Source organism: Ornithinimicrobium jinqii (assembly GCF_045032595.1).
Lineage (GTDB): Bacteria > Actinomycetota > Actinomycetes > Actinomycetales > Dermatophilaceae > Ornithinicoccus.
In genome coordinates this window covers 114,461-170,360 of the sequence record NZ_JBJFZS010000011.1, presented here as the reverse complement: position 1 = coordinate 170,360, position 55,900 = coordinate 114,461, and the positions used below count along the sequence as shown (strand labels likewise).

Here is a 55,900-nt window from a genome sequence, read left to right as displayed (position 1 = left end):
CGCGCTGGTGCGCCACCGCGGCTGCCTCGGTCCGCCCGGACACCCCGAGCTTGGCCAGGATGTTGGAGACGTGCACGCTCACCGTCTTGGTCGAGATGAACAGCTGGCGCCCGATCTCCCCGTTGCTGCGGCCGGTGGCGACGAGCGCCAGCACCTCGCGCTCCCGCGGGGTCAGCTCGGCGTCGGCGGGCGCCCGGTCGGCGGCCGCCCCGGGTCGGGGTCGCCGACTCTCGCCCGCACCCGCGGACCCACCTGCAGCGTCGATCTCCGCGAGCAGGGGCAGGGCACCGAGCTCCTCGGCCTCCACCCGAGCGTCGTCGAGGAGCGTGCGGGCCTCGACCGCGTGCTGCGGCCCGGCGGCCGCGAGGACCGCCGCGAGCCGCGTCACCGACCGTGCACGCTCGAAGCGATGGTCGATCCTGTCGAAGGCCTCGACGGCCCGCCGCCAGGCGGAGACCAGCTCGTCGTGCCCCGGTGCGTCCACCCCGGCCGACCACCGCAGCCGCAGCCGCTCAGCCTCGAGCCGGGCGGCCCACGCCATACCCTCGGGTCCGGGGGTGCGGCCGAGCTCCTCCTGACCCCGGATGGCCGCGCCCGCGTCGGCGACCAAGCGCTCCCCGACCTCGCACAGCTCGCGCCGCCCGGGCCCGCTCACGACGGCCGCGCGCCCCGCGAGGTGGCCGAGCAGGAGCGCGACGTAGCGGACCTGGGCCGGGAAGGTCGTGAGACGCCACAGGGACCGTACGGCGGCCACCCCCCGGTCGTAGGCCGCCACCGCCGCGTCCACGTCACCGCCGTCGCCGAGGATGTCGATGGCCGCCCCGGTCGTGAAGATCATCGCCCACCCGTCCCCCGTGACCGATGCGGGCATGGCCTCCAGCGCGGTCCGCCCCGCCGGGTCGCCGCGTCCCGCCAGGGTGTGCAGGGCGAGGGCCCGCAGGATGGTCGCCAGGTCCGGAGGAGGGGTTCCGGTCGAGGTGTCGAGCAGCCGGTCCACCTCGTCCCAGTCCCCGACCATGTAGGCGCAGACCGCGCCGAGCACCCGGGAGTCGAACCCGTAGGGCGCCCACCGGCGCCCCCTGGCGACCGCCAGCTGGTAGGCCTCGGCGTAGGGGACGCGCGCCTGGCCGGGACGGCCCTGCTCGAGGAGGATCCCGCCGAGCTGGTGCAGGCCGCGGATCAGGCCGGTCGTGTCCCCGGCCCGGCGGAGCCTGCCGACGACCTCGGTCAGCGCCACGAGGGCGGCGTCGGAGTCGCCCTGGAACGACTTGAGCCGGCCGAGCGTCGTCGCCGCCTCGGCCTGCAGCCGCTCGAGGCCGAGCTCGACCGCCAGGTCGTAGGCCTCCTGCGCCGCGGCGGTGGCCTCCGCGAAGAGCCCCACCTCGGCGTCGGCCAGGGCCAGCACGGCCAGCGCACGGGCCCGTGCCGGGGTGGGGTCCTTCCCGATGAGCCCGAGCGCCTCCTCGAGCGGCTCCAGGCTGCGGACCGGCGCGTCGTCCACCATGAGCGAGACCCGGGAGAGGGCGACCAGGAGCTCGGCCCTGGCACCCGCAGCGGCCGGCGCGTCGTCGGCCAACGCACCCTCCACCGTCTCGAGCTCCTGCTGGAGCAGCGCCAGGGCCTTGGGGGCCCGGCCTGCGGTGAGCAGGGCCTCGGCCGCCTGCAGGACCAGGGTGGGGCGGTCCAGCGACGCCTCCTCGGCGACGGTGGGCGCGGCGAGGAGCTCCAGGGCCGTGAGGAAGTGGCCGGCCGCCTCGTCCGGACCGCCGACCGACATCGCCTCCTCGCCGGCCTCGACGGAGGCCCGGACCGCGGTGGCGGGGTCGTGCCCGGCCCTGGCGTGTCGGGCCAGCTCGGCCGCCGTCCCCGTGACCCGGCCCTCGAGCAGCGCCCGGGTGCAGGCGGCGTGGATGCGGGCCCGCTCCCCCGGCAGCAGGTCGTCGTGGACCGCCTCGGCGAGGAGGGCGTGCCGGAACGCGTAGTCGGCCTCCGGCACGGGGACGAGGACGTTGGCCTCGACCGCCGCCCGCAGCGCCTCGTCCAGGCGGGCTCCCGGCAGGTCGACGACCTCGGCCAGCAGGGCGTGCGAGGCGCGACGGCCGATGCAGGCCGCGGCGCGCACCACGGCGCGCGCATCCTCGGGCAGGCGGTCCAGGCGCACGAGCAGCAGGTCCGCGAGGTCGGTCGGGATGGCGCCCGCGTCCCAGGCCTGGGCCACGACCAGCTCCTCGGCGAAGAAGGCGTTGCCCTCCGCGCGCCGCACGATCTCCTCGACGTCCATCCGGTCGACGAGGTCGGGCCGCACGGCCCGGACCAGGGCGCGGACGTCGGCGTCCTGGAGCGGTCCCAGGTGCAGCCGGCTGACCGAGGCCATCCGCCCCCACTCCGCGAGGGTCGGACGCAACGGGTGCCGCCGGTGCAGGTCGTCCGCGCGATAGCTGACCACCAGCGAGACCGGCGTCTCGAAGCCCCGCGAGAAGAAGAAGGAGAGCAGGTCGAGCGTCGAGCGGTCGGCCCAGTGCACGTCCTCGACGACGAGCAGGACCGGCGCGTCGGCCGCCAGCGTCTGCAGGACCGCGTGCAGCGCCTCGAAGAGGTCCGCGCGCACCACGCTCTCATCACGGTCGCCGTCGCGGGTGCCCAGCGGCGAGCCACCCACCATGCCGCGCGCGGGGCGCGCCAGCTCCATACCGGCGAAGCGCCCCGGGCCTCCGCCCCCCGCGGCGCGGGCGTGGGCAGCGAGCACGCGCCCTCCAGGCAGCAGCCGGGCGACGGCGGGGTGGTCCTGCACGATGGGCGACACGAGGTCGCGGGCGGTCGCGTCCAGCCGGCCGAGGACCTCGGTAAACGGCAGCAGCGGGAGGGCGCTGTCCCCCAGGTCGACGCAGTGCCCCACCAGCACCCTCCACCCCTGCTGCCGGGCCTGGTCCCCCAGCTCGGCCAGCAACCGCGTCTTGCCCATCCCGGCGTCCCCACCGAGCACGACCGAGGCCGGCCCGGGACCCTGCCCGAGGCCGACCCTGGCCCTCAGCTCCTCCACCTCGCGCTCGCGCCCCAGCAGGGGCGTCACCGCGGTCTCCTGCGCTGCCACGTCCCCCATCATGACGCCCGGCACCGACAGCCGCAGGTCCTCCGGTGCGCTCGGAGCGGATGACGCCACGCTTATCGGACGGGCAGGGCGGCGCGCGGCTCGGGGCAGACCACCGGCGGACGCACCCGGGCCGGGGCCGCGGCCCGGGCGCGACGACCCAGCGGCAGCAGCGGCCTGCCCCAGGAGCGGGTCACCTGCTCGCGGCGGTAGGCGACCTCGGACGACATGAGAACGGGCTGGGTGGTGAGCATCGTGGTTCCTCTCGGGTGGGGACCCGCGCTTCGGGTCCGACACCTCGAGAGTGGTCCTCTGAGGTAGGCCGGGACATCGGGAGACGTCCCTATCTCTGGGCCGCAGCTACCTCAGATGCGGTGACGGCGGACCACCGCGGCGACCGTCAGGGCGACGGCGACGACGGTCGCCAGCCCGACGCCGGCGATCGTGGTGGCGTGACGAGGGTCGGGGTCGACGCCGTCCATCGCCCGGCGCACGGCCACCCGGTAGGGGGTGACACCGCCCTCCGGCGCGCCGACGAACCCCTCGAGGTCGTTCTCCCGGCAGACCACCTCGTGCACGAGGGAGCCGACGAGCGGCTTGGCGACGCCTGCGTCGACCGGGGTCACGATGCCGACCCAGTGGCTGGCCAGCCACGGCGTCATCACCGGGAGCGTGTAGATGAGCCGGCGCCGCTGGCCGGTCTCCTGGGCGAACGCCTGCATCATCTCGCGGTAGGTCAGCACGTCCGGGCCACCGATGTCGAACTCCCGGTTGACCTCGGCGGGCAGCGTCGCGGCGCCGACCAGCCAGTGCATGACGTCGTCGACGCCGACGGGCTGGATCCGGTTCTCCAGCCACCGCGGGGCGATCATCACCGGCAGCCGCGTGGTGAGGTAGCGCAGCATCTCGAAGCTCACCGAGCCCCGGCCGATCACCGTCGCCGCCTGCAGCACCGCGGTCGGCACGCCGGACGCCATGAGGATGTCCCCCACCTCGACCCGCGAGGCCAGGTGGGTCGAGAGCTTCTCGTCGGGGTGCAGGCCGGAGAGGTAGACGATACGCCCGACCCCTTCCTCCTTCGCCGCGCGGCCGAAGCTCTCCGCCATCTGCCGGTCGCGCCGCACGAAGTCGCCCTCGCCGTCCATCGAGTGGATGAGGTAGTAGGCGACGTCGACCCCGCGCAGTGCGGCCCTCAGGTCGTCGTGGTCGGTCGCGTCCCCCTGGTGGACGTCCACGTCGCCCGCCCAGGGCACGTCGACCCGACCGGAGCGGGTGAGCACGCGCACGGCATACCCCTGCTGGAGGAGGCGGGGGACGAGCAGCCCGCCGACGTAGCCGGTGGCGCCCGTGACGAGGACGGTGCGAGGATCGTTCATGGGGTCACTCCAGGAGGTTGAGCAGCGGTGGGAGGAGCAGGAGCATCCCGGTCGACCACGTGATGTGCGTGATGATCGGGCCGAGCACGCCGCCGGTGACCCGGCGCTGCAGGCCGCAGACCAGCCCCAGGCTGGCCGCGGCGAGGACGAGGAGGGGGACGCCGACGACCACGGTGGTGAGCGCGTAGACGACCGTGGTCGCGGCCACGGTCCAGCGCTGCGGGATGGCGGCGTAGAGCGCGCCGCGGAAGAAGATCTCCTCCGCGACGCCGTTGACCATGGTGAGCACCAGGACGAGGGGGAGCGAGCCGTAGCGCGCGTGGTCGAGCAGGTCGTCGACGGGGCCCCGCAGCACCGGGACCTGCGCCACGAGGAAGGCGCCGCCGAGGTAGATGGCCAGGAGCAGGGCGCCGAGGCTGAAGGACTGGATCACCGGCCGGGCGTATGACGTGCCGCTGCGGGTGTGGGCGCGCCCGAGGTAGAGCGGTCCGGAGAGGAACCCGCCCACCACCCAGATGACGGCGAGCAGGGCGGTCCCGAGGTAGAACAGCGGGTCGCCCGGCGGCAGCCGGAGGGACCACCACAGCAGCCCGGCGCCGACGAGGAGGGTCAGCGTCGAGACGACGCGGCGGCGGCGCAGCACGTGTGCCGCGTCGCGCTGGTTGCGGGGGACGGGCGTGACGAGGGATGCGCGCAGGAAGGAGCGCAGCTCGGCGACGGGGTTCACGCGGTCCACTCTCCCCTATCCCTGCGGTGACGGCTCATCGGACCAACATTTGACAGTCTTGTGACAATCTCTTGACAAACCTTGTGCACGACGCCATGATCATCTCATGCCCGCTGCTGCCGACTTCCTCCCGTGGTGCCGATGAGCCGAGCACCGCACCCCGGTCCCACGACCAGCGAGTCGGTCTGGGACTACCCCAGACCACCGGCGGTGGATGCCGCCGGTGGCGAGGACGTACGGATCGTGCTCGGCGGCGTCGAGGTGGCCCGCACCGACCAGGCCCTTCGCGTCCTGGAGACCTCGCACCCGCCGACCTACTACCTCCCGGCCGGCTCGTTCGCCTCGTGCGTGGTCCAGCCGGCGGCCGGCCGTCGCACCGTCTGCGAGTACAAGGGCGTGGCGACCTACTGGGACCTCGTGGTGGAGGGGACCAGGTTCGTGCGGGTCGGCTGGAGCTACGACGACCCGGCCATCGGCTTCCGGGCCCTGCGCGGTCACATCGCCCTGACCCCCGGGGCCATCGACCGGGCGACCGGCCCCGACGACGGGTGCTTCGTCGACGGCGAGCGGGTGCTGCCCCAGGAGGGCGGCTTCTACGGCGGCTGGATCACCTCCCGCGTGACCGGGCCGTTCAAGGGTGGGCCGGGCACCCTCGGCTGGTAGGGCTGGGCGCCTGCCCTGCGCCTCCTACGCGTCGGCGTGCTCGTCGTGCCGGAGCCTCAGCGCCGTGCGCGCCTCCCCGATCTCCACCCACGGCACCGTCTCGGTGTCCCGCTCCAGCGTCTCCTCCGGCCCCTTGCCGGCGAGCAGGACGGTGTCCTCCGCGCCCGCCTCGCGCACGGCATACCTGATGGCCTCGGTGCGGTCCCCGATCGAGACGAAGTTGTCGCGCCCCGCCTCGCGGGCACCGCGCTCCATCTCCGCGAGGATGTCGCGCAGGGGGGTGCTGCGATGGTCCTCCTCCGTGAAGACGGCGTGGTCCGCCTGCCGCGTCGCGACCTCGCCGAGGGGTGCCCGCTTGGAGGGGTCGCGCGGTCCGCCGGCCGAGCCGAGGACGACCCACAGACGACCCTCGGTCGTGACCCGCACCGTCGCCAGCGCCTTGTCCAGGCTCGGCGGGGTGTGCGCGAAGTCGACGATCACCCGCGGGTCGCCAGGCTCGCGCTCGAGCATCTCCATCCGCCCCGCCACCCCGGGGAACGTCGCGAGCGCGGCGACGAGGTCGGCCAGGGGCACGCCCGTCGCGGCCACGCCGGCCATGGCCGCGAGGGCGTTGGCCACGTTGAAGCGGCCGATCATCGGCAGGCGGGCCTCGGCCCGGCCCCCGGGCGCGTGGACGGTGACCGTGATCTCCTGGGGTCCCTCGAGCACGTCGGTCGCGCGCCAGTCGGCGTCCCCACCCTCGGCGGAGTATGTCGTGCACGTGCGCCCGCCCGCGGTGGCGAGGGGGACCAGCTGCTCGACCCAGGGCAGGTCGTCGGCGTTGAGGACGCTGTGGCGGGCGCGCTGGACGAGCTTGGCCTTGTCGGCGAAGTACTGCTCCATCGTCCCGTGGAAGTCGAGGTGCTCGCCGGTGAGGTTGGTCCAGACCGCGACGTCGTAGGAGACGCCGCGGACCCGGTCCATCGCCAGGGCGTGGCTGGAGGACTCGACGACGGCGGCGGTGGCCCCGTGCCGGACCATCTCGGCGAGGATGTGCTGGACCTGGGGGGCCTCGGGGGTGGTGAAGTGCGACGGCGGCTGGCGCAGCACCCGGTCGGGCAGCTCGTAGCCGATGGTCGACAGGAGCCCCGTCTGCGCGCCCGTCTCGCGCAGCAGGTGGAGCGCGATGCAGGAGGTCGTCGTCTTGCCGTCGGTGCCGGTGACGCCGAGGACGGTGAGCTGGTCGCTGGGCCGCCCCTCGACCGCGGTGGCGGCGTCCGCGAGCGCCTCCCGCGCGCTGGCGACCCGGAGGTAGGGGACGGGAGAGGCGGTGTGCTCCGGCAGGCCCTCGCCGATCACGACGACGGCGCCGGCCTCGACGGCCTCGTTGATGAAGGAGTGCCCGTCGAAGCGGGCCCCGCGGACCGCGACGAACGCCTGACCGGGACGGATCCAGTCGGCCTGGTGGCTGACCCCGGTGACGACCGTGTCGCCCTCGTGCCCGGTCCGGTCGGCGAACGGCACCCCGAGGGCGTCGGCGAGGTCGGCGAGTCTCATGGCGGACAGCCTAGCCAGCGGGTCAGGGTCGGACGAGCCACACCGGCTGGTACGTCGAGAGGTAGAGGGAGCCGTCGGCCGCGAGGTGGGGCGGGTAGCCGTTGAGGGCGTCGATCACCTGCGCCGGGTTGAGGCCCTGCTCGCGGATCCACCAGCCGGGGACCTCGCGGCCGGTCTCGGTGATGTTGTAGAGCATGAGCATCGGGCCCACGGGGTGCCTGCGCACGACCGCGAAGATGCCGGGGTCGGGGCTGGCGACGACCGCGGCCTGCACGCTCGCGTGCAGGTGCGGCAGCGACGCGCGCGTCAGCGCGAGGTGACGCATCCCGGCATACACCCGCCCCACCGCCGACTCCGGGTCCCGTCGGGCGGCCGCGACCAGCTCGTCGTCCAGGCGAGGACGGTGCGCCCACCGGTTGTCCGCGGCGTGCTCAGGCGTGGCGGCCCAGGACTCGTCGTTGAGCGCGGCCACCTCGTCGCCGGACCAGACGACCGGGATCCCGCCCCAGCCGAAGACGACGGTGTACCCGAGCAGCAGGCGTGCCACCGCCTCGTCGACCGCCGGCACGGCGCCCTCGTCGGTGCGGCGCAGGGCCGTGCCCAGGCCGGCGAGGCTCGCCGCGCTGCCCGAGATCCGCATGTCGCCGGTCGCCGGGTTGTGCTGGAAGACCAGACCTTCGGCGGTCGATCCCTCGAACTCGCCGGAGTACCAGCGGGACAGGAAGCCACGGTGGCCCCAGCCGTCGAGCATGACCGCGCGGGCGTCGTCGTCGTCGATCGCCCAGCCGATGTCGTCGTGGCAGCGCAGGTAGGTGATCCAGGCCGTGGTCGTCGGCACCGCCGGGAACCGCCCGAGCGCGTGCGTCGCCAGGCGGGAGTCGCGGCTGGCCAGCATCGACCAGACCTGCACCATGAGGCTGTTGTGGTAGGCGAGGTCGGAGACCTTGCCGTGGTGGCGGCCCTGCCCGAGGTAGTGGACGACCTCGTTGGGCCCGACGATCGCCTCGGCCTTGAAGATCAGTGCGGGCGCCGTCATCCGGGCGACCGCGCGCAGGGCCTGGGTGAGCTGGTGCACCTCCGGCTCGTTCTGGCAGGGGGTGCCCATCCGCTTCCACAGGAAGGCGATGGCGTCCAGCCGCAGCACCTCGACGCCCTGGTTGGCCAGGAACAGGATGACGTCGGCCAGCTCGCAGAAGACGTCGGGGTTGTCCCAGGCCAGGTCCCACTGGTAGGTGTTGAAGGTCGTCCAGACCCACCCGTCGAGCTCGTCGTCCCGGGTGAAGCTGCCCGGCGCGAAGTCCGGGAAGACCTCGGGAAGCGTCCGCTCGTAGGCGTCGGGGACGGTGCGGTCGGGGTAGACGTGGAAGTAGCGCCGGTAGCGCTCGTCGCCGGCCCGGGCCGCGGCCGCCCACGCGTGCTCGCGCGCGACGTGGTTGAGCACGAGGTCCAGGCACAGGCTGATGCCCTCGGCGCGCAGCCGGGAGGCGAGGGCCCGCAGGTCCTCCATCGTGCCGAGGTCCGCGCGCACCTGCCGGTAGTCGGCCACCGCGTAGCCACCGTCGTTGGGCGCGGGTCGCGGCTGGAGCAGCGGCATCAGGTGCAGGTAGCCCACCCCCAGCTGGCGCAGGTGCTCGACCCGCTCGCCGACGCCGGGCAGCCCGGTGCCCTCGGGCGCGAACCGCTCGGCGTAGGCGGCGTAGCCCACCATCTCCGGGCGCTGGAACCAGTCCGGCTCCAGCATCCTGCGCTCGTCCAGCAGGTGCAGGTCGTCGTCGCGGTCGCGGTAGGCGGCCGCGGCGAGCAGGAGCACCCGCTCGGCCACCGCGGTGGGCTCGGGGTAGGGCGCCAGGCCCTCGACGAGGTCGTCCCACCACCGGTCGACCCGCAGCTCGAACGTCGTCCGCCGGTGGGCAGGGAGGCCCGCCAGCAGGCGTGCGATCTCGTCGCGGGTCGACCCGGTGAGGCCGGCCGGCGTCACCCCTTGACCGCACCCGACGTCATGCCGCGCACCAGGAAGTTCTGGAGCACGAAGAACACGATCATCGGCAGCACCATCGAGATGAAGGCTCCGGCGGTGAGCAGCTCAGCACCCTGACCCTGCGTCCCGAGCAGCTGCTGGAGCTTGACGATCACCGTGGTGTTGTCGTTGCTCAGGAACAGCTTGGCGATGAGCAGGTCGTTCCACACCCACAGGAACTGCAGGGTGGCGAACGCGGCCATGGCGGGCATGGCCATCGGGGCGATGAGCTTCCAGAAGATCTGGAAGTTGGAGCAGCCGTCGATGCGCGCGGACTCGACGACGCTGAAGGGCAGCGTGGCCATGTAGTTGCGCAGCATGTAGATGGCCAACGGCATGCCGAAGCCCGTGTGCAGCAGCCACACCGCCAGGTACTGGCCCGAGATGCCCAGACCACGGGGCCCCAGGATGTCGAGCAGCGGCGCGAACGCCACCTGGATCGGGACCACCAGGACCGCCACGATCATGATGAAGAGGGCGTCCTTGCCCCGGAAGTCCATGAACGTGAACGCGTAGGCGGCGAAGGCGGCGAACATGATCGGGATGATCGTCGCCGGGATGGACACCGCGATCCCGTTGATGAAGGCGTTGCCCATGTCGGCCTGCTCGAACACCCGGCCGTAGTTGTCGGTCGTCCAGCCGCCCTTCCACAGCGCCTCCCACCACCCGGAGGTGGCGGCGGCGTCGCGGGTCCGCAGGCTGGTGACCAGCAGGCCGACGGTCGGCAGGCTCCACAGGATGGCCAGCAGCAGCATGACCACCATCGAGAAGGGACTGCGCTGACGCCCGTCCTTGAGTCGTCCAGCGTTCATCGCATGGCCTCCTGCTCACGGAACTGCCTGACCTGGTAGATCAGGATCGGGACGACGGCCAGCAGCAGCAGGACCACGAGCGCGCTGGCCAGGCCGGCCTCGCCGCGGGCGAACAGCTGGTTGAAGAACTGGTTGGCGATGACGTCGGTGTTGTCGCGCCCGTTGGTGAGGACGTAGACGATGTCGAAGACCTTGAGCACGAGGATCAGCACGGTGATGAACACCGTGATGATCGTGGGCTTGATCTGCGGGATGACCACCTGCCAGAAGATCTGCAGCTCGGTGGCACCGTCGATCCGGGCGGCCTCGATGGTGTCCTCCGGCACGCCCTTGATCGCCGAGGACAGCAGCACCATGGCGAAGCCGGTCTGCAGCCAGATCAGGATGACCATGAGCAGCAGGCTGTTGAGCCGGCCGTCGTCGATCGAGAGCCAGCTCTGCGGCGTGCCGCCGAACTGCTGGACGATCGCGTTGAGAGCGCCGGTCTGGGGGCGGCCGGGGGCCTGGTAGGCGTAGACCGAGGTGAGCCAGATCGCCGAGGCCGCGACGAAGCTGATCGCCATCGGCAGGAAGATGAAGCTCTTGGCCATCTTCTCGCTCGTGGCCGACAGCTTGTCGGCGAGCACCGCCACGAGGATGCCGAGGGCCACCGTGATGGCCGGCACGATCGCGATCCACAGCAGGTTGTTGAGGGCGGCCGACCAGAAGGCGCTGCTGGCGAAGAGGTCGCGGTAGTTCTGCAGGCCGACGTAGGCGGTGCTGTCCCGGTTGGCGAAGCTGTAGTGGATGGTCTGGATCACCGGGTAGAACAGCATCAGGGCGATGAGCGAGAAGCCCGGCAGCAGGAAGGCGTAGGGGATGAGCCCGTGCTCCAGCCTGCGGGGCAACGCCTCGACCGCGACGTTGATGAACCAGAAGAGGATGGCGGCACCGCCGACGCCGGCGACCAGCCCCAGGGCTCCCATGAGGAGCTTGGAGTCGAAGAACCACTGGGGATAGAAGGCGAAGGCCAGGAACAGGTTGAACAGGGCCCACATCGTGACTGCGATGCCGGCCACGCCGATGAGGAGCTTGACCGGTTGCAGCCCCTGGTCGCTGGGCACCTCCGCGACGGGGCTCGAGTGCTCGACGCGGGGGTCCTCCTGCGGGAGGTCGGGCCCAGCGGGTGGAGTGGCGTGTGAGTACGTCATGTCAGTTGGTCTCAGACGCGGCGTCGTTCTTCATGTCCTCCGGCCAACTGTTCCAGATCTCCTCCGTCACCTGCTCAGCCGTCTTGTCACCGCGCTGGAACTCGACCATGCCCTTCCAGAAGGAGTCGGACCCGACCTCCTTGGGCATGACGTCCGAGCCGTCGTAGCGGAAGACGTCGGCGGTGCTGGCCATCTCGGCGACCTGTCGGGTGATCTCGTCGGGGTAGAGGCTGGCGTCGAAGGTACGGTGCGGGCTGAGCCACCCACCGCCCTGCGCCCACGGGCCACCGAAGTCCGGGGAGGTCAGGAAGTCCATCAGCGCGATGGTGTCCGCGTCGTAGGAGAAGGCTGCCGCCAGGTCGCCACCCCCCAGGATGGGCTGTCCCTCGAAGCCGTCCTCAGCGGGCGGGAAGACGAAGATGCCGATCTCCTCGTCGAGGTTCTCCTGCACGTCGGCGGGGAAGAAGCTGGTGGCGAAGTTGCCCTGACGCATGAGGAAGCAGTCCGGCTCGGCCTGGAAGGCCGGGGTCATGGCCTCGGCGAACGGCGTCGACAGGATCCCGTCGACCCCGCCCAGCACGTTGCCCTCCTTGTTGGCCAGCTCGCCGTAGGCGTTGAAGGCCTCGACCACGCGCGGGTCGTCGAACGGCATCCGGCCGTAGATCCAGTCGTCGTAGACGTCCGGGCCGTGCAGGCGGAGCATGTACTCCTCGATCCAGTCGGTGCCGACCCAGCCGGTCGCCTGTGCCGACTCCCAGCCGATGCACCAGGGGGACACGTCGGTGTCGTCCTGGATCTGCTGCGCGATCTCGTCGAGCTCGGCGAGGTTGGCCGGCTCGGTGCTCCAGCCGCCCGCCTCGTAGGCCTCCTTCGGGTACCACACGATCGACTTGACCGCCATCCGCATCGGGGCGGCGTAGACGCGGCCCTGGTAGCGCGCTGAGTCGAGGAAGCCCGGGACGAGGCTGGCGTTCAGGCTGTCGTAGTTGAGGTACTGGTCCAGGGGGACGATCGAGCCCTCCGCAGCCAGCTGCAGGACGCCACCCGGCTGCGGGAAGAGCCCGACGTCGGGCGCGTCGCCGGAATTGACGCGCAGCAGGATCGTCGTCGTGAAGTCCTGGTCGGAGACGTACTGGACGTCGATCCCGGAGGACTCCTCGAACTCGGCGAGGGACTCGACGAAGAGCTCCTCCTCGCCACCACCGAAGGCGCCCAGGATCGTCACGACCCCGTCACCCTCCTCGGGCTCGGCGTCGGCGCCGAAGCCTCCTACGCCACCCGAGGGGTCGGGGTTCTGCAGACATCCGGTCAGGGTCACCGCCAGCGCCACCGTCATCGTGGTCACTGCGCCGCGTCGCACGCGTGAACTCGCCACCATTGGCTCCTTCCTCGTCGGTGCCGTGGACAGGGGCCGCCGGGGTGGGCCCGTGTTCGCTCAGACCAGCACGTCAGACTCGACCCTACTCAACAACCAGTCGCCGCGTCAGCCCCACGTGTCACACTTTGGTCACGCTTCGTCGCGCCCTGTCCGACGACGCCGTGCTCAGCGGGTGGGCCAGCGCGAACGGCACGTAGAGCCGCCCACCGGGGACCTCCACGAGGTAGCGGGTGCGCCCCCGGCGGACCACACGACCCGTCGTGCCGCCGTGCCGGCCGCCCCCGCCGACCCGCAGGAGGGCCCCCGGGCGCAGCAGGGCCGACCTGTCCGTCGGCGGCGCGCCCTGCAGCTGCGCCAGCGTCCCGGCGACGACGGGCCCGAGCTGCTCGTGCCCGACGGGGCGACCGTCGAGCCACCAGTCCAGGACCCGCTCCACATCGGTGACGCCGCGGCAGCGGGCGCACAGCAGGAGCCGCTCGGGCCGACGGTGCCGGTGCACCACGTGCCCGGCCGCGCACCGGCCCTGCCAGCGACCGGCCACCGCCGGTTGGTCTGCGGTGTAGCAGCGGGCACCGCTGGCGCCGATGCCCACCGCACGGGCACGCCATACCTCGTCGTGCCCGTGGCGCGGACCGACGAGCGCGTGCGCGATCTCGTGGAGCACCGTCTCGCGCACCTCGGGCTCGTCGTGGGCAGCAGTCAGGTGCCGGCTCAGGGTGATCCGCCGGGTGCCGAAGTGGGTCGCCCCGGCGCGCACCTTGGCGCGGTCGAAGGCGAACTCCCAGCCGGTCAGGCCGTGGAGGTCCATCAGCGAGCGCGCGGTCCGCGCGGCGAGGGTGAGGTCCACCCCCCGATGGTAGGTACCCGCACCGACGGTCCCGCCGCGTTATGGTCGGCGTGTGAACCTAGAGAAGGTCGTCTTCGGCTTCTTCGTCCTGCTGGCGGCGACGCTGAACTTCGGCTACGTCATCGGAGAGATCGACAACCCGCGACTCCACAACGTCTACGAGCTGTACGCCGCGGTGGCCGTCAACATCATCGCCACCATCCTGAAGTTCGGCGACCGCACGCAGATCGGTGCCGTCCACCTGGCCACCAGCCTCGTCGCCAGCATCCAGCTGATCATCGCGGCGCTCGTGTGGATCTGGGGCTCGCACGTCGACCCGGCCGGCCTCACCGGCGAGCACATGGCCAGCGTGGTCTCGATCGCCGCCGGCGCCCTCCTCGCCAACATCGTCTCGGTGATCCTGCTGGTCATCGAGACCGTGTCCTACCGGCGCCGCTGACCCGGCAGCGGCCGGTCCACCCCCATGGTCAACCTGCTCCAGCTGCTGCAGCGGGGCAAGCCTGCCCGCAACCGCCCGGACAGCCTGCGGCGGGTGCGCGTCGAGGTGCCCGCGGAGCCGCCCGCGACCGACGCGCTGTTCCTCGTCCTGCGACGGATGCGGATGCCGCTCGTCGTGGTGGTGTCGGTCTTCGCGCTGATGACCTTCGGGCTGTCGGTGATGCCGGGTTCGGAGGCCAACCCCGAGCGCCTGTCGGTCTTCGACTCCTTCTACGTCATCAGCTACACCGGCCTGACGATCGGTTTCGGCGAGGTGCCGCACCCGTTCTCCTACCCGCAGCGGATCTGGGTGACGCTGACGATCTACGCCAGCGTGATCGCGTGGTCCTACAGCCTGGCCTCGCTGCTGGCGCTCGCCCAGGAGCACACCTTCCGGCAGGCCATCGCCCTGCAGCGCTTCGGGCGCAAGGTGCGCGGGATCAACGTGCCGTACGTGCTCGTCGTCGGCTACGGCCAGGCCGGCGAGGCCGTGTGCCGGGCGCTGGACGACCAGGGCCGGCAGTTCGTCGTGCTCGACAGCGACCCGGAGCGCGTCCAGCGGCTGGCCCTGGACGGCTACTCCACCGACATCGCCGGGCTGGCGGCCAGCGGGCGGGACCCGCGGATCCTGGGCATGGCGGGGCTGGCGCACGACAACTGCGAGGCGGTGCTCGCGCTGACCGACAACGACGAGACCAACCTCTCCGTCGTCATGAGCGTCAACCTGCTGCGGCCCGAGCTCATGGTCATCGCCCGCTCGAGCGACCGCGAGCACGCGCAGCAGATGCACGACTTCGCCGCCGACGTGGTCATCAACCCGTTCGACCGCTACGGCGCCTACCTGGTGATGGCGCTGCGCCGGCCGGCCGGCTTCCGGCTGGCGTCCTGGTTGATGAGCCCGCGCGGGACCGAGCTGCCGCACAAGCTGGAGCACCTCTCCGACGGCCACTGGGTGGTCTGCGCCGACGGCACGTTCGGGTTCGAGGTCACCCGCGACCTGGAGAGCGCCGGCCTCGACGTCCTGCTCGTCGACCCGCGCGACGGGCGCCCGGACGTCTCGGACGCGGTGGGCTTCATCGCGGGAGCCGAGTCCGACATCGTCAACATGGCCATGGCGGCGCACGCCCGGATCGAGAACGACGAGCTCTTCATCGCGGTCCGGCAGAACTCCGCCGTCAACGAGGCCCCGCTGCGCGCCTTCGACGCCGACTCGGTGTTCGTGCCGACCGAGCTGCTGGCGCGCGAGGCGGTGGCCCGGATCACCTCGCCCAACTACTGGAGCTTCATCGACCACGTGCTGCACGAGGACGACGACTGGGACGCCCGGGTCATGGACGAGATCGTCGCCATCGTCGGGGACGAGACGCCCGTCAGCACCCGCCTCGACGTCGACTACAGCAACGCGCCCGCCGCGCTGCGCTGGATGAGCGACCACGAGCTGACGATCGGCGACCTGCTGCGCGACCCTGACGACCGTGAGGTCCGGCTCGCCGCCTACCCCGCCGTGCTCGTGCGCAACGGCCGGCGCAACTTCACCCCACCGCTCGAGATGACGCTCCGGGAGAACGACAGCCTGCTCTTCCTCGGACGCGAGGAGGACCTTCAGGTCATGCGCGCGACGCTCTTCCACGACAGCGCCGTGGAGTATGTCGTCACCGGTCGCGAGGTCGCCACCGCCTGGGTCTTCAGGGTCGTCCAGCGCATCCGGTGGCGTCTCCGCGACCGCGCGCGCTGACCGACCGGACGGGTCGCGGCGGAGCGGGACCGGACGTGGCACGGCGCGCGGGCCGTAGGGTGGGTGGATGGGTCTCTTCGACCGGCTGAAGAACGCCGCCTCCCCCCGCTCCGGCGAGCCCGAGGGGAGGGTGCGGGCACTGCCCGACCCGGGTGATGCTCCGGTGCGCGACCTGCCCCTGACGCCGGAGTCGCGGCGCATCGGTGACGAGGAGCGCGCACGGATCGCCGAGGCACTCGCCGTCCTCGAGTCCGAGGGCGTCGACGTCGGCGACCTGGGCTCGATCGCCGCAGGCCTCGACCGCGCCCTCGTCGACTGGCAGCAGCGGCACGGCGACGACCACGACGGGATCGTGCAGCGCTACGCGATCGGCATCGGCGAGCACCTGGTCCGCACGACGGACCTGGCGTGGTCGGTCGTCACGGACGTCTTCGGCACGGACCTCGCGGTGTCGGCGGGCGACTTCGTCGTGGTGCCGTCGAACCTCGTCGCCGTCCGCTGGATGCGCCGCGAGACCGGCTGGGTGCCCCGGGTCGTGGGCCACATCGTCGAGCTCCGCAACCGCTGACTCGCACGAACGACACGCACGAACGACCGGACGCGCGGTGCGGCAGTCGTGCACCGCACCGCGCGTCCGGTCGTTCGAAGGGCGTCAGCCCAGGTGGAGCGTCTGGCCCTCGATGATGAGGTTGGCGTCCGCCAGGTCGTTGACGGACACGAGGGTGCTGACCGAGACGCCGTGCTCGCGGGCGAGCTCGGCGAGGGTGTCGCCGCGCTCGACGGTCACGGTGCCCGAGGCGGTGCCGTCGGCGGGGACGAGCATCACGTCACCGGTGAAGATCAGGACGCCGCCGTCGACGAGGTCGTTGATCGCGACGAGGTCGCCGACAGTGGTGCCGTAGTCCTGCGCGATGGAGCCGGTGGTCTCGCCACGCTCGATGACGTGCTCGTCCAGGTCGGCGGCGACCGGGGCCTGCTGGGCCGGGGCCTGCTGGGCCGGGGCCTGCTCGACCGGGGCCTGCTCGACCGGGGCCTGCTCGACCGGGGCCTGCTCGACCGGGGCCTGCGACTGCTGGGGGGCGGCCTGCTGGGCCGGGGCCTGCTCGGCCGCGGGCTGCTCGGTCTGGGTCTCCTGCGGCGCGGCGTAGCTGGCGCCACCGGCGGTCAGGCCACCGACGACGGAGCAGGTCGGCCAGGCGCCGGGGCCCTGGACGGCGAGGGTCTTCTCGGCGACCGCGATCTGCTGGTCACGGCTGGCCAGGTCGGCGCGGGAGGCGTACTGCCCGCCGCCGAAGCCCTCCCAGGTGGACTGCGAGAACTGCAGACCGCCGTAGTAGCCGTTGCCGGTGTTGATGCTCCAGTTGCCGCCGGACTCGCACTGGGCGACGGCGTCCCAGGTGGAACCGCTGGCGGCCTGGGCGGCGCCGGCCCCGGTGGTGACGGCGGCCAGCGCGACGAGGCCGGTGGCGGCGCTCAGCGCGGTGATGCGGCGCGAGCTGATGGCACGGTGCTTCATGGATGAACCTCACGGGACGGGATCAGGGAAACGTCGCCGCAGCCGGAACCACGACGACGACTCACCGTGACGGGCTTTCCTGGGAGTTTCCCGACCCCATTCACATAAAACTCTCATAACCACCACGTGATCACTCCGTGATCTTCCCGTGATCTGCGATGATGCGAGCACATCGTGAGACCTGTCACATCCGGTGGCCCTGGCCCACCACCCGGCGCATCCGATGCCGCTCACGCCTGTCCGAGCAGGTACCTCCCGAAGTGCGGCACCGTGAACGCGATCCGACCCCGTTCGCCCGAGTAGATCAGCCCCTTCTTGAGCAGCGCGTCCCGCGCCGGCGAGAGCGACTGCGGCTTGCGTCCGAGGTGGGTGGCGATGTCGGCGGTGGCGACCGACCCCACCTCGTCGACGTCCCGGCCGGCCTCGGCCTGCTGGGCCGCGAGGTCGGCCATCGCGCGCAGGTACTCCCGCTCCCCCGGCGTCGCCCGCTCGTAGCGCGACCCGAAGAAGCCGACGGCGAGCTCGGCCTCCGCCTCGGGCGCGGCGACCCGCACGTCCTCCGCGGTGATCGGCGAGGCGGGCGCGAGGTCCCAGACCTCCTTGCCGTAGGCCTGGATGAAATAGGGGTAGCCGCCGGTCGCGGCATACATCGCCTCGAGCGCCTCCCCCGCCCACGCGGCGCCCTCGTCGGCCGCGGGGTTCTGCAGCGCCCGCGCGGCCTCCTCGCGGGAGAGCCGGTCGATGCGGTTGTAGCGGAACAGCCGCTCGGAGTAGGACTTGCTCGCCGAGAGCACGGCCGGCAGGTGCGGCAGCCCGGCGCCGACGACGATGACCGGCAGCGCCGACTGGCTCAGCTCGTGGCACGCGGCGCAGATCGCGGACACGTCCTCGGGCCCGAGGTCCTGCATCTCGTCGATGAAGATGCCCACGCCCTTGCCGACGTCCGCCGCGAGTCCGCCCACGTCGGTGAACAGCTCCACGAGGTCGATCTCGATGTCACCGGAGTCGGCCCGCCCGCTCATCGCGGGCACGTCGATGCCCGGGTTCCACCGGTCGCGCAGCTTGGCGCCGGGCTGGTCCTTCTGCGCGAAGGCCTTGATCACGCCGAGCACGTGGTCGACCTCCTCCCCGCGAGGGTGGCCCAGCTCGCGGACGGCGACGTGCAGCGCCGCAGCCATCGGGCGGCGCATGCCCTGCTCGGGTCGCGCCTCGTACTTCCCCGTCCCCCACCTCGCGCGCACCGCGGTGCTGCGCAGCGCGTTGAGCAGCACGGTCTTGCCGACGCCGCGCAGCCCGGTGAGGATCATCGAGCGCTCCGGCCGCCCCCGCCGGATCCGCTCGAGCACGACCTGGAAGCGTTCGAGCTGCTCGTCGCGGCCGGCGAGCTCGGGCGGGCGCTGGCCCGCCCCGGGGGCGTAGGGGTTCTTGATCGGATCCACGATCGGACTGTATGCCGTTCTCTAGGACTTTCGCGAGAGACACGCAGAGACGCCGATCGACACCCCACCGGCCGTCGAATCACCTTCTCTGCGCTGCTCTAGGCCGACGGCTAGAGTGGCCCAGATGCGTGCAGAGGCCCTGAGCGAGGTGCCGCTCGGCCAGCGGGTGACCGTCCGTCACCGCCTCCCCGACGGTGGCGCCAGCGATGCCGTGGGGCACCTGACGGAGCGCACCGCCGAGGCGGTCACGCTGCACACCCGCCGGGGGCCGGTCCAGATCCGCCTGCGCGACGTGCTCGTCGCCCGCGTCGTCGCCGCCGTGCCGTGGCGCGTCGCCTCCTTCCTGCGGCGCGCGGGGGTGGCGGTCCTCGACCTCGACGGGGTGCTCCGCACCTTCGACACCGAGGGTCACGTGGGTCGCGCCGCGGGCGAGCTGGGGATGGAGATGCGCGACCTCCTCGAGCTCGCGTTCGGGCTCCCGGAGGCGCGGGCGATGCTCACCGGCCGCTCCCGGCACGCCGAGTGGATGAGCGCGCTGCGGACCCGGCTGCTCACCGACACCCACCCCGAGGACGCCGTCGACCGCACCCTCGCGGCCTGGCTCGCCGACCGCGGCACGCCGCTTCCCCACAGCACGGACCTCGTCGACGAGCTGGTGGCGGCCGGCACCCCGGTCTTCGTCTTCACCAACGGCACCGACCGGGTCCCTGAGGAGCTGGAGCACATCGGCCTGGGGCACCTCGTCCCGCTGCTCCTCAACGCCTGCGACCTGGGCTTCGCCAAACCCGCACCCGCGGCGTATGCCGTCGCGCACGCCGAGATCGAACGTCGCCTCGGGCGCGCCGTGGGTCGCGCGGAGGTGCACTTCACCGACGACCGGCCGACGAACGTCGACGCGGCCAGGGTCTTCGGCTGGCAGGCCCGGGTCTTCACCCCGCCTGCCTGACGAGGAGCCGCCGGTCAGAGGACGGTGGGCTCCCGACCGTTCTCCGAGGTCATCGCCTTCCCCTGACGCTGCCACGACTGCATGCCGCCCTCGACGTTGACGACGTCGAAGCCCTGCTGCACGAGCCACTGGACCGTCCGGCCGGAGCGGCCGCCGCTGCGGCAGATGATCGGCAGCGACTCCTCGGTGCTGGGCAGCTCGTCGAGGCGGGCGGGCACGTCCCCCATCGCCAGGTGGATGGCGCCGGGGGCGTGGCCGGCGGCGAACTCGTCGGCCTCGCGGACGTCCACGACGAGGGCGTCGTCGGGCAGGTCGGTGACGGGGACGGTCGGGATCAGGCTCATGCGCCCATCCTCGCACCGGGCCCTCCAGCGCGCGCGGCTGCCGGGTCACCGCGCTCAGCGCAGCAGCCGGGACATCCTGCGGTCGGCCAGCTCCTTGCCGCCCGTCTGGCAGGTGGGGCAGTACTGCAGCGAGCTGTCCGCGAAGGACACCTCGTGGACGGTGTCGCCGCACACCGGGCACGGCTCGCCCGTCCGGCCGTGCACGTTCATGCCCGCCCGCTTGGCGTCCTTGAGCTCGGTGGCCGGCCGCCCCTCGGCCGCCAGCACCGCTGCGGTGAGGGTCGTGCGCAGCGCCTCGTAGAGCTTCTGCACCTCCTCCTCTGTCAGCGTCGCGGCGATCGCGAACGGCGAGAGCCGCGCGGCGTGCAGGACCTCGTCGGAGTAGGCGTTGCCGACGCCGGCGAGCACCGACTGGTCTCTCAGCAGGCCCTTGACCTGGGTCCGACGCCCCTGGAGCAGCGCCGCGAACTGCTCCGGGCCGAAGTCCTCGGCCATCGGGTCCGGGCCGAGGCTGGCGACGCCCTTCACCTCGGTGGGGTCACGCACGACATACGCCGCCAGGCCCTTCTTGGTCCCGGCCTCGGTGAGGTCGAAGCCGGAGTCGTCGTCGAGCCGCACCCGCAGCGCGATCGGGGACTTGCCCGGTCGCACGCGCGTCTCCGGCACCACGTCGTACCAGCGCAGCCAGCCCGCACGGGCGAGGTGGAAGACCAGGTGGGTGCCGTCCACGTCGAGGTCGACGAACTTGCCGTGCCGGGAGACGGCGTCGACGGGGCTGCCGACGAGCGCGTCCGGCGGCGGGTCGAAGGTCTTCAGGACCGCGATCGAGCCGAGCTCGACGTCGGTGACGACGCGGCCCACGGCCCGCTCGGCGAGGAAGTCGACGAGAGCCTGGACCTCGGGCAGCTCAGGCACGTCGGGCCTCGCCGTCCGGACTCCCGTCGCGCTCGCGCCGCCCCTCGCGCGCCGCCACGAGCAGCTGGTGCAGTCCGTAGCCGTTGCTGGCCTTGAGCATCGGGACGTTGGGCCGCTTGCCGAGCAGCTCGTCGGTCGCCACCGGCAGACCGCTGGAGAGCACCTGCTGGGCCGGGGTCAGCTCGCGCAGGCAGATCGCCTCGACGGCCGCGGGGTGCTCGCTGGCGAACTCGCCGTAGATCACCGGGTCGTGCTGGCCGTCGTCGCCGACGAGGATCCAGCGCAGGCGCGGGAAGTCGGCGCACAGCCGGCGCAGCTCCTCCTCCTTGTGCTCCTGCCCGGAGCGGAACCAGCCGGTGTTGGTCGGGCCCCAGTCGGTGAGGAGCAGCGGGCCGAGCGGGTAGTCGTGCCGCCGCAGGAAGCGGGTCAGCGCCGGCGCGGTGTTCCAGGCGCCGGTCGAGAGGTAGAAGACCGGCATCCGCGGCTCCTCGGCGACGAGCGCGCGGTAGAGGGAGCCCATGCCGGGCACCTTCTCGCGCACCAGCTCCGAGCGCACGAAGGTGTTCCACCCGGCGATGAAGATACGCGGCAGGTGGGTGACCATGATCGTGTCGTCGATGTCGCTGACCAGGCCGACCTGCACGTCGGGGTCGACGACCATCACCGAGACCGTGACGGTGTCGCCGTTGGCCGACGTGATGCTGGCCTCCTGCCAGCCCGGCCCGAGCCCGTGCCCGGGGACCTGCGCGTCGACGTAGCCGCCACGGTCGCTGACCGCCTCGACCTGCGCGTTCCCGATCGTGACGCTCACCCTCACGCCTCCGGCGGGGGCGGTGAGGAAGACCCGCCAGCCGCGCTGGGCGATGTCCAGGAGCGAGTCGTGCGCGTGGGTCAGCGCGGTCCGACGTTCCTCGGGCTCGTGGCGCGAGAGCACGACGCGCGCGAAGACGCGTGCGTGCTCGGCGTTGGCATAGCCGGTGTAGCCGAAGACCCGCTCGTGCCAGCCCTTCCTGCGCAGGCGTGACTCGATGCGGCGTCGGACCGAGTCCTCGAACCGGGCCGCGATGTGGGGACGCGCCATGCGCACACCCTAGTGGGCACCACCCACGAGCGGGTATGGCGTGCCAGAAGGTATGACGTCTCAGGCGAACCGGCCGGGTGCGTCGCGACCGCCGGTCAGTTGGAGCCGATGAGCGCGGACGCCTCCGTCAGGCGGGCGGCGGTGGCGCGCGCCCGTTCCTCGGCGGCCGTCTGCTCCGGGTCCGCGTCCTCGGCGTCCTCGGCGCTCGCCGCGGGGTCCGGGACCTCGGGGTCGAGGGCCTCGAGGGCGTGGGCCTCGACCGCCGCCCAGGTGGGACCGTCGACCAGCCCCGAGGGCTCGAGGTCGGCGCCCTTCTGGACCTCCATGACGGCGGCCTCGGTGATCGGGCCGAACGAGCCGTCCGCCTCGACGCCGAGAAGCTCCTGCAGCAGGGTCACGGCACCACCGGCGTAGGGGTTCTCGAGGTCGGTCTCCGTCAGCGCGGCTGCCACGAGGGCGCCGTCCGGGTCGGCGGTCCGGTCCAGGCTGCCCCGGTGCAGGGCGACCTCGCGCACGACGATGGTGGGGTGGGCGACACGCTCGAGCGGGACCCAGGTCAGGGGGGTGACGACGGCCGGGTCGTCGCCCCGGCGGGCCGCCTGGGCCGCGAGCAGCGGGACCGTCTCCTCGAACTCCGCGAGCGCAGCGGCGGTGAGCGGGCCGAACGAGCCGTCGGTCTCGACCCCGAGCGCCTCCTGCAGCACCTTCACCGCCTCGCCCTGGTCACCCTCGGTCAGGACGTCGCGACGGTGGGGGGTGAACTCGGTCCGCTGCCAGTCGGCGGGGGCGATCGACAGGGCACCCGCGGGAAGGGGCGAGAGCTCCCAGCCCTGGGCCACGGCATACGTGAAGTCGTCGGCGACCCCGGTCGCGGGCAGTCCGTTCTCCTGCTGCCACTCCATGAGCGCACGTCGGGTGACGTCGTCGAGGACGCCGTTGACCGGCAGGCCCAGCTCCTGCTGCAGCATCGAGACCCCGTTGCCGGACTCGCCGGGGCGGACCCGGCCGAGACCGGTCGCCGGCGCCTCCGCGACGACGGGCTCGCACGGTGCGAGCCGGACCGTCTGGTGGACGGCGGCGTACTGCCAGGGGGTGACGTCGCAGGGGCCCAGGTCCGGCTGGGTGACCGCGACGCCCGTCCACCAGGAGGTGCGCATCTGGGCACCGTCCCAGGTGAAGGAGAAGTGGATGTGGTCGGTGTGCGGGTTGGCGGTGTAGAAGCTCCAGGTGCGGCTGTCGGCGCTCCAGATGAGGCCGTTCCAGATGAGGTACTCCAGACCGAAGCGGTGGGCCATCTCGCCGTCGTTGTCGGTCAGCCAGGTGATCGTGGAGTCGGCGATCTGCCGGTCGACGGGGTCCCAGGCGTCCAGCGCCCAGTCGAGCGCCCGACCGTCGTGGTGGAACGAGGCGTAGTCGATGCACGGACGGGCACCGGAGTAGGCCGGGCGGCCGTAGTGCTGACTGAGCAGCAGCGCGAAGGCGGTGACACCGGGGCGGTCGACCGGGTCGCAGGAGACCTGCTGCGCGAACGGACCCTTGGCGTCGACCTCGGCGGGCAGGCCCTCGTTGACCGGCGGGTCGGGGACGACGGAAGGGTCGATGGCGACGGGGATGAAGGTGGCCGCACCGCCGAACCCACCGTCGGGGCTGAAGCCGGAGCGGGTGGCGGGTGCGGGTAGGACGGCCGGGAGGGGAACCGGGGAGGTGTCCGGCGCGTCTCCCCCCGAATCGGGTGCGGTGGCGTCCGCGGCGAACGCGGGGGCGCCACCGGCCATCAGCACGCCGCACAGCAGGAGTGCGGCCCGGGCACGAGCTCCCGGACCGAGCATGCCGCTACCCCTGTGGCGCGCTCCCCCTCTACGTGGCATTTCCTGTTGCTCCTCGTCATTCCACGGCTCACAACCAGCCCCAGACCGTGATTGGTTCGCCGATCCGAGACTATGCCCCCCGGGTGGTCCGTGACCACCCTTGTGAGTGGATCGTGATGACGGAGAGACCAACAACACAGTGCGGGTGATCACACACATCCCACCAGTCACTCCAGTTACTTCTGACCCACGTCGCCGGAGGCGCTCACCGAGCGTCCTCCCGGACGTCGAGCAGCCGGCGGTAGAGGGCCGCGTGCGCAGCCGCGAGACGTCCCCGTTGCTCCCGGCGCTGGTCGGCCGTCACGACCGGCGGCGCCGTGCGTGCCGTCGCCAGCAGCCCGACCAGCGTCTCCACCGTCGGCGCCTCTCCCACCGGGCCCCACGTCAGCACCCCGCCCTGCTCGGCCACGAAACCCACGTCCGGCGCCAGCGCCCAGGTCCCGACGTCGCGGCACGCCTCCACCCAGCCCGAGTGCGTGCCCCACGCATAGGCCAGCACCGAGACGTCCAGCCCCCGCAGGTAGTCATACAGCTGGTCGTCGTCCATCCGTTCCGTGAGCACGACACGCGTCCGACCGTCGGCCGCCAGCCGCTCGAGCTCACGGTGCACGTCCGCGTCGTACCGGGCGAAGACGGGGTCCATCACCTCCGGGTGCGCGTGCACGACCAGCTCGGCCCCGGCGACGCGGTCGACGGCCGCGCGCAGCGGTCCGAGGACCGGCAGCGGGTCGAGGTTCGGCCGGAGGCTCTTCAGGTGCAGCCCCACGACGAGTCCGTCGTGGGGCGGTCGGGGCGCACCCACGAGCTCGAGGGGGACGACGTGGGGGTGGGCGACCACCGCCGGACGCCGCCCCCACCGGCGCTCGACGAGGTCGGCGGCACCCCGCGTGAGGGTGAGGAGCGCATCGGCGGCCGGCACGAGCAGGTCGAGCTGCTCGTCGTAGTGGGTCTGGTCGCTCAGCTGCGGGTGCGCGAGGTCGTGCACGGTGAGGACGAGCGGCATACCCGTCTCCTCGAGCGCACCCAGCCACGCCCGCAGCTGTCCGAGCGTGTGCCCCTCGGTGCCGAAGTGGAGATGGACGACGTCGACCTCGTCCGCGTGCTCCCGGACCCACGCCGCTTCGAGCGCGGGGTGGGGCCACCAGACCCCCGGCGGAGCGCCCGGCACGGGCGGGTCGGGCAGGTGCACCACCTCGGGGTATGGCGTCTCCTCGGCCGGTCGGAGGTGCTCGGCGTAGGCGTGGCCCGCGGGGATGTGCTGCACGCGGACCGGCGGCCGGGTCATGGCGTCGCCACCCAGACGCCGTCGGGGCCCCGGGCCGCCAGCCCACGCCGCGCGTAGTCCTCCAGCCAGCCCTCCATCGGCCACCACCCCCACCGCCGGGCGAAGACGCCCGCGTTGCGGACGACGGCCGCCACATGGCCCCGGTCGACCGAGGCCGGTGGGTGGTGCTGGTGGTAGGCGGTGGCGCCGCCCACCCAGGTCAGGCTGCCGCCCAGCGACCCCACGGTCATCGCGAAGTCGGTGTCCTCCCCGCCGTAGCCGACGAACTCCGGGCAGAACCCGCCCGTCGTCGCGAAGTCCTCGGCGGTCAGCGCGAACGACAGCGACCAGAACTGCCGTAGGTCAGGCTCCGCACGCGTCTCGCCCGGCGCCAGGCGAACGCGGTCCGGGCGGTGCTCACCCAGCTCGGCGAGCCGGTCGAGGTCGTAGCCCTCCGGTGACGGCGGGAGGTAGGCGACGTCGCCGCACCACAGCGCCGGGCGCGGGGGCGGGGGCGGGGCTGCGGCGAGCGCGTGGTGGGCGTAGGTGCGCAGCGTGTCCGGACCGGGGATGCAGTCGACGTCCAGGAAGACGAGCAGCTCGGACCCCAGCTCGGCAGCCCGGGCGGCCGCCGCGTTGCGGGCCGCGGCCAGCGGCAGGCCCCGCTCGTCCACCGGCACGTCGACGACCTCGGTGGGCCAGGGACCGCCGACACCGTCGACACGTCCCTGGCGCAGCGCCGGGTCGTCCATGGCGGCGACGACGTGGACGTCCGGTGGACGGGACGACGCACGGAGCCCGGCGACCTGCCGGCGCAGGTGGTCGTGCCGCCCGTGGGTCAGGGTGACGACGGCGACGCTCATCGTCGCTCCCGGCCGGTGGGCCCGACCCGTTCGGCCAGCCGCTCGAGCAGGTCGGCGGCCCGGGCGGCGCCGTCGCCGCCCCACACGGCCCAGCCGTCCCCTCCGAGGGTGAGCGCCCGGGACAGCAGACCGACCCACTCGTGGGCGGCCGGCCAGCCGAGTCCCGTCGCGGCGAGCCCCATCCGTCCGAGGGCACGGGCGGTGGCCGCCTGCTCGTCGTACGGTCGGGGCTGTGCCAGCACCACGGCCGGCCGGCGGGCGAGCGCGACGTCCGCGACCGACCCCTGGCCGGCGTGGCAGACGACGACGTCGGCGGCCAGCAGGTCGGCCCAGAGGTCGGGGGAGGTCGGGTGGCCACCGCCCCGCACCTCCCAGGTCCAGCCGGGGGTCGCGCGTCGTGCCTCCTCGAGGGCCGCGGCCGGCAGGTCGTCGCCGCCGCCGCCCCAGAGCACGAGGACCCGGCGCGCCTCAGGGGTCGTCGACGCCGGCGCGTCATCGAGGTTCGCAGAGGGCTCGACCGGGGGCGGGTCGAGCGCGCTGATGCCGCCGACGTGCCAGACCTTGTCCCACCAGTGCGACGGCCAGCCGCCGTCCGGGTGGGCGCCGGCCGGCCACGGCGCCAGCAGCGCCTCCGCCAGGTCGTAGGCGATGATGTGCGACCGGTCGGTGCGCTCGCCGGGCATGGCCGCCACCACCACGGGTATGCCGCACAGCCGCGCCTGGAGCGTGACCTCGACCGAGACGTCGACCACCATCAGGTCCGGCGACGTGTCGCCGATCCAGTCGACCAGCTGGCGGTGGCGCGCCTGCAGGCCGGGGTGGTGGCGGGGCACCCAGTGCAGCGTGTCCCCGGCCGTGACGTCGGCGAGAGCACTGTCTGGCACCGGCGGCACGTCGTCACTCGCCAGGTCCACCCACTCACCCGGCCACCCCTCGGGCCGGCCGCCGGAGCCGAGCCCGACCACCGGACGGGTCAACCTCCTCGCGACCGCGGTCGCCCGTCTGGTGTGCCCGGAGCCGTGATGATGGACGTAGTAGCCGATCACACCGGCACCTGGACCGCGGATCCGGGGCGAGGACGACGCACCGGTCGGTGCCTCGGCGGGCCTGCCGGGTCCGCGCCGGGGTCGGTGAGGAGCCGCGCGTAGAGCTGCAGGTAGCCCTCGACCATCCGCTCCACCGAGTGATGCTCCACCGCGACGGCACGGGCACGCTCGCGCGGCCGGCTCAGCACGTCGGGCAGCGCGGCCGCCGACCGCTCCACGACGTCCGGGCCCGGGGCCACGAGCACCCCGACCTCCGGCCGGACGACCTCCGACAGCCCGCCACGGTCGAACGCCAGCACGGGCGTGCCGCAGGCCAGCGCCTCGGCGGCGACCAGGCCGTAGGGCTCGTCCCACGCGGGCGTCACCAGGGCCGCGGCACTCGTGCCGACGAGGTGCGCGAGCTCGGGGTCGCTGAGGTGGCCGGCGTACTCCACCCCCGAGCCCAGCAACGGCCACAGCACGTCGCGGGCGTAGTCGCCGTCCGAGACCGGACCGGCCAGCACGAGCGGCATGCCCGCCCGCCGCGCGATCTGCACGGCCAGGTGCGGGGCCTTCTCGGGCACGATCCGGCCCGCCCAGACGAGACGCTCACCACCGGGACCGGCACGCCATACCCCGGTGTCGACGCCGTTGGGCACGACCCGGGCGCGGACGAGGGGCTTCCAGGCCTGCGCGGTCCAGCGGCTCACCGCCGCGAAGTGCGGACGGCGCCCGCCGGTCGCGGCATGGGAGGCGGTCACCGCAGACTCGAGCCAGGGCGTCGGCGGCGTGTGGAGGGTGGTGAGGAAGGGCATCGGCAGGACCGGTGACATCGCGACCGGCAGGTAGTGCAGGGCGTGGTTGTGGACCACGTCGACGTCGTCGCGGCCGGTCAGGCCCATCATGAGGTGGAGGTAGGCATGGTGGCGGTCGAGCCAGCCCGGGTCCGGCATCGAGACGTCGCTGCGCGCCGCCGGGCTGAGCTCGAGCCGGTCGGGCACGAGGTAGTCAGCGCCCACGAGCTGGTCGCTGCCCTCCGCGGCGAAGACGGTGACGCGGTGTCCGCGCGCGACCAGCCCGCGCGCCAGGTGCCAGGTCATCGCCTCCAGGCCGCCGGGGAAGGGCTGCCGGATGGGGAAACGCGTGTGGCCGATCACCAGGACGTGCACGGACCACGCTCCTCTCCGCTGCGCGCGGGTGCCTGCGGCACGCCCACCGCGCAGTGATGGGCCTCTCTCCGGACGATAGGCCGGGTCCCTGGGAGCCACAACCCCCGCAGGGGTGAAGCGGGTGCAGCCAGGCCGGCGACGGTCGGGTTTACGCTGTCAGGCATGCCTCCTGTGACGGTCGCCCTGAGGAACGACTACGAGGTCGTCGTGCGTGGGCTGGAGCGGATGCTCGAGCCGTTCGCCGACCGGGTGCGCGTCGTGGAGATGGACCTCGGGGTCGGGCCCGCGACCGCCGTGGACGTCACGCTGCACGACACCTTCTCCCAGCCCCAGGTCGACGCCGACGACATCGACCTCGTGCTGGGCCACCCGCTGGCGGGCCGGGTCGTGGTCTACAGCTGGAACGTGCAGCCTGCCCTCGTCCGGCGGGCGATCGACAAGGGCTGCGCGGGGTACGTCGACAAGTCGGTGAGCGCGGAGGAGCTCGTGTCCATCCTCGAGCGGGTCGCGACCGGGGAGGTCATCACCCCCGGCAGCGGGAGCGCGCCGGGACCGGAACCCGGCCCCACCGACTACCCCGGTCGGCAGGAGGGGCTCTCGCCGCGCGAGGCGGAGGTGGTGGTCCTCATCACGCAGGGCCTGACGAACGACGACATCGCCCGCCGTGCCTACCTGTCGATCAACACGGTGAAGTCCTACATCCGCAGCGCCTACCAGAAGATGGGGGTGGTGCGGCGGTCCGAGGCCGTCCGCTGGGGCATGGAGCACGGGATGCTGCCCGACCACGGGCGCGCGGTGCGAGGCGAGGAGTGAGGTATGACGCAGGAGAACACCCAGGCGCAGGACGGCCCCGGTAGCGACCGCACGGGCCGCGATCTCGACGCCGAGCACACCCGGCCCCCCGGTGCGACCGACGCCGAGATCGAGGCGGCCGGCGCGATCAGCGAGGCGCTGGAGAAGGTCGAGCGCGCGCGGGGCCACCTCTACTCCTTCCACCAGCTCATCGGCGCAGCGGATCTCGGCTTCGGAGACGGCGCCGACCAGCTCGCGGCGAGCGGCCACGCGGAGCTGGCGGAGCGGCTCCGCGAGGAGCTCATCGGGCTGAACGTCCTCGCCGGGCGGTGGACGTTCCAGGTCGTGGAGGACTTCGACGACACCTACTGGACGACGGCGCGCGAGCTCGACCGCGCCGTGCGCGACGAGGTCGCCGGCGGCCGCAGGCACGTCTTCGAGGCCGAGATGAAGCAGCGGCGCCGCACCCACGGCCGCCCCGGCCACGAGGCGACCCCCGAGGACCTCTGAGGTCACGCGCGGCTGCGAGGCGTCACCCGCGGCCGTCCTCGGCGGCGTCACCCGCAGCGTCACACTGTCACCCCGGCGTCACGTCCTTGCGGAGGTCCGTCACTGAGGACGTCACTGAGGAGGACCCGGGCGGTCAGGGCAGCCCAGGGACTCCTCGGTCGCCCGACGGCTAGGCACACCTCAGGGGACCGGCCCTGTGGACAACGACCGTCGTCGACAGGCTCTGTCGTGCAGCGTGTCGAGCATGCCGACAGTCCTCACCCGCAGCCAGGCCAAGACCCAGGGCACCACCTATGCCACGCTCCGCCACAACGTGGCGACCGGTCGTTGGCAGCGCGTCTTCCCCGGAGTCTTCCTCACCCACTCCGGCACCATCACCTGGCGGGAGCGCGTGCGGGCGGCGGCGCTGGCCAGGGGCCGGGGCGCGGTGGTCAGCCTCGAGTGCGCGCTCAGGCTGTGGAACCTCACCGACCGCGAGCCACCCATCATCACGCTGGCCGAGCCGCAGTCGACACGCCGAACGGGCACGCTGCCGGGGGTGAGGGTCCGGCGACGACGCAGACTCGCACCCGGGCTGCGGTACGGCATACCGGTGACGTCGGCAGCGCAGACCGTCCTCGACGTCGTCGCGCTGCCCAGCACGTGCCTGGACGACACGCTGGCGCTGATCACCCGCGCCGTCGCCACGCGCAGGGTGACCCTCGACGAGCTGCGTGCGGAGCTGGGACATCACCCTCGTCATCCCAAGAGGCAGCTGCTCACCCAGGTGCTCACCGCGGCGCTGGACGGTCTCGAGAGCGCGGCCGAGGTGCGGTACGTGCGTGATGTCGAAGAGGCTCACGGGCTTCCCTCTATGGACAGGCAGGCACCTCTCGAGGATCCCGACGCCGGAGCGAGCGGCCGCACGCGACGGATGGACTTCCGGGACGCTGAACGCCGGATCAGGATGGAGGTCGACGGGGAGCTCTACCACCGCGAGCGGCAGAAGCAGGACCGCGCTCGTGACCGTCAGGCCGCCGGGCAGAACGAGACCGCTCTCCGGGCCGGCTGGGCGGAGATCGTCGCCACCCCGTGCGAGGTGGCGGCCGACGTGGCAGTCGTCCAGATCGCCCGCGGCTGGACCGGTCGCCCGCACGGCTGCGGTCCCGGCTGCGCTGTCACCGAGGACCCGCGGCTCCGGGTCGGCGTGACGGCGTGACGGCGTGACGGCGGGACGGCGGGACGGCCACCCGCAGCCCCACCGCGGAGGAGGTCCGGGTCACCGAGGAGGACCTGGGCGGTCAGGGCAGCCCAGGTCCTCCTCAGTCAGTGATCACGGGTCGGCCGTGGGCCCGACAGGCGCCCCGCCGACCCCGCGCCTCACATCCCGTCGACGAACTCCCGCGCAACGTCGGCCGGGTTCTGGCCCTCGGTGACGACCTGGACCATCATGTCGGTCAGGTTGTCGGTCGTGAGAGCGGCGGAGACCTCGTTGAGCGCGTCCTCGACGGCCGCGTTGACGGCGTCCGTGCGGATGAGCGGCACGATGTTCTGCGCGGCGAACAGCGACTCCGGGTCCTCGAGCACGACGAAGCCGTTCTCGCCGACGGCCGGGTCGGTCGTGAAGATGTTGGCCACGTCGACCTGACCGTTGACCAGCGCCTGGACCGTCAGGTTGGAGCCGGCGGCCAGCGAGCGGAACTGCGAGAACTCCAGGCCGTAGACCTCCGCGAGCCCGTCGACACCGTTGGGCCGCGACTCGAACTCCGGCGGTCCGCCGAGCACCAGGTCGGCGGCGTGCTCCTCGAGGTCGGGGATGGAGGTCAGGCCGAGCTCCTCGGCGGTCTCACCGGTGACGACCAGCGAGTCCTTGTCCTCCGCCGAGCTGATCTCGAGCAGCTGCAGGCCCTCGGGCAGGTTCTCCTGCGCGTCGGCGAGCACCTCCTCGGAGGAGGTGACGGTGATCTCGGGGTTGAGGTAGGTCGCGAGGCCACCGGTGTACTCCGGCAGGACGTCGATCGAGCCGTCCTCCAGCCCCGCGACGTAGGTCTCGCGGCTGCCGATGTTGAGCGTCGTCGAGACGTCGAGACCGGCGTCGGACAGCGCGGCGGCGTAGATCTCGGCCAGCAGGACGTTCTCCGGGAAGTTCGCGGAGCCGACGGTGATCTCGCCCCCGTCCGCGGCGGCGCCGGTCTCGTCGGCGCTCTCGGTCCCGGTGCCGGGGTCGTCGGTGCCGGAGTCGAGCGGGTCGCCCGAGCCGCAGGCGGCGAGGGTGACGAGGGCGGTCATGGACAGGGCGACGACGGTCGTCGGGCGCATGGTTTCCTCCGAGGGTGGGGGGGCGGTGGGGTCAACACCGCAACGGCGGCAGGTATGCCGTCCTTCAGCGGCTCGGGTGGACCGGTGTTCCGGTGCGGGCTTCGGGCGACGGGTGAGGGTTCGGTCCTGGGTGGTCTCAGTGTGCCGCGTGGACGCTCAGGCCGGGTGAGACGACCAGCCGCTGGACGAGCGCGATGGCCTGGTCGACGAGCAGGGCGACGGCCGCGACCACCAGCGCACCACCGGCCATCTGACCGTAGTCGCGCGAGGCGAGCCCGTCGATGAGGAAGCGGCCGAGCCCACCCAGACCCACGATCGCGGCGATCGTGGCGGTGCCGATGATCTGCAGCATGGCGGCGCGCACGCCGGACATGATGAGCGGGAGGGCGCCCGGCACCTCGACCTGGCGCAGCACCTGGCTGCCGGTCATCCCCATGCCCCGGGCGGCGTCGCGCGCGGCGCCGTCGGTCGCCTGCACCCCGGCATAGGTCCCGGAGAGGATCGGCGGGACCGCCAGCAGCACGAGGACGATGAGCGCGGGCAGCTCGAAGGCGAGCTCACCGCGCATCCTCGGGAGCAGGAGCAGCACGGCGATGAACAGGACGCCGAGCGACGGGATGGCACGGAAGCCGCCCGCGATGTTCACGGCCAGCCACCGACCTCGACCGGTGTGCCCGACCCACAGCCCGACCGGGACGGCGATGAGCGCCGCGACGAGCAGGGCGATGAAGGAGTAGCGCAGGTGGGCCAGCGACTGCGACACGATCCCGCCGGCCCCCGACCAGCTGGCGGGGTCGGTGAGCCACAGCCAGGTCTCGGTCAGCGCGTTCACGCCGGCACCCCCCGTCGCAGCCAGGGCGTCACGAGCCGGGCCAGCAGCGCGATGAGGGCGTCGAGCATCAGCGCCAGCACGACGCAGGCCGCCACCCCGACGACGATCGGCCCCATTGCGTTGCGGTTGAAGCCGTCGGTGAAGAGCTGGCCGAGCTGGCTGACACCGACCAGCGAGGCGATGGAGACGATCGACACGTTGCTCACGGCCGCGACCCGCAGGCCCGCGGCGACGACGGGCACGGCCAGCGGCAGGTCGACGGCGACGAGCCGCCGCAGCTCGCCGTACCCCATGGCGGTCGCGGCCTGCCGCACCGGCCCCGGCACCGATCCCAGCCCGTCGGCGACGGTGCGGGTGAGCAGGGCGACGGTGTAGACGGTCATGGCCACGAGCACGTTGGCGTCGTCGAGGATCCGCGTGCCGAGCACCAGCGGCAGCAGGATGAACAGCGCCAGCGACGGGATCGTGTAGAGCAGGCTGGTGCCCGCCACCACGGTCGGCCCGAGCCACCGCCACCGCACCGCGAGCCATCCCAGCGGCAGGCTGACCAGCAGACCGATCAGCAGGGGCACGCCGGCGAGGTAGAGGTGGCGCAGCCCGAGCTCCCACACGGTCGCCAGCTCGACGCCCCCGATCACGACTCCCCCGACCGTGCGCGGAGGGTGGCGGCCAGCACCTCGTCGGCCGTCACCGTCCCCACGACCCGACCGTCGTCCACGACCACCCCCCGCCCGCTCGGCGACGACAGGGCCGCGTCCAGCAGCGTGCGAGCGCTCGCGTCCACCTCGGCCAGTGTCCCCAACCGGTGCAGCCTCCCCTCCGGCACCGGACCGCCCCAGCCGTTCACGTCGACCCAGCCCAGCGGCGCCCCCCCGCCGTCCGCGACCAGCACCCAGCCGGCCCCGGCCACCACCGGCTGGCCCAGCTGCACTGTCGCCTCCTCGCGCAGCGGCAGGTCCGGCCGCGCGAAGCCCAGCGCTCGATAGCCCCGGTCCTTGCCCACGAACCCGGCCACGAAGTCGTCCTCCGGCTCGGCCAGCAGCTCGGCGGGGGGAGCGAACTGCGCCAGATGCCCGCCGTGGCGCATCACCGCCACCTGGTCCCCCAGCGTCAGCGCCTCGTCGATGTCGTGCGTGACGAGCACGACCGTGATGCCCAGCTCGCGCTGGAGCCGCCGCACCTCCTCCTGCAGGTCCCCGCGCACGATCGGGTCGACCGCGCTGAACGGCTCGTCCATGAGCACGAGCTCCGGCCCGCTGGCCAGCGCCCGCGCCACCCCGACGCGCTGCTGCTGGCCGCCCGAGAGCTGGGCCGGGTAGCGCCGGGCCTGGTCGGCGGTCAGCCCGACCTTCTCCAGGGCCTCCATCGCAGCGGTGCGCGCCCGCCCCCGGTCCCAGCCGAGGAGCCGCGGCACTGTCATGACGTTGGCGAGCACGGTGCGGTGCGGGAAGAGCCCGGCGTGCTGGATGACGTAGCCGATGCTCCGCCGCAGCTGCGCCGCCGGCCGCTCCGACACGTCGTCGCCGTCGAGCAGGATGCGTCCGCTCGTCGGCTCGACCATCCGGTTGATCATGCGCAGCGAGGTGGTCTTGCCGCAGCCGGACGGCCCGACGAGCACCGTGATCCCCCCGCGCGGCACCTCGAGGCTGAGGTTGTCCACGGCCGTCGTGCCGTCGGCGTACCTCTTCGTTACGCTCTCGAAGCGGATCATTCCGCCGACCCTAGAGGGTCGTGCCGACGCTCGCCCGGTCACCGCGCCGGGAGGACGAGCGGGGCGTATGCCGCACGCGAGCGGGAAGGAGGGGCGGGATGGGGCAGCCGAAGCCCGTGGGTCGACCGGAGCGCCCGGACGCGGACGCAGACGTGGACGCAGACGTGGACGCGGACGCAGAGGTGGACGTGGAGCGCGCCGCCCGGCTCGTCGACGCGGCCAGGTGTGTGCTGCTCGACCTCGACGGACCGGTGACGCGGCTCTTCCCGGGCGACAGCTGGCTCGAGCTGTCGCGGCAGGTCCGCGACGCGGCGGTCGACGCGGCGGTCGCGGCGGGCCCGGGTCCGCTCACCGGCACGCTCGCCCGCGCCCTCGCCGACCAGACCGACCACGTCCAGTGCCTGCGCATCGTCGCCCACCACGCGCCGCACCTCCTGCCGCTCGTCGCCGACCTCGTCACCCGCGCCGAGCTGGAGGTCGCCCGCACCGCCACCGCCTACCCCGCCGCGGTCCGGCTCATCGAGCGCACCGTCGACCGCGGCGCGCAGGTCGCCGTCGTCACCAACAACGACCCCCGGGTCGTCGCCGTCGTCCTCGAGCGGGCGCGCCCCGGCCTCACCGCCCTCCTGGCCGGGGTCCACGGCCGCTCCGTGGGCACCGTCGACGACCTCAAGCCCCGGCCCGACCTGCTGCTTCGGGGCCTGGTCGACGCCGGCTGCGCGCCCGGCGACGCGGTCTTCCTCGGCGACTCCGTCACCGACGTGCAGGCCGGCGAGGCGGCGGGCGTCGTCGTGGTCGGCGTGTCCGAGGACGCCGCCCGGCGCGACGAGCTGCGGGCAGCGGGCGCCGTCGCCGTCCTGCCCGACCTGACCGCGCTCGCCCCCACGACCGGCGACGGTCCGGGGTGAGCGGACCCCGCGAACCTCGCCATACTCGGAGGATGTCCCAGGAACCCACGCCTCAGGAGCTGCCGGTGACCACGGTCCAGCGCCTCGCGGACACCTCCCTGCCGACCCGGCACGGCACCTTCCGCATGACCGCCTACCGCGACGGCACGGGCGAGGAGCACCTCGTCCTCAGCGTCGGCATCACCGAGACCGACCCGCCGACCGCCACCCCGCCGCTCGTCCGCGTGCACTCGGAGTGCCTGACCGGCGACGCGCTGGGCTCGCGCCGCTGCGACTGCGGCGAGCAGCTGCAGCACGCGCTGCACCTGGTCGCCCGCGAGGGGTGCGGCGCCCTCGTCTACGTCCGCGGGCACGAGGGCCGGGGCATCGGCCTGGTGGAGAAGCTGCGCGCCTACGCGCTCCAGGACGCCGGCCTCGACACCGTCGACGCCAACCTCGAGCTGGGCCACCCCGCCGACGCCCGCACCTACGACCAGACGGCGGCGATGCTCGCGGACCTGGGCGTGCACCGCATACGCCTGCTGTCCTCCAACCCCGCCAAGGAGGAGGCGCTGACGGCGCTCGGCGTCGAGGTGGTGGCGCGCCAGGCGCTCATCATGCCCGCGCGCCCGGAGAACGAGCACTACCTGCGCACCAAGCGCGACCGCATGGGCCACGACCGGGTCGCGGCGGGCGAGTGGCACCTCCTCCTCGCCGGCACCGTCCCGACCGCGGGGGTCCTGGCGGAGAGGTATGGCGACCTCGTCCGCCCGGGCGGGCCGGCCGTGGTCGCCCAGCTCGGCCAGAGCCTGGACGGATTCATCGCCAGCCGGACCGGCGACGCCCGCTTCGTCACCGGCGAGGAGGACCGCGAGCACCTCCACCGGCTGCGCGCGCTGGTCGACGCCGTGGTGGTGGGCGCGACCACCGCGGCGGCGGACGACGCGCGGCTCACCGTGCGGGCCGTGGCCGGGCCGCACCCCGTGCGCGTGGTGCTCGACCCGCGGGGCGTGCTGCCCGCCGACGCCACGATGCTCGTCGACGGGACCGCGCCGACCGTGTGGGTGGTGGGGCCGTCGGTGCCCGTGCCCGAGCACCTCGCCCCGCACGTCGAGGTCGTGGTCTGGCCCGAGGAGGGGGCGATGGAGCCGGTCGCCGTGCTCGCGCTGCTCCGCGACCGTGGGTTGGGGCGGGTGCTCGTCGAGGGCGGTGGCCGGCTCGTGTCCGCGTTCGTGCGGGCGGGGGTCGTGGACCGGCTCTACCTGACGACGGCTCCCCTGCTCATCGGCGACGGCGTCCCGGGGCTGCGCGTCGCCGGTGCCGACCGGCTCGACGACGCGCTGCGCCCACCCGTGCGCCGGTGGGTGCTGGGCGAGGACGTCGTGACCGAGTTCGACCTCACCGGGGCCGAGCCCGTGCTGCTGCGCTCAGTGGGGCAGGACGAGCAGGTCGACGTGGTGGACCCGCGCGGCGAGACCGCCTGAGTCCAGCTGCACGCGGCGCCGCCGGTGCCAGGCGGTGAGCGCGCGGAGGTGGTCCGCGGGGTCGGGAGAGGCGATAGCCTGCTCGACCGCCGCGGCCAGCCGCTCGTCGAGCCACCGACGGAGCAGGTGGGAACGGTCGGCGTCGAGGACCCACGGCGTCGGTGCCGAGCGCACGCGCGCACCACCGGCCTCGAGCAGCGCCGTGAGCACGGCGGCCGCCTCCGGGCCGGCGCAGGCCCGGCGTCGCTGGTGGTCGTCGAAGAGCCGTCGGACCAGGTCGTCGTCCGGGTCTGCGGGCTCCAGCTCGACGTGACCGGTGACCGTCAGCGACAGCAGCGCGGGAACGCGGTGGCGGAGGACCGCGCCGGCGAGCGCTTCCAGCTCGGCGGTGGGCAGCACGTCGAGCAGGGCGGCGCAGGTCAGCACGACCGGGTCGGTCTCGCGCGCCGCGAGGTCGGCGAGCAGGTGCCCGACCGTGGCGACCTCGGCCTCGACCCGGGTCGCGTCGCCGTGGTCGGGGTGCTCCAGGTGGCGGGGGTCGACGTCGACGACGACCCAGCGCTGCGGCCACGGCAGCCGCGCCTGGAGGTACACACGGTTGGCCCCCGTCCCGGCCCCGACGTCAACCACGACGACCGCATGGGCCCCGTGCGCCTCGAGGTGCTGCATGAGCAGCTCGAGCAGCCCGGACGCACCCCGGTCGCGGGCCTGCGAGTCGGCGGCGCGGCGCAGCGTCAGCCAGTCCTCGGCGGCCCGCGCCCCGTCGTGCGGGCTCACCGGGCGAGCCTGTCGAGCGCGGCGTCCAGGAGGTCCACGGTCCGGTCCCAGCCGGGCACCACCTCGCGCCGCCTCAGCGCGGACGCCCGCCAGCGTCCCCGCAGGTCGGTGTCGGTCAGCCACCGGCGGAGCAGCAGCGCGAGCTCGTCCGGGGCGTCGACGGTGACGGCCGCACCGGGCTGAGCGCTGCTCGGTCCACCGTCCGCGTCCCGGTCCTCGGTATCGCCCCCCAGGGACTCTTCTCCGCGCAGCGCCTCCTCGGCCCCGGTCCCCGCCCCCACCACCGTCGGTATGCCGTGCGCGTGCGCCTCGGTCACCACCAGCCCGAACGTCTCGATGCGCGACGGGTGGACCAGCAGGTCGGTCGCCGCCCAGGCCCGGTCCAGGGCGTCGCCGACGAGGGCCCCCGGCAGCCGGACCCGGTCGGAGAGGCCCCGCTCGCGCACGGCTGCGAGCACCGTCGCCAGGTGCGCGTCGTCCGGTGCCGGCCCGACGAGCACCGCCGCCCACGGCAGGTCCACGACCTGGTGCAGGGCGGCGAGGAGCACGAGGTGGTTCTTCATCGGGGTGAGCGCGGCGAGGGTCAGCATCTGCGGGGGGTCGCTGCCGGCCGCGACCTGCGCGGCGTCGGTCCCTGGCAGCGCCACGACGACACCCTTCAGCCCGAAACGCCGCGCCAGCTCCGCCTGCGCCCACCCGCTGGTGGCGACGACGAGGGAGGCCGCCCCCAGCGCCCGTCCCTCCAGCGCGTCGAACCGAGCGGCGTCGTCCCCGACCGCCCCGGCACCGTCGGCGAGCGTCGAGTGCACGAGCACGACCGTGGGGCGCTGCGCGGCGGACCGCTCTATCTCCTCCGGTGAGACGGACCCCACGAGTCCGTCGACGAGCACCGGCCCGTCCCCGGCCGCCGCGAGGACGTGGGCCAGTCGTCGCAGGTCCTCGGCCGACGGCCGCGGCCAGCTGCCCGGCACGGCCTCGACCCGCGGTGGCCGGCCCCGGCGCGCCCACGCCGAGGCGACGGAGGCGTCATACCGGTCCCCGCCGCTGGGGGTGGTCCGGGGCCGGTCGGGGACGACGAGGGTGAGGGTCACGCGCGCAGCGGCAGACGGTAGGAGGCCCAGGCGTCGGGGTGCTCGCGCAGGACGACCGTGAGGCCGTGGAGGGCGGCGGTGTCGACCGCCACGGCGAGCTGCTCGGCGACCCAGCACGCGAGGTACTCGGTGGTGGTGATCTGCCCGGCGAGCTCCGGCACGTCGTCGAGGTTGCGGTAGGACAGCCGGCCCAGCACCGCCTTCAGCGCCTCGGTCGCGGCACCGATGTCGAGGACCACGTTGTGCTCGTCGAGGTGCTCGCGCTCGAAGGTCGCCTCGACGACGAAGGTCGCGCCGTGCAGGCGCTGCGCCGCGCCGAAGAACGGGTCGGGCAGCGAGTGGGCGACCATCACGTGGTCGCGGACGGTGAGGGTGAACACGGGTCTCTCCGGTCAGTCGTAGCGGATCAGGTGGCACAGGCCGGGCGCCCCGTCGGCGAGCCGGGCCAGGAGGTCGGGCAGCTCCTCGAAGGGCGTCGGCCCCGCGAGCAGGGCGTCGAGCGTGTCGTCGGCCGCGGCCCGCAGGGCGACCTGCATGCGCCCGGCGTGGTCCCGCCGCGCCGACCGGTGCGGGCTGACGCGGCTCACCTGGCTCGCGCGCACCGCGAGCCGGCGGGAGTGGAAGGCGGAGCCGAGGTCGACGGTGACCGGGCGGTCGCCGTACCAGGACAGCTCGACCACCTCGCCCTCGTCGCCCAGCAGGTCGATCGACGTCTGCAGCCCCGCGGAGGTCGCCGAGCAGTGGACGACGAGGTCGCAGCCGTCGGCGGCGTCGGCGGGCTCGACCCCCCGGGCGCCGAGATGCCCGGCCAGGGCGGCCCGCTCGGGGTCGGGGTCGACGAGCTCGAGGCGCTCCAGCGGCATCCGCGCGAGCAGCGCGGTCACGCAGGCCCCCACCATGCCGCCGCCCACGACGGCGACCCGGTCGCCGAAGAGCGGACGTGCGTCCCACAGCGCGTTGACCGCCGTCTCCAGGGTGCCGAGCAGTACCGCGCGGTCGTCAGGGACGTCGTCGGGCAGCGCGGTGAGCGCGGTGACGGGCACGACATACCTGGTCTGGTGGGGGTGCAGGCAGAAGACCCGGCGCCCGACCCAGGCCGGGTCGCCGTCCTCGACGACACCGACGGAGAGGTAGCCGTACTTGACCGGCCCCGGCAGCCCGCCCACCTGGAAGGGAGCGCGCACCTGCTCGGCGACCGCTGCCGGGACGCCGCCGCGGTGGACGAGCAGCTCGCTGCCCCGGCTCACGGCCGAGCGCGTCGCCCGCACCAGCGCCTCGCCGGGTCCGGGGACGGGCAGCTCCTCGGTCCGGACCTCGCCGCGGCCGGGGGCGACGGTCCAGTACGCTCGGGCCTCCATGCGCGCCATTGTCACCCGCGGTCGCCGGTGGCGCCGCCCGGAACCCCCCACCCCCGCCGACCTGGTCACCGGGTTCCGCGGGCTGCTCGTGCTGGCCTGCGCGGCGCTCGTCCCGGCGGTGGACGCCGGTGGTGGTGGCGCGCGCGGATGGTGGCTGGTGGGGCTGGCGATGCTCGCGTGGGTGCTGGACGGCGTCGACGGGTATGTCGCTCGCCGCACCTCCACCGTGTCGGAGCGCGGTGCCCTGCTGGACTCGGGCGTGGACGGGACGCTCGTGCTGGTCATGTCGCTGGCGGTGGCGGGCGTGGCGCCGTGGTCGCTGGTCGGCGGGCTGCTGTGGCCGGTGTTCGTCCTCGTGCAGGTCTGGCGTCCAGCCTGGCGGCGCACCCTCCCCCACCGGAGGTGGCGCAAGGTGGCGGGCGGCACGCTGACGGGGACGCTGGTGATCGGTGCGGCGCCCTTCTGGCCGGAGGTCGCGGTCCAGGTCGCGGTGGGGCTGGCGGTGGCGCTCGTGGTGTGGTCCTTCGCCCAGGACGTCGCCTGGCTGGAACGAATGTCCAAGGTTTGTCCAGAGACGCGCTAGGCTTCGTCCTCACACAGGAGGTGGCACCGTGCACTACACGGTCAAGCAGGTGAGCGCACTGACGGGCATCGCCCCGGACCGGCTGCGCGCCTGGGAGCGACGCTACGGGGTCGTCAGCCCGCAGCGCAGCGAGTCGCGCTACCGCCTCTACGACGACGACGACCTCGCGCGCCTGCGGCTGATGCTGCGGCTCGTGGAGGCCGGGACCCCGGCGTCGCTGGCGGCCGAGCGGGTGCTGTCGTCGTCGGTCGCGGGAGCCGACTGGGAGGGCGCTGACGGGGTGGCGTCGGGCGGGGCCGCGTCGGGGGCGGCCGTGCCCGAACCGTCCACGGACGAGGCACCGGCATGGCCGCGGGTCGACCGGCCGCCGTTCGAGCCGGGGCTGCCGGCCGTGGACGCGCTCGTGGCTCCCGCCCAGTCGCTGGACCGGGCACAGGTGGACGGGGTGCTGGACCGGGCGTTCGCCGCAGGCCCGTTCGAGACGGTCGTGGAGGACTGGCTGGTGCCGGCGCTCGGAGCGCTGGGGATGGCGTGGGTCGACGGCAGGATCGACATCTCCGGCGAGCACTTCGTCAGCGCGGCCGTGCACCGGCGGCTGACCCGGGCGTTCGAGACGGCATCCGTCTCGGCGAAGGACGGGCCGGTCGTCCTCGTCGGCCTGCCGCCGGCGGCGCTGCACGAGCTGGGAGCCTTCGCCTTCGCCACCTGCCTGCGCCGGCTCGGCATCGACGTGCGGTGGCTCGGGCGGGACCTGCCCGTCGACAGCTGGGCGCACGCCCGTGCCACGCTGCGGCCGGACGCTGTCGTCGTGTCTGTGCCGACGGCGATGAACAGCGAGCTGGCGGCTGCCGTGGTGCAGCGCCTGCACGAGGAGGAGGCTGGCCTGCTGGTCTTCGTGGGTGGCCGTGGGGCCGACGGTGTGAATGCGGGGAACGGGGTGACCGCGGGGAACGGGGGTGCCGCCATCGCCCTGCCGGACTCGCTCGTGCAGTCGGCCCACGAGGTGGCCGTCGCCGTCCGCAGCGGCCACTGACGCCGGCTCACGCGCCACAGCACCGAGGGACCGCGGACGGAGAAGGTCATCCCACGACCCGCCCGTCCATCGTTTGTCAAATGTTTGTCCATGGTGCATGCTGGCCATCTCACAGGAGAGACTGGCGGCAGCACCGCAGCACCGCAGCACCGCCGCGCAGGCTCCGCCCCGACGCACGAGAAGAGCCGAGATGACCGCAGACGCCGCCAGCGCCCCTGACGCGCCGCACGCCCGCTTCTTCTCGGCGGGCCAGGCCCGGGCCGTCGACGAGCACGACCGCACCCTCTGGGACGTGCTGGAGGGCCTGACCCAGGGCGGGAAGCGGTTCCGGCCCGCCCTGCTCACCCGGCTCTACGCCGCTCTCGGCGGCCAGGAGCCCGCGGTCGCCGCACGGGTCGCCGACGCCGTCGAGCTGCTGCACACCGCGTTCGTCATCCACGACGACGTCATCGACGGCGACGACATCCGCCGCGGGCGCGCCAACGTCAACGGCACGTTCACCGCCCGCGCCACGGCCGAGGGCGTCCGGCCGGACCGCGCCCGCCGCTACGGCGAGGCGGCCGGCATCCTCGCCGGCGACCTCGCCCTCGCCGGGGCCGTCCGCGAGGTGGCCCTCTGCGGCGCGCGTCCCGACGTCGTCGTCCGGCTGCTCGACCTGCTCGAGGACGTCCTGCACCGCAGCGCGGCCGGCGAGCTCGCCGACGTCCGGGTCAGCCTGATGGGCGACACCACGGTCGACGAGGCGCTCGACGTCGCCGAGTGGAAGACGGCCGCCTACTCCTTCCAGCTCCCCCTCCAGGCCGCCGCGATCCTGGCCGACGCCCCCGACGACGTGGTCGCCGCGCTCGGCGACGTGGGGCGCGCCCTGGGCACCGCCTTCCAGCTGCGCGACGACCTCGACGGCGTCTTCGGCACGGTCGAGCGCACCGGCAAGGACCCGCTGTGCGACCTGCGCGAGGGCAAGGGCACCGCGCTCGTCGCCCTCGCCCGCACCAGCCCGCTGTGGCCGCAGCTCGCCCACTACGTCGGCGACCCCCGCCTCACCCCCGCCGGTGCCAGCATCGCCTGCGAGCTGCTCGAGGCCAGCGGCGCCCGCTGCGCCGTCGAGGAGCTGATCGACGACCTGCACGGCGAGGCCATCCGCGCCAGCGGCCGGCTCCCGTCCAGCGCCGTCGACGCCCTCACCGGCATGGGCGACCTGCTCGCTCCTGAGTCCCAGTCGCCCTCGCGGGTCCAGGGAGTCGCGTGAAGAGCCCGCTCCGACGCCGGGAACCCCTGTCCGCCAACCGGTATGACGAGACCGCCCGGGCGAGCGCGGGCATCGTCATCGACCGCTACTCCACCTCCTTCGGCTGGGCGACCCGGATGCTGGACGAGCCGGTGCGCACCCACGTCCGCTGCATCTACGCCCTGGTGCGCGTCGCCGACGAGCTGGTCGACGACGAGGACCAGGACTGGGGCCGCGACGACCGGGCCGCCGTGCTCGACGGCCTGCACCAGGAGACCCTGCGAGCCGTCGGGTCCGGCTGCAGCGCCAACCTCGTCGTCCACGCCTTCGCCCTCACCGCCCGCGAGCACGGCATCCGCCCCGAGATCATCGACCCCTTCTTCGACTCGATGCGCGCCGACCTCTCGGTCCAGGTGCACGACCCGCAGAGCCTGTCCGGCTACGTCTACGGGTCGGCCGAGGTCGTCGGGCTCATGTGCCTGCGCGTCTTCGTCGGCGGCGACGAGGCACGCTACGAGCAGCTCGCGCCGGGGGCCCGCAGCCTCGGCGCCGCCTTCCAGAAGGTCAACTTCCTGCGCGACCTGCACGCCGACCAGAGCGTGCTGGGCCGCACCTACTTCCCCGGGGTCGACCTCACGACCTTCACCGACACCGAGCGCGACCTGCTCCTCGACGACATCGACGCGGACCTCGACGCCGCCGCCCGCGTCATCCCGTTGCTGCCGACGAGCAGCCGGCGCGCCGTCCACGCTGCCCACGCCCTCTTCGCCGAGCTGTCCGCCCGGCTCCGCGCGACCCCGGCGACGGTGATCGCCCGCGAGCGCGTGCGCGTCCCCGACCTGGTCAAGGCCCGCATCCTCGCGCGCAGCGCGCTGGTCGGCCGATGACCCACGACCCCACCGGAGGAAACAGATGAGCAGTGCCGCAGGGCGATCCGTCGCGGTCGTCGGCGGCGGGATCGCCGGCCTCGCCACCGCGGCGCTCCTGTCCGCCGACGGGTACGACGTGGAGGTCTTCGAGCAGCGCCCCACCGTGGGGGGACGGGCGGGTTCGTGGGAGAGCGGGGGCTTCCGGTTCGACACCGGCCCGTCGTGGTACCTCATGCCCGAGGTGTTCGACCACTTCTTCCGCCTGCTCGGCACGTCGTCGCAGGAGCAGCTCGACCTGCACGTGCTCGACCCCGCCTACCGCGTCTTCTACGAGGGCGCGCCGGGCGCCGGACGGCCGCCGCACCTCGACGTCCGCGCCGACACCGCGACCAACCTCGCCGCTTTCGAGGAGATCGAGACGGGCGCGGGGAGCCGGCTCACGGCATACCTCAGAACCTCCGCCGAGGCCTATGACGTGGCGCTCGAGCACTTCCTCTACACCAACTTCACCCGCCCGCTCGCGCTCGCGTCGCCGGCCGTGGTGCGACGGCTGCCGCAGCTGCTGCCGCTGCTCACGACGTCGCTGGAGTCGTTCGTGGGGAAGCGGTTCAGCGACGTGCGGCTGCGGCAGGTGCTCGGTTACCCGGCCGTGTTCCTCGGGTCGTCGCCGGACCGGGCTCCGAGCCTCTACCACCTGATGAGCGCGCTCGACCTGACCGGCGGGGTGATGTACCCGCAGGGCGGCTTCACGACGCTCATCGACGCCGTCGCCGGGCTGGCGACCGGGCGGGGGGCGACGATCCGCACCGACGCGACGGTGGTGGGGCTGACGACGGAGGGCTCGGGCCGCAGAGGGCGTCGTGCGCGGGTCACCGGCCTGCGGTGGCGCGACGCGGACGGCCAGGTCCACGCCCACCGCGCCGACCTCGTCGTGGGCGCCGGCGACCTGCACCACCTGGAGACACGGCTGCTGCCGACGGACCTGCAGACCTACCCGCAGTCCTACTGGGACAAGCGCTCCTCCGGCCCCGGTGCCGTGCTCGTGCTGCTGGGCGTGCGCGGCGGGCTGCCGGAGCTGCCGCACCACTCGCTGTTCTTCACTCACGACTGGCACGCCAACTTCGACGCGATCTTCGGCGGGCGGGTGCCGACGCCGGCGTCGGCCTACGTGTGCAAGCCGTCGGCGACCGACCCGTCGGTGGCGCCGGAGGGCGACGAGAACCTGTTCGTGCTCGTCCCGATGCCCGCCGACCCCGGACTGGGGCGCGGCGGGGTGGACGGGAAGGGCGACCCGCGGATCGAGGCGGTGGCCGACGCGGCGATCGCGCAGATCGGTGAGTGGGCGGGGGTGCCGGACCTGGCCGGGCGGGTCGTGGTCCGGCGCACGATCGGCCCCGGCGACTTCGCCGCCGACCTGTCGGCGTGGCAGGGCGGCATGCTCGGGCCTGGCCACACGCTGCGGCAGAGCGCGATGTTCCGCTCCGGCAACCGGTCCAAGAAGGTGGACGGGCTCTACTACGCGGGCTCGAGCACCATCCCGGGCATCGGGCTGCCGATGTGCCTGATCAGCGCCGAGCTCGTGCTCAAGCACCTGCGCGGCGACGCGTCGACGGGCCCGACGCCGGTGCCGCTGTGACGCGACCCGTCACCTCCAGACCGGTCGCGCTCGTCGCCGGCGGGTCCCGCGGGCTCGGGCTGCTCGTGACCCGCGAGCTCGTGCGGCGCGGCCACGACGTCGCGATCTGCGCGCGGGACGAGGACGAGCTGCGGCGCGGGGCCGAGCTGGCTGCGCAGGCCGGTGAGGACAGCCCCTGGGGCCGGCCCACCGTCCGCCCCTACGTCAGCGACGTCTCCGACCGGGCGGCGGTGCGCGACCTCGTCTCCCAGGTCGAGCGCGACCTCGGGCCGGTCGAGGTCCTCATCCACGTCGCCGGCGTCATCCAGGTCGGCCCGGCGGAGACGATGACCCTCGAGCACTTCGACCAGGCGGTCGGCGTCATGCTCTGGGGATTGGTCAACACCGCCTGGACCGTGCTCCCCGGCATGCGCGAGCGCGGCCACGGGCGGATCGGCGTCGTCACCAGCATCGGCGGCAAGGTCGCCCCGCCGCACCTCCTGCCCTACGCCACCGCGAAGTTCGGCGCCGTCGGGTTCACCGAGGGCCTTGCCTCCGAGCTCTCCGGCACCGGCGTCACCGCGACGACGATCGTCCCCGGCCTCATGCGCACCGGATCCCACGAGCGGGCGTTCTTCACCGGCGACCACGAGGCGGAGTTCGCCTGGTTCGGGACCGCCGCGTCCCTGCCGCTGGTGTCGATGAACGCCGAGCGCGCCGCCCGACGCATGGTCGAGGGCGTCCTCGACGGCCGTCCGCTCGTCGTCCTCACCCCGCTGGCCAAGGTCGGGATGCGGGTGCACGGCGTGATGCCCGCGACGACCGTGCGCGTCATGGGACTGGCGAACCGGATGCTGCCCACGGCGCCGGGTGGCAGGGACCACTCGCGGACCATCCCGGGGTATGAGGCAGCCGCACGGCTCTCCTCGCCCGTCGTGGGCACCCTGACGACGCTGGGCCGGCGCGCCGCCCGCCGCTTCAACCAGCGGGGTCCGCGGGCCGCGACCGACTGAGCGTCGCCGGGCGCATCTCCTCCGGCACGAGGCGGATGCGCACAGGTCCGGGCGCGGTGTGCCCGTCGACCGGGGCGCCCCCGGCGTGATCACCACGACGCCCTCGTCGGCGAGCGTGCAGGCCACCGCCCGCAGCCGTCGGTCACGCCCACGGCACCGGCATCCCGTCCACGACGGACCGTCCGACGACGGCCGCGTCCCGCTCGGCCTTGTGCTGGCGCAGGTAGAGCTGCAGGTCGGCGACCCGTGCGGCGTGCTCCTCCTCGCCGGCCAGCGGGCCGGGGCCGAGCGCGTGCGCGGCCGCGGTGAGCACCGCCTCGCAGGCGTCGTGGACGACGTGGCGCGTGCGGATGCTGCGGGCCCAGGCGTGCTCGCCCTCGACGAGACCGGCGTCGACGGCGGTGGCCGCGTCGGTGAGCACGGCTGCGGCGGCGGTGAGATGGGCGTCGACCTGGCCCAGGAGCGACAGGCCGATCTGGTCGGACTCGCGCCCGGTCGCGGCCCGGTGCATCCGACGAGCTAGGCCCATCGCGCCGCCCAGCCAGCAGGCGGCGACACCGAGACCGCCCCACGCGAAGCCAGGACGCTGGAGGTACCAGTCCGGAGCACCCACCGGGGTGCCCGGCACGTCCGTGAGGTCCAGGCCGGTGGAGCGGACGGCGGGCAGTCCACGCGCGACCCACGGTTCCTCGACCAGCTCCACGCCAGGCTGGTCCAGGTCGACGGCGACGAGGATCCGGCGGCGGCCGTCGACCCAGGCGGTGACGAGGGCGTGGTCGACGTGCTCGGCGAGGGAGCACCACGGCTTGCGGCCGGTCAGGAGGAGCCGCCCGCCGTCGTCGGACGAGCCGGCGTCCGGTCCGGCCTCGAGCCGCACCCCCTGACCCTCCGCCGCGTAGACGCCCCACGTCCCCTCGGCCGCCGGCACCGCATACCCGGCCCCGGCCGCCTGCGCCAGGATCGCCATGGCGTCGAGGTGCGGCTCGAGGGTGCGGGCGACGGTGAGGTCGACCGCGGCCAGCTCGCTGAGCCCGCGCCACAGCTCCGCGGTGCGGCCCCGGCCCGGGAGAGGTAGCACCGCGGACGCCCGGCCGGCGAGCACCAGCGATGCGACCGGGTCCCCCGCGGCAGCGCGGGCGTCGCCGAGCAGGGCGGCGAGGTCGGGGTCCTCCGGAGCCGCCGCGGACCAGGGGTCGAGACCGATCACGGGGCCATCCTGCCCCCGGCACCACCGGGGCGCCCGCCCAGCGCACGGCGCTCGGCCTCCCGCGCCATGCCGGTGACCATCGCGCTCATCACCGCCTTGTGCATCGGCAGCTCGACCCGCCAGAAGACCCGCCCGGGTCGGCCGTCGGGGTGCCACTCGAGCCGCTGGACGAGCCGGGAGCGTGGGGAGTCGGGTCCGGTCCCCAGAGACTCGACCTCGTGGGTGAGCCGTGCGGTCCCCGGCAGCCTCTGCTCCGAGACGAGCGTCAGGCTCCGCCCGGGGTCGAGAGCCTCGACGCGCCACCCGTCGACCGGGTCGCCCGGGCACAGCTCTCGGGTGGGGCGGCCACGGTTCCCTGGTCCGCCGATCGCCCGGTCGAGGACGCCGCGGACCTGCCAGAGCCAGCTCACGGCGTACCAGCCGGGTTCTCCGCCGAGGTCGGCCACGCACGACCACGCGGTCGAGGCGGGCGCCTCGACCGTCCGCTCACGTCGTTCGCGGAAGACGCCGTCGGCCTCGGGGGTGAGGCTCACCCCGACCTCCGACGCACCAGGCCCATCGCCCGCACCGGGTCGAGGACCTGCAGGTGCGGCAACGGGTCGACGCCCGTGCGCTCGACGACGTTCGTCAGCTGCTCCTTGACCACCCGCCGCAGCTCCTGGGCGTCCCACGGCTTGGCGACGTAGTGGTCCAGGCCCGCCTCGTTCACCGCCCGGATCGTGTCGGCCTGGCCGGCCTGGCCGGTGACGAGGACGGTGGCGACGTGCGCAGTCGCCTCGTCGCCGGCCAGCTCGACGAGGAAGTCGACCCCGGACGACCCCGGCAGGCGGTGGTCGGCCAGCACGACGGCGAGCAGGTCACCGTCGGTCGCGACGTCGGCGATGACCTGGCGGGCGTCGGGCACGTCCTCGGCCGGCTCGACGCGGACGTGGGCGGCGAGCGGCTCGAGGTCGCGCTCGAGCGCCTCGCGCACGTCGGGTTCGTCCTCGAGGACGAGCACCACGAGCTTCATCGTTGCTCCTTCGCAGAAGGGCCCGGGGCGGGGAGCCCGGGGGTCGCAGGTATGCCGAGCAGCGCGGGCAGGTCGACGGTGAACACCGTGCGGCCCGGGCGTGAGTCCAGGGCGATCGTTCCGCCGTGCTGGACGACGATGCTGCGCGAGATGCTCAGCCCCAGGCCGAGGCCGGAGCGGACGACCCCACGCTTCGTGGTGAACCGGGGCTCGAAGATCCGCTGCTGGAGCAGGGCCGGCACGCCTGGTCCGTCGTCCTCGACCTGGACCCGCACGCCTTCGGGCGTTCGCTCGGCCCGGACCGCGATGCGGCCATGACCGTCGAGGGCGTCGGCGGCGTTGGTGAGCAGGTTGGCCCACACCTGGGTGAGTCGTCCGGGTCGACCACCCACCTGTGGCAGGTCGGGGTCGAGGACCACCTCCAGCCGCACGTCCTGCAGACGGTGGGCGACGATCCGCAGGGCCGCGTCGAGGGTCTCGGGCAGGTCGACGTGGTCCAGCGGCGCGTCCGGGTCCTCGGGGCGGGCGTGCGCACGGAGCGTCTCGACGAGGGCGCCCACGTGCTCGGCGGCGGTGCGCAGCGAGCGGAGGGTCGCGCCGATCCCGGCCGCCGCCTCGACGCGGGCCAGCTGGTCGGGGGGTCCGGCGACCAGCGCCCGCGCCGCGTCGGGGTCGGTCACGCCGGCGGCGACGAGCCGACGGACCAGCGCCGGGTCGGCACCGGTGGCCGCGCTGAGCTCCCGACGCACAGCCCGCTCCTCACTCGTGGACACGGGGGTGCGGTGCTCCGCGGCCTCGAGCGCGGCGAGCACGGCCGCGTCACCCTCGCGCGCCGCGGCACCACCACCTCCCGCGGCACCACCACCCAGCAGCGTCCGCACGTCGACCGCCAGGTGCTCGACCCCGCTCGTGACCGCGGCGATCGGGTTGCTCAGCTCGTGGGCAACGCCGGCGGTGGTCTCGCCGAGGGTCACCAGCTGGGCCTGGGCGACCAGCCCGGCACGCGCCGCCTCGAGCTCGCGCAGCGCCGCCTGCAGCTCGGCGGCGAGCTCGGCCTTGGAGACGTGCAGCCGCTCGGACCTCCGTAGCCTCGCGGTGAGGGCCCGGACGGTGAGGGCGGTCAGCGCGGTCCCGACCCGCGGGTCCTGCCCGAGCGCCAGCTCGAGCTGCTCCAGGGTGAGCGGCACGACCACGCACTCGGTCGACGTGCGGGCCGTCACCTCCGCCCGTTTCCCACCCGTGAGCGCGAGCAGCCCGATCAACGGTCCCGTCGAGGCGTGGTGCAGGGTCAGCGGCCCGGCCTTCGTCGCCACCGACAGCACGACCCGCCCGTGCAGCACGAGGAACAGCTGGTCGACGGCGGCGTCCTCGGTCGTCAGCCGTACGCGCGGCGCGACCCTCAGCCGCGGCCGTTCCCCGAGCACCGTCTCCACCGAGGCGAGCAGTTCCGCCGCCGCCTCCTCCGGAGCCTGACGCAGGTGCCGCAGCAGCTCGCCGGCGGCGGCGGCGTGCGGTCGACGCGCCCACCGCTCGACCTGAGCCTCGACATACCGGAGCAGGTTGCCGGGGGTCCAGGGGGCGCTGACCACACCGGCCAGGTGCCCGCCGTCGAGCGTGCGGGACAGCTGGTCGAGCTCGAGACGCTCGGTGACCACGAGGATGCGCGCCCCGGCGTGACCGGCGGCGACGATCCCCTCGACCACCTCGTCGACGGGCTCCTCACCGACCACGAGGACGGCGAGCGCGAGCGGCACACCGGCGAGCAGGGCGGGGTCGGCGAGCGCTGTCGCGTCCGGCACGAGGAGCGCGTCGCCGAGCTCGGCCGCAGCAGCCTCCGCCACCGGTCCGGTGCCGACGACGACGGTGCGCCCGCGCTCCACGGCGTCAGCCGATCCCGAGCAACCGCCACCACAGCGGTATGACGAATGCGACCAGCAGCACCCCGAGGACGCCGACCACCGCGCCGACCACGACCATGTCCGGCGTGCGGACCGTGCCGGTGGCGTAGGCGATCGCGTTGGGCGGCGTGGAGATCGGCAGCATCATCGCCAGGCTGCAGGCGATCGCGACGAGCAGCGCCACGGTCACCACGTCCTGCCCCACCGTGAGCGCCAGCGGCAGCGCGATCGGGATGAGCAGGTTGGCGGTCGCGGAGTTGGAGATGACGTTGGACAGCCCCCACGCCAGCCCGGCGAGCGTGAGCAGCAGGACCGTCGCGGGCAGCACGCCCCAGTCGACGAGGCCGACGAGCCAGGTGTCCAGGCCGCTGGCGCCGACGCCGTTGCCGAGCGCGATGCCGCCGGCGACGAGCCACAGCACCGGCCACTGCAGCACGCGCAGGTCCTCACCTGTCATGACCTGGGTCGCGAGCAGCACGACGACGGGCAGGAACCCCACGGTGGTGGCGGGGATGCCGTGCAGCGGCTCGGTCAGCCACAGCAGCACGGTCGCGGAGGCGGTGAGGTAGAAGACCACCGCGGGCGGGGTGCGGCGGAACTTCACGGTGAGCTCCAGGTCGAGCGGGGTGCGCGCAGGGACGAACCGGGCCGCGAGGAAGAGCCAGCCGACCGCGAGCAGGAGCAGGGCCAGAGGAACGGCCGCGGCCATCCAGCCGACGAACGACACGGTCTGCCCCTGCGAGCCGAGGGCGGCCAGCGCGATGGCGTTGGGCGGCGAGCCGACGGGGGTGCCGATGCCGCCGACGTTGGCCGCGAGCGGCACCGCGAGCGCGAAGCCGGTGCGCGCCGCGTCGGACGGCAGGCTGCCCAGCACCGGCAGCAGCACCGCGAACATCGTCGCCGTCGTGGCCGTGTTGGACATGAACATCGACAGCACGGCGGTCATGAGCATGAGCGCCAGCAGCGCTGCGCGGGCGCTGCCGCGGAACGGCGTGAGGATGAGCGCGGCGAGGTTGCGGTCGAGGGCGTACTTCGCTGCGCCGTCGGCGATGAGGAAGCCGCCGAGGAACAGGATGATCACCGGGTCCGCCAGGCTCGCCCACACGTCGCGGGCGGACGTGACCGGCTCGGCCAGCGGGACGAGCGCCTGCTCGCTGAGCAGCAGGACCTCGAGCAGGATGATGAGGACGGCGGTCGCCACCAGCGGGATCGCCTCGGTCACGAAGAGCACGATGGCCATGAGGAAGACGCCGAGCATCCGCTCGCCGGGCTCGTCGAGACCGGGCACGTCCACGACCATCGGGACCACCAGCGCGAGCGCCGCCAGGGGCAGGCCGAGACGTTGCGCGAGCCGACCGGAGGGCATGGCTCCCAGCGTAGGTGGCGACCCCGACGCACCCGCACTCCCCTCGCCCGCGACGCGGATGGGTAGTGTCCGGTGGGTGACCACGCCCGGCAGCCCTGACCAGAGCGTGCGCCCCGCCCACCTGGGTGCCCGGGAGCTCTCGCAGGCGTATGCCGCGGCGCGCCTGAGCCCGGTCGAGGTCGCCCGCGACGTGCTGGCCCTGGTCGAGGAGCGCGAGCCGGAGCTCAACGCGTTCTGGGTGCGGGACGACCCCGAGGACGTGCTCGAACGGGCGCGCGCCGCCGAGGACCGCTGGTCGCAGGGCCGCCCGCTCTCGCCGTGGGACGGCGTCCCGCTCACCCTCAAGGAGAACATCCCCCGCGCCGGCGTCCCCATGCCCTCGGGCTGCGCCGGCGTGGAGCCGGTCGTGCCCACCGTCGACGCGCCGATCACCCGCCGCGCCCACGAGGCCGGGCTCGTGGTCCTGGGCTCCACGACGATGCCCGACTGGGGGATGCTCTCCTCCGGCCACTCCAGCCTGCACGGCCGCACCGTCTCCCCGCTCGACCCGGCCTGGACGACGGGCGGCTCGAGCGCGGGGGCGGGTGTGGCGGCCGCTGCGGGCTACGGGCCGCTGCACGTCGGCACCGACATCGGCGGCTCGATCCGACTGCCGGCGACCTGGCTCGGCCTGGCCGCCCTCAAACCGAGCGCGGGTCGCGTCCCTCTGCACGCGCCATACCTCGGCCGGGTCGCGGGACCCCTGGGCCGCCGTGTCGACGACTGCGCCGCGCTCATGTCCGTGCTGTCCGGCCCCGACCCCGTCGACTGGACGAGCCTGCCCACCGCCGACGTGCGGTGGGACGAGCTCGACGGCCCGGTGCGCGGGCTGCGGGTGGGCGTGTGGACACGGGCCGGGTATGGCGTGGAGCCCGACCCCGAGGTCACCGCCGCCACGCGTGCGGTTGCCGACCGGCTCGAGCGGGCGGGTGCCGAGGTGGTGGAGGTCGCGCCGTGGCTGACGCAGGACTTGCTCGACGGCGTCAACCGCTTCTGGCAGGTGCGCTCGTGGTCCGAGCTGTCGCGGCTGTCGCCGGAGCGTCAGGCGATGGTGCTGCCGTACGTCGCGAAGTGGGCGCGCGCCGGGGAGGGCGTGGGCGGGGTCGAGGTGATGGACGCCTACCACGCGTTCGGCGTCGTGCAGGCGCGGACGGTCGCGGCGTGGGCGGCGGCCGGCGACCCGGACGTCCTGGTGTCGCCGGTGGCGCCGAGCGCGGCGTACTCAGCGGACCTGCCGATGCCCTACCCGGACGATGGGCGGGGGATGTGGCACATCAACTTCACGATGCCGTGGAACATGACGGGTCAGCCGGCCGGGACGGTGCCCGTCGGGGCGACGGAGGACGGGCGTCCGGTCGGCGTGCAGGTCGTGGGGCGGCCTTTCGACGACCTGGGCGTGCTGCGGATGATGCGGTGGCTGGAGGAGGAGAACCGCGGGGTCCCCACCTGAGCACTGACGGCGTCCGCCACCCGGTTGTGCACATCGCACGCTGCGCCAGGTACGCAATAGCGCACATCACGCCGCGTGCCGTCTGCACGACCGAGACGTCGTAGGGCAGTCGCGTAATGTCGTGCCCCATGGGGACGGCACTGACAGGTCGCACTGCGGGAGTGCGGCCGAGGCTCCGTCCGTGGGGCTTCGCCGCGCTGGGCACCGTCCTCGCCGCTGCCATCACCTGGGTCAGCGTCTGCGTCGTCGTCATCGCCCGACCGCTGGTGGACGAGCTGCAGGCGGTCGACGCCGCCTACGTCATCGGGCCCGTCGAGATCCGCATCGACCAGGCGCTCGCCATCATGGACACCGGCGTGGCGCCCGTGCTCCTCTCCACCATCTCGGTCAACCCCGACACCGGAGCCCACTACGCGACCGAGCACTGCGGGTTGCAGACCGCTGCCTACCGCGTCGAGTGCGTCCTCCCGGAGCCGTACACCACTCGCGGCGAGGCCCGCACCCTCGCCGCCCACGTGACGGAGCACGACTGGTCGCGTGTCGCGGTGATGACGAGCACGCCGCACGCCGCACGCACCCGGATGCTCATGGAGCGGTGCCTGGGCGACGACGTCGAGGTGCTCGTCTGGACCACCGACGACCACGTCGACCGTAGTGCGCGGGCGTGGGCGGGCTCGTTCGTCTACGAGTCCGCCGCCTGGGTCAAGGCGCAGGTCCTCCGCGACTGCTGAGCCCGGGAGTGGGGCATGCTGGACTGACTCGCTGTTGCCCCTCCAGGAGGTCGCCATGAACAGGACCGGCCAGCGCATCGTCGGGGCCGTGGTCCTGCTCGGGACCGGGATGCTCAGCCTGCCCCTCTCGGCCTACTTCCTCGACGGTCCGAGGACCGAGAACTGGATCGTCCCTGTACAGGCCGGCTCGATGGCGTTCGTCGGAGCGGCATGCGCGATCGCCCTGCCTGCCCTGGCCCGGCGTGACGCCTCACCCCGGACGCGGGCCCTGACCGGGGCCGGATGGGGACTGCTCGCGGCGCTCGTCGGCGTGCTGGTGTTCTGGTTCCTGCTCAACGGCTTCCGGGGCGCCTGACCTCACCGTCGTGGCAGCATCACCCTCGTGGGGACACAGCATCCGCCTTTCGACCACTTCCTGCTGACCCGCTTCAGCGCGGTCCTCTACCCCGGCGTGGCGCCGGCAGACGAGGACTGGCTCTACTACCGGCTCGGCTTCTTCGTCGACGCCTGCCTCCCGTCGGTGCTCTCTCAGCGCGGCACTGCGCCCTTCGAGTGGCTCGTGCTGCTCGACGACCGCTGCTCCGACACCTTCCGCTCGGACGTCGAAAACCTCGCCGACGGGGCCTTCACGCCCGTGTGGACGCACCAGCCCTTCCAGCGCGACACCTTCGCCGAGCCCGTCGCGAGCCGCAGCCGTGCGCCATACCTGATCACGACGCGCATCGACAGCGACGACGCGATGGCCGTGGGCTTCATGGCCGCTGTGCAGGGACAGTTTGCTGACCAGGAGCGGATGTTCGTCAACTTCCCCCGTGGGATTCAGATCGACCGCAGCGGCGCCGTATACCGCAGCGACATCCTGTCCAGCCCGTTCCTGTCGCTCGTCGAGCGGCGTGGTGACGGGCCGCCGCTCACCGTCTACGCGGCCAAGCACGCCCGCGCCCGCGGCACCGCCCCGCTGCGCGAGGTGCGCGCCCCGGTGATGTGGGCGCAGGTGCTGCACGGCACCAACCTGTCCAACATCCCCAACGGGGTACGGATCCACCCGAGGGTCGTGGCCGAGCGGTTCCGGATGGACCTGAGGTATGACGCGCACGTCGCCGGGTCGAGGCTGCTACGCGCGAAGGCTGCGCAGGCCGGTCGCCTCGCCCGGCTGTGGGCGGCCCACCCCGGTGAGCTCACCAAGTGGGCCGAGGCCACGGTGTGGACGATGCGGGGCACGCACGAGCGGGCGCAGGTCGCGGGCGCCCCGACCCTCACCGACCGGGTTCAGGAGTGGGAGACATCCACGCGGGCACGGCTGCGGCGCGCCCGGTGGCAGGTCACAGCGGGCGCCAACCAGCTGCTGCCCGGCCGGGAGCGCGTGGTCTCGGGCGACGTCAGCCAGGTGCTGGAGCGCACGAGGGTGGTGGTGATCGCCGAGTGGTCACCTGGGTCGCGTCTGCGGGAGGACGCCCTAAGCGCCGCTGGGGCGTATGCGGCGGCCGGCCTCGGCGTGCTCGTGGTCGCAGCCCGCGACCCGTGGTCCCGGCTGCGGCCGGTCGCGCTGCCCGAGGGGGTGGCGGTGGTGCGGCGGCCCAACGTCGCCTACGACTTCGGTTCGTGGGCCTACGCCCTCGACGCGTGGCCGGTGCTCAGGGCGAAGGACCTCGTCATCCTCACCAACGACTCGCTCGTCGGGCCGCTCGGGCCCTTGGACGAATTGATGCGGAGGATCGAGGGCTCGACGGCCCAGGTGTGGGGTCCGACGCTGACGTCACACCCAGTGGAACACCTGCACAGCTTCATGATCGCCTTCCGCCACGGGATCTTGGAGCACCCTGCCCTCCGTCAGTTCTTC

General features: G+C 73.6%; 53 protein-coding genes (2 of these 53 cut by a window edge). 20 read left to right on the top strand and 33 right to left on the bottom strand.

Going from position 1 to position 55,900, the window contains the following annotated elements:
* From ACI3ET_RS05205 to ACI3ET_RS05190, 4 genes are all read right to left on the bottom strand, one after another.
* Positions 1 to 3,160: the 5' portion of a helix-turn-helix transcriptional regulator gene (locus ACI3ET_RS05205; protein ID WP_405031906.1), read on the bottom strand. Its footprint begins 14 nt before the window's first position; the window shows 3,160 of its 3,174 coding nt (coding positions 1-3,160); its start codon is at positions 3,158 to 3,160; its stop codon lies off the left edge, out of view.
* Positions 3,161 to 3,162: 2 nt separating this feature from the next.
* The gene (locus ACI3ET_RS05200; RefSeq protein ID WP_405031905.1) at positions 3,163 to 3,342 is read right to left on the bottom strand and encodes a hypothetical protein; all 180 of its coding nucleotides are present in this window, start codon (positions 3,340 to 3,342) and stop codon (positions 3,163 to 3,165) included.
* Positions 3,343 to 3,453: 111 nt separating this feature from the next.
* Positions 3,454 to 4,464, bottom strand: coding sequence for an NmrA family NAD(P)-binding protein (locus ACI3ET_RS05195; RefSeq protein WP_405031904.1), 1,011 nt, complete (start codon positions 4,462 to 4,464; stop codon positions 3,454 to 3,456).
* A 4-nt stretch (positions 4,465 to 4,468) separates the two neighbouring features.
* On the bottom strand, positions 4,469 to 5,191 hold the full coding sequence (locus ACI3ET_RS05190; RefSeq protein ID WP_405031903.1) for a CPBP family intramembrane glutamic endopeptidase: 723 nt from the start codon (positions 5,189 to 5,191) through the stop codon (positions 4,469 to 4,471).
* A gap of 141 nt (positions 5,192 to 5,332) precedes the next feature.
* On the opposite strand from ACI3ET_RS05190, the gene ACI3ET_RS05185 reads away from it, so the two are divergent.
* Positions 5,333 to 5,854: a DUF427 domain-containing protein gene (locus tag ACI3ET_RS05185; RefSeq protein WP_405031902.1), complete on the top strand. Its 522-nt coding sequence runs from the start codon at positions 5,333 to 5,335 to the stop codon at positions 5,852 to 5,854.
* Positions 5,855 to 5,878: 24 nt separating this feature from the next.
* On the opposite strand, the gene ACI3ET_RS05180 is transcribed toward ACI3ET_RS05185, so the two are convergent.
* The 6 genes from ACI3ET_RS05180 to ACI3ET_RS05155 form a co-directional block, all read right to left on the bottom strand.
* The gene (locus ACI3ET_RS05180) at positions 5,879 to 7,390 is read right to left on the bottom strand and encodes a UDP-N-acetylmuramoyl-L-alanyl-D-glutamate--2,6-diaminopimelate ligase (protein ID WP_405031901.1); all 1,512 of its coding nucleotides are present in this window, start codon (positions 7,388 to 7,390) and stop codon (positions 5,879 to 5,881) included.
* A 22-nt stretch (positions 7,391 to 7,412) separates the two neighbouring features.
* Positions 7,413 to 9,368 carry an alpha-amylase family protein gene (locus ACI3ET_RS05175; protein WP_405031900.1) on the bottom strand — a complete coding sequence of 652 codons (1,956 nt, stop codon included), beginning with the start codon at positions 9,366 to 9,368 and terminating at the stop codon, positions 7,413 to 7,415.
* Entirely contained in the window at positions 9,365 to 10,219 is an 855-nt protein-coding gene (locus ACI3ET_RS05170; RefSeq protein ID WP_405031899.1) for a carbohydrate ABC transporter permease, read from the bottom strand. The genes ACI3ET_RS05175 and ACI3ET_RS05170 overlap by 4 nt, the downstream gene beginning before the upstream one ends.
* The gene (locus ACI3ET_RS05165; RefSeq protein ID WP_405031898.1) at positions 10,216 to 11,409 is read right to left on the bottom strand and encodes a carbohydrate ABC transporter permease; all 1,194 of its coding nucleotides are present in this window, start codon (positions 11,407 to 11,409) and stop codon (positions 10,216 to 10,218) included. Before ACI3ET_RS05165 ends, ACI3ET_RS05170 begins: the two co-directional genes overlap by 4 nt.
* Before the next feature lies 1 nt (position 11,410).
* The gene (locus tag ACI3ET_RS05160) at positions 11,411 to 12,787 is read right to left on the bottom strand and encodes an ABC transporter substrate-binding protein (protein ID WP_405031897.1); all 1,377 of its coding nucleotides are present in this window, start codon (positions 12,785 to 12,787) and stop codon (positions 11,411 to 11,413) included.
* A 118-nt stretch (positions 12,788 to 12,905) separates the two neighbouring features.
* Positions 12,906 to 13,634, bottom strand: a complete 729-nt coding sequence (locus tag ACI3ET_RS05155) for a SprT-like domain-containing protein (RefSeq protein WP_405031896.1) — start codon at positions 13,632 to 13,634, stop codon at positions 12,906 to 12,908.
* A 52-nt stretch (positions 13,635 to 13,686) separates the two neighbouring features.
* Between ACI3ET_RS05155 and ACI3ET_RS05150 the strand changes: the two genes are divergently transcribed.
* The 3 genes from ACI3ET_RS05150 to ACI3ET_RS05140 all read left to right on the top strand — a co-directional run bounded on the left by ACI3ET_RS05150 (position 13,687) and on the right by ACI3ET_RS05140 (position 16,414).
* A complete protein-coding gene (locus tag ACI3ET_RS05150; protein WP_405031895.1) occupies positions 13,687 to 14,073 on the top strand; it encodes a DUF6394 family protein in 387 nt (128 codons plus the stop codon).
* A gap of 24 nt (positions 14,074 to 14,097) precedes the next feature.
* On the top strand, positions 14,098 to 15,846 hold the full coding sequence (locus ACI3ET_RS05145) for an NAD-binding protein (RefSeq protein ID WP_405031894.1): 1,749 nt from the start codon (positions 14,098 to 14,100) through the stop codon (positions 15,844 to 15,846).
* Positions 15,847 to 15,913: 67 nt separating this feature from the next.
* The gene (locus tag ACI3ET_RS05140; RefSeq protein WP_405031893.1) at positions 15,914 to 16,414 is read left to right on the top strand and encodes a hypothetical protein; all 501 of its coding nucleotides are present in this window, start codon (positions 15,914 to 15,916) and stop codon (positions 16,412 to 16,414) included.
* 84 nt (positions 16,415 to 16,498) lie between these two features.
* Here ACI3ET_RS05140 and ACI3ET_RS05135 read toward each other — a convergent pair whose 3' ends face one another.
* Positions 16,499 to 17,362: a transglycosylase family protein gene (locus ACI3ET_RS05135; RefSeq protein WP_405031892.1), complete on the bottom strand. Its 864-nt coding sequence runs from the start codon at positions 17,360 to 17,362 to the stop codon at positions 16,499 to 16,501.
* A 230-nt stretch (positions 17,363 to 17,592) separates the two neighbouring features.
* Positions 17,593 to 18,801, bottom strand: a complete 1,209-nt coding sequence (locus tag ACI3ET_RS05130) for an AAA family ATPase (protein ID WP_405031890.1) — start codon at positions 18,799 to 18,801, stop codon at positions 17,593 to 17,595.
* A 124-nt stretch (positions 18,802 to 18,925) separates the two neighbouring features.
* On the opposite strand from ACI3ET_RS05130, the gene ACI3ET_RS05125 reads away from it, so the two are divergent.
* On the top strand, positions 18,926 to 19,747 hold the full coding sequence (locus tag ACI3ET_RS05125; protein ID WP_405031889.1) for an HAD family hydrolase: 822 nt from the start codon (positions 18,926 to 18,928) through the stop codon (positions 19,745 to 19,747).
* A 14-nt stretch (positions 19,748 to 19,761) separates the two neighbouring features.
* Here the strand turns inward: ACI3ET_RS05125 and ACI3ET_RS05120 are convergent, their stop codons facing one another.
* The 8 genes from ACI3ET_RS05120 to ACI3ET_RS05085 all read right to left on the bottom strand — a co-directional run bounded on the left by ACI3ET_RS05120 (position 19,762) and on the right by ACI3ET_RS05085 (position 28,276).
* The gene (locus ACI3ET_RS05120; RefSeq protein ID WP_405031888.1) at positions 19,762 to 20,091 is read right to left on the bottom strand and encodes a rhodanese-like domain-containing protein; all 330 of its coding nucleotides are present in this window, start codon (positions 20,089 to 20,091) and stop codon (positions 19,762 to 19,764) included.
* Positions 20,092 to 20,145: 54 nt separating this feature from the next.
* Positions 20,146 to 21,006, bottom strand: a complete 861-nt coding sequence (locus tag ACI3ET_RS05115) for an Fpg/Nei family DNA glycosylase (protein WP_405031887.1) — start codon at positions 21,004 to 21,006, stop codon at positions 20,146 to 20,148.
* The gene (locus ACI3ET_RS05110) at positions 20,999 to 22,087 is read right to left on the bottom strand and encodes an App1 family protein (RefSeq protein WP_405031886.1); all 1,089 of its coding nucleotides are present in this window, start codon (positions 22,085 to 22,087) and stop codon (positions 20,999 to 21,001) included. Before ACI3ET_RS05110 ends, ACI3ET_RS05115 begins: the two co-directional genes overlap by 8 nt.
* 95 nt (positions 22,088 to 22,182) lie before the next feature.
* On the bottom strand, positions 22,183 to 23,916 hold the full coding sequence (locus tag ACI3ET_RS05105; RefSeq protein WP_405031885.1) for a peptidoglycan-binding protein: 1,734 nt from the start codon (positions 23,914 to 23,916) through the stop codon (positions 22,183 to 22,185).
* A gap of 244 nt (positions 23,917 to 24,160) precedes the next feature.
* The gene (locus tag ACI3ET_RS05100; RefSeq protein ID WP_405031884.1) at positions 24,161 to 25,240 is read right to left on the bottom strand and encodes a glycosyltransferase; all 1,080 of its coding nucleotides are present in this window, start codon (positions 25,238 to 25,240) and stop codon (positions 24,161 to 24,163) included.
* Positions 25,237 to 26,082, bottom strand: a complete 846-nt coding sequence (locus tag ACI3ET_RS05095) for a glycosyltransferase family 2 protein (protein WP_405031883.1) — start codon at positions 26,080 to 26,082, stop codon at positions 25,237 to 25,239. The genes ACI3ET_RS05100 and ACI3ET_RS05095 overlap by 4 nt, the downstream gene beginning before the upstream one ends.
* Entirely contained in the window at positions 26,079 to 27,128 is a 1,050-nt protein-coding gene (locus ACI3ET_RS05090) for a glycosyltransferase (protein ID WP_405031882.1), read from the bottom strand. Before ACI3ET_RS05090 ends, ACI3ET_RS05095 begins: the two co-directional genes overlap by 4 nt.
* Positions 27,125 to 28,276, bottom strand: a complete 1,152-nt coding sequence (locus ACI3ET_RS05085; protein ID WP_405031881.1) for a glycosyltransferase — start codon at positions 28,274 to 28,276, stop codon at positions 27,125 to 27,127. Before ACI3ET_RS05085 ends, ACI3ET_RS05090 begins: the two co-directional genes overlap by 4 nt.
* Positions 28,277 to 28,438: 162 nt before the next feature.
* On the opposite strand from ACI3ET_RS05085, the gene ACI3ET_RS05080 reads away from it, so the two are divergent.
* The 3 genes from ACI3ET_RS05080 to ACI3ET_RS05070 all read left to right on the top strand — a co-directional run bounded on the left by ACI3ET_RS05080 (position 28,439) and on the right by ACI3ET_RS05070 (position 30,776).
* Positions 28,439 to 29,089 carry a response regulator transcription factor gene (locus tag ACI3ET_RS05080; protein WP_405031880.1) on the top strand — a complete coding sequence of 217 codons (651 nt, stop codon included), beginning with the start codon at positions 28,439 to 28,441 and terminating at the stop codon, positions 29,087 to 29,089.
* A gap of 3 nt (positions 29,090 to 29,092) precedes the next feature.
* Complete coding sequence (locus tag ACI3ET_RS05075) at positions 29,093 to 29,578, top strand: hypothetical protein (protein WP_405031879.1); 486 nt, start codon at positions 29,093 to 29,095, stop codon at positions 29,576 to 29,578.
* Positions 29,579 to 29,822: 244 nt separating this feature from the next.
* On the top strand, positions 29,823 to 30,776 hold the full coding sequence (locus ACI3ET_RS05070; RefSeq protein WP_405031878.1) for a hypothetical protein: 954 nt from the start codon (positions 29,823 to 29,825) through the stop codon (positions 30,774 to 30,776).
* Between the two features lie 161 nt (positions 30,777 to 30,937).
* Here ACI3ET_RS05070 and ACI3ET_RS05065 read toward each other — a convergent pair whose 3' ends face one another.
* The 4 genes from ACI3ET_RS05065 to ACI3ET_RS05050 form a co-directional block, all read right to left on the bottom strand.
* Positions 30,938 to 31,876 (bottom strand): ABC transporter substrate-binding protein, encoded by a 939-nt coding sequence (locus tag ACI3ET_RS05065; protein WP_405031877.1) that lies wholly within the window; start codon positions 31,874 to 31,876, stop codon positions 30,938 to 30,940.
* 136 nt (positions 31,877 to 32,012) lie between these two features.
* Positions 32,013 to 32,708 (bottom strand): ABC transporter permease, encoded by a 696-nt coding sequence (locus ACI3ET_RS05060; protein WP_405031876.1) that lies wholly within the window; start codon positions 32,706 to 32,708, stop codon positions 32,013 to 32,015.
* A complete protein-coding gene (locus ACI3ET_RS05055) occupies positions 32,705 to 33,346 on the bottom strand; it encodes an ABC transporter permease (protein ID WP_405031875.1) in 642 nt (213 codons plus the stop codon). Before ACI3ET_RS05055 ends, ACI3ET_RS05060 begins: the two co-directional genes overlap by 4 nt.
* Positions 33,343 to 34,419, bottom strand: a complete 1,077-nt coding sequence (locus tag ACI3ET_RS05050) for an ABC transporter ATP-binding protein (protein ID WP_405031874.1) — start codon at positions 34,417 to 34,419, stop codon at positions 33,343 to 33,345. The genes ACI3ET_RS05055 and ACI3ET_RS05050 overlap by 4 nt, the downstream gene beginning before the upstream one ends.
* Before the next feature lie 98 nt (positions 34,420 to 34,517).
* On the opposite strand from ACI3ET_RS05050, the gene ACI3ET_RS05045 reads away from it, so the two are divergent.
* Together ACI3ET_RS05045 and ribA are read left to right on the top strand one after the other, a co-directional pair.
* Entirely contained in the window at positions 34,518 to 35,327 is an 810-nt protein-coding gene (locus ACI3ET_RS05045) for an HAD family hydrolase (RefSeq protein WP_405031872.1), read from the top strand.
* Positions 35,328 to 35,359: 32 nt separating this feature from the next.
* Positions 35,360 to 36,790, top strand: a complete 1,431-nt coding sequence (ribA, locus tag ACI3ET_RS05040; protein WP_405031871.1) for a GTP cyclohydrolase II — start codon at positions 35,360 to 35,362, stop codon at positions 36,788 to 36,790.
* Here the strand turns inward: ribA and ACI3ET_RS05035 are convergent.
* Genes ACI3ET_RS05035 through ACI3ET_RS05020 form a run of 4 tightly spaced genes read right to left on the bottom strand, consistent with a single transcriptional unit; the run spans position 36,734 to position 40,016 of the window.
* The gene (locus ACI3ET_RS05035) at positions 36,734 to 37,567 is read right to left on the bottom strand and encodes a hypothetical protein (protein WP_405031870.1); all 834 of its coding nucleotides are present in this window, start codon (positions 37,565 to 37,567) and stop codon (positions 36,734 to 36,736) included. The genes ribA and ACI3ET_RS05035 overlap by 57 nt on opposite strands.
* Positions 37,564 to 38,658, bottom strand: a complete 1,095-nt coding sequence (locus ACI3ET_RS05030) for a glycosyltransferase family 4 protein (protein WP_405031869.1) — start codon at positions 38,656 to 38,658, stop codon at positions 37,564 to 37,566. The genes ACI3ET_RS05035 and ACI3ET_RS05030 overlap by 4 nt, the downstream gene beginning before the upstream one ends.
* The gene (locus ACI3ET_RS05025) at positions 38,655 to 39,038 is read right to left on the bottom strand and encodes a 6-pyruvoyl trahydropterin synthase family protein (RefSeq protein ID WP_405031868.1); all 384 of its coding nucleotides are present in this window, start codon (positions 39,036 to 39,038) and stop codon (positions 38,655 to 38,657) included. The genes ACI3ET_RS05030 and ACI3ET_RS05025 overlap by 4 nt, the downstream gene beginning before the upstream one ends.
* 12 nt (positions 39,039 to 39,050) lie before the next feature.
* Positions 39,051 to 40,016, bottom strand: a complete 966-nt coding sequence (locus ACI3ET_RS05020) for a zinc-dependent alcohol dehydrogenase (protein WP_405031867.1) — start codon at positions 40,014 to 40,016, stop codon at positions 39,051 to 39,053.
* Between ACI3ET_RS05020 and ACI3ET_RS05015 the strand changes: the two genes are divergently transcribed.
* The 6 genes from ACI3ET_RS05015 to ACI3ET_RS04990 all read left to right on the top strand — a co-directional run bounded on the left by ACI3ET_RS05015 (position 40,015) and on the right by ACI3ET_RS04990 (position 46,357).
* Positions 40,015 to 40,599: a CDP-alcohol phosphatidyltransferase family protein gene (locus ACI3ET_RS05015; protein ID WP_405031866.1), complete on the top strand. Its 585-nt coding sequence runs from the start codon at positions 40,015 to 40,017 to the stop codon at positions 40,597 to 40,599. The two genes, ACI3ET_RS05020 and ACI3ET_RS05015, sit on opposite strands and share 2 nt — an antisense overlap.
* A 28-nt stretch (positions 40,600 to 40,627) precedes the next feature.
* Positions 40,628 to 41,632 carry a MerR family transcriptional regulator gene (locus ACI3ET_RS05010; RefSeq protein WP_405031865.1) on the top strand — a complete coding sequence of 335 codons (1,005 nt, stop codon included), beginning with the start codon at positions 40,628 to 40,630 and terminating at the stop codon, positions 41,630 to 41,632.
* Between the two features lie 190 nt (positions 41,633 to 41,822).
* A complete protein-coding gene (locus ACI3ET_RS05005) occupies positions 41,823 to 42,881 on the top strand; it encodes a polyprenyl synthetase family protein (RefSeq protein ID WP_405031864.1) in 1,059 nt (352 codons plus the stop codon).
* Complete coding sequence (locus tag ACI3ET_RS05000; RefSeq protein WP_405031863.1) at positions 42,878 to 43,747, top strand: phytoene/squalene synthase family protein; 870 nt, start codon at positions 42,878 to 42,880, stop codon at positions 43,745 to 43,747. The genes ACI3ET_RS05005 and ACI3ET_RS05000 overlap by 4 nt, the downstream gene beginning before the upstream one ends.
* 25 nt (positions 43,748 to 43,772) lie before the next feature.
* Positions 43,773 to 45,365: a phytoene desaturase family protein gene (gene crtI, locus ACI3ET_RS04995; protein WP_405031862.1), complete on the top strand. Its 1,593-nt coding sequence runs from the start codon at positions 43,773 to 43,775 to the stop codon at positions 45,363 to 45,365.
* Positions 45,362 to 46,357 (top strand): SDR family NAD(P)-dependent oxidoreductase, encoded by a 996-nt coding sequence (locus ACI3ET_RS04990; protein WP_405031861.1) that lies wholly within the window; start codon positions 45,362 to 45,364, stop codon positions 46,355 to 46,357. Before crtI ends, ACI3ET_RS04990 begins: the two co-directional genes overlap by 4 nt.
* Positions 46,358 to 46,499: 142 nt before the next feature.
* Here ACI3ET_RS04990 and ACI3ET_RS04985 read toward each other — a convergent pair whose 3' ends face one another.
* The 5 genes from ACI3ET_RS04985 to ACI3ET_RS04965 are packed head-to-tail and all read right to left on the bottom strand — an operon-like array spanning position 46,500 to position 51,840.
* The gene (locus ACI3ET_RS04985) at positions 46,500 to 47,564 is read right to left on the bottom strand and encodes an acyl-CoA dehydrogenase (RefSeq protein WP_405031860.1); all 1,065 of its coding nucleotides are present in this window, start codon (positions 47,562 to 47,564) and stop codon (positions 46,500 to 46,502) included.
* On the bottom strand, positions 47,561 to 48,097 hold the full coding sequence (locus ACI3ET_RS04980) for a DUF2867 domain-containing protein (protein WP_405031859.1): 537 nt from the start codon (positions 48,095 to 48,097) through the stop codon (positions 47,561 to 47,563). The genes ACI3ET_RS04985 and ACI3ET_RS04980 overlap by 4 nt, the downstream gene beginning before the upstream one ends.
* A complete protein-coding gene (locus tag ACI3ET_RS04975) occupies positions 48,094 to 48,576 on the bottom strand; it encodes a response regulator (RefSeq protein ID WP_405031858.1) in 483 nt (160 codons plus the stop codon). The genes ACI3ET_RS04980 and ACI3ET_RS04975 overlap by 4 nt, the downstream gene beginning before the upstream one ends.
* Positions 48,573 to 50,456: a sensor histidine kinase gene (locus ACI3ET_RS04970; protein WP_405031857.1), complete on the bottom strand. Its 1,884-nt coding sequence runs from the start codon at positions 50,454 to 50,456 to the stop codon at positions 48,573 to 48,575. The genes ACI3ET_RS04975 and ACI3ET_RS04970 overlap by 4 nt, the downstream gene beginning before the upstream one ends.
* A gap of 4 nt (positions 50,457 to 50,460) precedes the next feature.
* A complete protein-coding gene (locus ACI3ET_RS04965) occupies positions 50,461 to 51,840 on the bottom strand; it encodes an SLC13 family permease (protein WP_405031856.1) in 1,380 nt (459 codons plus the stop codon).
* Positions 51,841 to 51,916: 76 nt separating this feature from the next.
* Here ACI3ET_RS04965 and ACI3ET_RS04960 point away from each other — a divergent pair, with 76 nt between their 5' ends.
* The 4 genes from ACI3ET_RS04960 to ACI3ET_RS04945 form a co-directional block, all read left to right on the top strand.
* Positions 51,917 to 53,329, top strand: a complete 1,413-nt coding sequence (locus ACI3ET_RS04960; RefSeq protein ID WP_405031855.1) for an amidase — start codon at positions 51,917 to 51,919, stop codon at positions 53,327 to 53,329.
* Between the two features lie 161 nt (positions 53,330 to 53,490).
* On the top strand, positions 53,491 to 54,060 hold the full coding sequence (locus ACI3ET_RS04955; protein ID WP_405031854.1) for a hypothetical protein: 570 nt from the start codon (positions 53,491 to 53,493) through the stop codon (positions 54,058 to 54,060).
* Between the two features lie 55 nt (positions 54,061 to 54,115).
* Complete coding sequence (locus tag ACI3ET_RS04950; RefSeq protein ID WP_405031853.1) at positions 54,116 to 54,415, top strand: hypothetical protein; 300 nt, start codon at positions 54,116 to 54,118, stop codon at positions 54,413 to 54,415.
* A 27-nt stretch (positions 54,416 to 54,442) separates the two neighbouring features.
* A protein-coding gene (locus tag ACI3ET_RS04945; RefSeq protein ID WP_405031852.1) for a glycosyltransferase crosses the window boundary here: on the top strand, positions 54,443 to 55,900 show its 5' portion. 309 nt of this gene lie beyond the right edge of the window; the window shows 1,458 of its 1,767 coding nt (coding positions 1-1,458); the start codon lies at positions 54,443 to 54,445; its stop codon lies off the right edge, out of view.

Excerpts from the sequence above, each read along its gene's own strand:
- ACI3ET_RS05200 (WP_405031905.1), bottom strand. The coding sequence starts at position 3,342 with ATGCTCACCACCCAGCCCGTTCTCATGTCGTCCGAGGTCGCCTACCGC.
- ACI3ET_RS05195 (WP_405031904.1), bottom strand. The coding sequence starts at position 4,464 with ATGAACGATCCTCGCACCGTCCTCGTCACGGGCGCCACCGGCTACGTC.
- ACI3ET_RS05185 (WP_405031902.1), top strand. The coding sequence starts at position 5,333 with ATGAGCCGAGCACCGCACCCCGGTCCCACGACCAGCGAGTCGGTCTGG.
- ACI3ET_RS05180 (WP_405031901.1), bottom strand. The coding sequence starts at position 7,390 with ATGAGACTCGCCGACCTCGCCGACGCCCTCGGGGTGCCGTTCGCCGAC.
- ACI3ET_RS05170 (WP_405031899.1), bottom strand. The coding sequence starts at position 10,219 with ATGAACGCTGGACGACTCAAGGACGGGCGTCAGCGCAGTCCCTTCTCG.
- ACI3ET_RS05165 (WP_405031898.1), bottom strand. The coding sequence starts at position 11,409 with ATGACGTACTCACACGCCACTCCACCCGCTGGGCCCGACCTCCCGCAG.
- ACI3ET_RS05160 (WP_405031897.1), bottom strand. The coding sequence starts at position 12,787 with ATGGTGGCGAGTTCACGCGTGCGACGCGGCGCAGTGACCACGATGACG.
- ACI3ET_RS05145 (WP_405031894.1), top strand. The coding sequence starts at position 14,098 with ATGGTCAACCTGCTCCAGCTGCTGCAGCGGGGCAAGCCTGCCCGCAAC.
- ACI3ET_RS05140 (WP_405031893.1), top strand. The coding sequence starts at position 15,914 with ATGGGTCTCTTCGACCGGCTGAAGAACGCCGCCTCCCCCCGCTCCGGC.
- ACI3ET_RS05135 (WP_405031892.1), bottom strand. The coding sequence starts at position 17,362 with ATGAAGCACCGTGCCATCAGCTCGCGCCGCATCACCGCGCTGAGCGCC.
- ACI3ET_RS05125 (WP_405031889.1), top strand. The coding sequence starts at position 18,926 with ATGCGTGCAGAGGCCCTGAGCGAGGTGCCGCTCGGCCAGCGGGTGACC.
- ACI3ET_RS05120 (WP_405031888.1), bottom strand. The coding sequence starts at position 20,091 with ATGAGCCTGATCCCGACCGTCCCCGTCACCGACCTGCCCGACGACGCC.
- ACI3ET_RS05110 (WP_405031886.1), bottom strand. The coding sequence starts at position 22,087 with ATGGCGCGTCCCCACATCGCGGCCCGGTTCGAGGACTCGGTCCGACGC.
- ACI3ET_RS05105 (WP_405031885.1), bottom strand. The coding sequence starts at position 23,916 with ATGCTCGGTCCGGGAGCTCGTGCCCGGGCCGCACTCCTGCTGTGCGGC.
- ACI3ET_RS05100 (WP_405031884.1), bottom strand. The coding sequence starts at position 25,240 with ATGACCCGGCCGCCGGTCCGCGTGCAGCACATCCCCGCGGGCCACGCC.
- ACI3ET_RS05095 (WP_405031883.1), bottom strand. The coding sequence starts at position 26,082 with ATGAGCGTCGCCGTCGTCACCCTGACCCACGGGCGGCACGACCACCTG.
- ACI3ET_RS05080 (WP_405031880.1), top strand. The coding sequence starts at position 28,439 with ATGCCTCCTGTGACGGTCGCCCTGAGGAACGACTACGAGGTCGTCGTG.
- ACI3ET_RS05075 (WP_405031879.1), top strand. The coding sequence starts at position 29,093 with ATGACGCAGGAGAACACCCAGGCGCAGGACGGCCCCGGTAGCGACCGC.
- ACI3ET_RS05070 (WP_405031878.1), top strand. The coding sequence starts at position 29,823 with ATGCCGACAGTCCTCACCCGCAGCCAGGCCAAGACCCAGGGCACCACC.
- ACI3ET_RS05065 (WP_405031877.1), bottom strand. The coding sequence starts at position 31,876 with ATGCGCCCGACGACCGTCGTCGCCCTGTCCATGACCGCCCTCGTCACC.
- ACI3ET_RS05050 (WP_405031874.1), bottom strand. The coding sequence starts at position 34,419 with ATGATCCGCTTCGAGAGCGTAACGAAGAGGTACGCCGACGGCACGACG.
- ACI3ET_RS05045 (WP_405031872.1), top strand. The coding sequence starts at position 34,518 with ATGGGGCAGCCGAAGCCCGTGGGTCGACCGGAGCGCCCGGACGCGGAC.
- ribA (WP_405031871.1), top strand. The coding sequence starts at position 35,360 with ATGTCCCAGGAACCCACGCCTCAGGAGCTGCCGGTGACCACGGTCCAG.
- ACI3ET_RS05015 (WP_405031866.1), top strand. The coding sequence starts at position 40,015 with ATGCGCGCCATTGTCACCCGCGGTCGCCGGTGGCGCCGCCCGGAACCC.
- ACI3ET_RS05020 (WP_405031867.1), bottom strand. The coding sequence starts at position 40,016 with ATGGAGGCCCGAGCGTACTGGACCGTCGCCCCCGGCCGCGGCGAGGTC.
- ACI3ET_RS05005 (WP_405031864.1), top strand. The coding sequence starts at position 41,823 with ATGACCGCAGACGCCGCCAGCGCCCCTGACGCGCCGCACGCCCGCTTC.
- crtI (WP_405031862.1), top strand. The coding sequence starts at position 43,773 with ATGAGCAGTGCCGCAGGGCGATCCGTCGCGGTCGTCGGCGGCGGGATC.
- ACI3ET_RS04975 (WP_405031858.1), bottom strand. The coding sequence starts at position 48,576 with ATGAAGCTCGTGGTGCTCGTCCTCGAGGACGAACCCGACGTGCGCGAG.
- ACI3ET_RS04965 (WP_405031856.1), bottom strand. The coding sequence starts at position 51,840 with ATGCCCTCCGGTCGGCTCGCGCAACGTCTCGGCCTGCCCCTGGCGGCG.
- ACI3ET_RS04950 (WP_405031853.1), top strand. The coding sequence starts at position 54,116 with ATGAACAGGACCGGCCAGCGCATCGTCGGGGCCGTGGTCCTGCTCGGG.